Here is a 50,407-nt window from a genome sequence, read left to right on the forward strand (position 1 = left end):
AATTGTTAAAGAGCAGTGCAACACGGCTTTCGCTCACTGTTGCGAGGTGGCGTATATTACGCTTTCCTCTTTCAGAGTCAAGCGTTTAATTTCGCTTTTCTCTATCGAGATTCTCAGGAGAATCTCGCTGACCCGGCGGCTTGTTTGCCGTTGTTCCGTCTCAGTGGGGCCGCATTATAGGGAGTAATTGAGATCCCGCAAGCATAATTCTGAAAAAACTTTTCGTTCGCTCAATTTCCAGGCAATACGCCGAATTAGCGCCCTATTTGCGCGAAAGTTGCGCTATTTCTTTGGCAAAACCGGCCACCTGCTCCCAGTCGGTATACACCACTTCTTTACTGGTATCCGTTTCACCGCCGGTCATCTTCATAATGAGGCGAATCATCACGCGGTCAAACCAGCGGTAGCGAGGATATCTCAGTGCGCCCGCGAACACGCCACAGGCATCTGGCTGCCACGGAGAACGCAGCAGAAACTTGCGCGTGTAACTGTTGGTCTGCGGAGAACGCTTCTCTGGTTTACGCGCCACCAGGTTTACGGCGAAAAACGCACTCGGTATTGCCTGCAGCGCCGCAGTGTGTTTTTTTACAAAACGGTCGAGCGCAGGATGGAAATGACCGTAGCGAATCGAAGCACCAATCACTACCCGGTCATACAGCTGCCAATCAATACTTTCCGTACGGTTCAGGTTCACCATCGCGGTATCAATACCCTGCTCACTCAGTTGCGAGCAGAGATAGGCTGCAATTTCACGCGTCTGCCCATCACGGGTAGAAAAGAGCATTAATGTTTTCAACGCTGACTCCTGTTATTCGCGCCAGAATGTTGGGGTAAACAACACCAGCAGCGTAAAGACTTCAAGACGACCAAACAGCATGTTCGCAATCAGGATCCACTTCGCCACTGGATTCATGCTGGCAAAGTTATCCGCCACCACGCCCAACCCAGGACCGAGGTTATTCAGCGTCGCCACGACGGAGGCGAACGCCGAGAAGTCATCCACGCCGGTGGCGATAATCGCCAGCATACTGATAATGAAAACCAGCGCATAGGCGGAGAAGAACCCCCATACCGCTTCGAGAATACGTTCCGGCAGCGCGCGGTTACCCAGCTTAATGCTGTAGACCGCATTCGGGTGAACAAGGCGCTTCAACTCACGGTTCCCCTGCTTGAACAGCAGCAGAATACGAATGACCTTCAAGCCACCGCCCGTTGAACCCGCACAGCCGCCGATGAAGGCCGAACATAAAAGAAGAACCGGCAGGAACAGCGGCCAGCGCGCAATGCTGTCGGTGGTGAAGCCCGCTGTCGTCGCCATCGAGACCACCTGGAAGAACGCCTGGTTCAGCGTCGTCACCGCCGAGCTATAGATGTCATGGAACCACAGCACCAGGGTACAGATAACCACGAGCGTCAGTTGCACGCCAATAAACATGCGGAATTCCGGATCACGCCAGTACACCTTCAGGCTGCGCCCGCTTAATAAAGAGAAGTGCAGGCCGTAGTTACAGCCGGAGATCAGCAGGAAGATAGCAATAATGGTGTTGATGGTGGGACTATTAAAGAAACCAACGCTGGCATCATGAGTGGAGAAGCCGCCGATGGCGATGGTCGCAAAGCTGTGTCCAATCGCATCGAACGCGGGCATTCCGGCAAACCACAGCGCCAGCGCGCAGGCTACCGTCAGCAGCACATAGATAAGCCACAGCGTTTTCGCTGTTTCGGCAATTCGCGGGCGCATCTTATTGTCTTTCAGCGGCCCGGGCATTTCTGCTCGATATAGCTGCATCCCACCGACGCCAAGGATAGGCAGGATAGCTACCGCCAGCACAATGATCCCCATACCGCCGAACCACTGCAGCATCTGTCGATAGAAGAGGATAGCGTGAGGTAATGAATCCAGCCCCACCAGCGTAGTCGCCCCGGTGGTCGTTAAACCCGAGAACGATTCAAAGAACGCATCGGTAACCGTCAGGTTCGGCTGTTCGGAGAAGATAAACGGTAGCGCACCCACGCTGCCCAGCACCGTCCAGAACAGGACGACGATCAGAAAGCCCTCACGGGATTTCAGTTCACCCTTCTCCCGGCGGTTCGGCCACCACAGCAGCGAACCAATCACCAGCGCAACAAAAAAGGTTTGAGTAAATGCGCGCCCGGCGCCATCGCGGTAAATCAGAGCCACCAATCCCGGGAGGATCATTGTCCCCGAGAATAAGATGACCAGAAGTCCAACAATTCGAGTAATGGCACGAAAATGCATTTCCGGCGCGTCCTTTGATAATCAAAAAAGTCAGGAGGGGGATTATTCGTCAATCGCTAACAATTGCAATGAACCACGACTAAAATCCGCCAGTCTCGCGGAAAAATCATGCACTTTTGCCTGCGGAAGCGCGATACGGAGCTGAACCGACGCCTGATAATCGCTGGCAACAATCTGCCCGGCATATTGCCCAACCAACGATTCGATACCCGCGAGCTGCCCGTATTCACATAACAGAGTATATTCGGTTAACGGCGTTTTGATCTGCGTTGTCAGCAGATTGAGCGCCTGCTGTACGCCGCCACCGTAGGCTTTTACCAGCCCGCCAGTGCCTAACAAGATGCCGCCGTAGTAGCGAACCACTACGGCGGTAATTTCACCGACGCCACTGCCCATCAGCTGAGCCAGCATCGGCTTACCGGCCGTTCCCGCCGGTTCACCATCGTCTGAGAAGCCAAGCTGCTGCGAGTCATCCGGCCTGCCCGCGACCCACGCCACGCAGTGGTGGCGGGCATCCGGGTGATCGGCGCGAACCGACTCAACGAACGCTTTCGCCGCCGCTACCCCGTTGGTGTGCGCCAACAGGGTGATAAAACGGCTCTTCTTTATCTCTTCAACGAAGGTGACCGGCTCGGCCGGTATTCGCCAGCTTTCCATTACGCCAGTTTCAGGTCACGCGTCATGTTTTCGATATTGTTCTCGTGGATAACCACGTTATCTTCAATACGAATGCCGCCAAATGGCTTCAGCGCTTCAATTTTCTGCCAGTTGAAGTGCTTGCTGAACTGACCTTCACGCCACGGCGCGAGCAGAGACTCAATAAAGTAGATGCCCGGTTCGATGGTCAACACCATGCCCGGTTGCAGCACGCGAGTGCAGCGCAGGTACGGGTATTTAGACGGTGCGGCCAGATGCGTGCCGGTGTCATCCTGCATAAAGCCGGCAACGTCATGCACCTGCAGGCCCAGCGGATGACCAATACCGTGCGGCATAAACGGCCCGGTCAGGTCATTGTCGACCATCGCTTCTTCGCTCATGTCGGTCACGATCTGATGCTTACGCAGCAGTTTGGCAATACGCTGGTGGAACTGGATGTGGTAATCCACGTAGCTGGTGCCCGCCTTCATGGTGGCAATCAGCGCCAGCTGTTCGGTATTCACGTCTTTAATGAGCTGCGCAAAGTCGTTGTCGCTGTGCGCCGCCCAGGTACGGGTGAGGTCAGCGGCATAACCGTTGTACTCTGCTCCAGCATCCAGCAGGAAACTGCGGATTTCAGACGGCGCGCGGTGATCCAGCTTGGTGTAGTGCAGCACGGATGCATGCTCATTCAGCGCCACGATATTGCCGTAAGGCACATCGGTATCGCGATGACCGGTGGCTGTCAGGTAAGCCTGGTTAATATCAAACTCGCTCATGCCGGAACGGAAAGCTTCTTCCGCCGCACGATGGCCGTTCACCGCCATCTTCTGCGCTTCGCGCATACAGGCCAGCTCGTAATCGGTTTTATAGGCGCGATAGTAGTGCAGGTAGTCAATCACCCCTTTCGGGTTGATGTTGTTCGCGGCAATGCCTAAGCCCAGCGCACGCTCCGGAACCGGACCGATATAGCCAATGTTGCCGCGCGCAGCGGGCAGCTGGCTGCCAATGCCATCTGCTTTTGGCAGCGCAATGACTTCAACGTCTTCCGTCCAGAACGAGGTCGGCAGTGGCTCAACGTTGTGCCAGTAGTCCACCGGCAGATAGAACCACAGCTTAGGTTTGTTGACGCCATCTACCAGCAGCCAGCAGTTTGGTACTTGAGTAACCGGCACCCAGGCTTTGAACTGCGGGTTGACCTTGAATGGGTACGCGTGGTCATCCAGAAAAACATTCATCAGCTCGCCAGAGTGGATAAGCAGCGCATCAAGCTTGAAACGGTCGAGTGCGTTACGTGCCCGCTCTTGTAAGGTAACAATATGATTTTTATAGAGTGCGGCCAGTGATTCCATTATTTACCCTTCTGATTTTTTTACCCTTTAGTCACCGCATATTAGCACACCTCTCCCACCCTGCGTGATTTCCGCCGGACGTGATCCGACCAGCAAATATTTAAAGTCTTATTTGCATTTATTTAACACAAAATACACACTCCTGATTATCTGGTATGACCAGATAACTTTGCTGGATTCAGGAGACTGACATGCTCTACAAAGGCGACACCCTGTACCTCAACTGGCTGGAAGATGGCATTGCCGAACTGGTGTTCGATGCCCCTGGCTCAGTTAACAAATTAGATACCGCAACCGTAGCCAGCCTCGGCCAGGCGCTCGACGTCCTCGAAAAACAAAAAGAGCTGAAGGGGCTGCTGCTGCGCTCTGAAAAGGCGGCCTTTATTGTCGGCGCGGATATCACCGAATTCCTTTCACTGTTCCTGGTGCCAGAAGAACAGTTTAGCCAGTGGCTGCACTTCGCCAACAGCGTCTTCAACCGTCTGGAAGATTTGCCGGTCCCCACCATTTCTGCCGTCAACGGCTATGCGCTGGGCGGCGGGTGCGAATGCGTGCTGGCCACTGACTACCGTCTGGCAACGCCAGATCTGCGTATCGGCCTGCCGGAAACCAAGCTGGGAATCATGCCAGGCTTCGGCGGCTCGGTTCGTATGCCTCGCCTGCTGGGTGCCGATAGCGCGCTGGAAATCATCGCCGCCGGTAAAGATGTCGGTGCCGATCAGGCGCTGAAGATTGGCCTGGTGGACGGTGTCGTTAAGCAGGAAAAACTGGTCGATGGCGCGCTGGCGGTACTGCGTCAGGCGATTAATGGCGACCTCGACTGGAAAGCCAAGCGTCAGCCGAAGCTTGAACCGCTGAAGCTCAGCAAGATTGAAGCCACCATGAGCTTCTCTATCGCCAAAGCGATGGTGATGCAAACGGCGGGCAAACACTACCCGGCGCCGATCACGGCGGTGAAAACGATTGAAGCCGCGGCGCGCTTTGGCCGTGAAGAAGCGCTCAATCTGGAAAACAAAAGCTTTGTTCCACTGGCCCACTCCAATGAGGCCCGTGCGCTGGTCGGTATTTTCCTCAACGACCAATACGTAAAAGGCCAGGCGAAGAAACTGACCAAACACATCGAACCGCCAAAACATGCCGCCGTACTCGGTGCGGGCATCATGGGTGGCGGGATCGCTTACCAGTCCGCCTGGAAAGGCGTGCCGGTGATTATGAAGGATATAAATGAAAAGTCGCTGACCCTCGGCATGACCGAAGCCAGCAAGCTGCTCAACAAACAGCTTGAGCGCGGCAAAATCAACGGTCTGAAGCTGGCAAGCGTGATTTCAACCATTCAGCCGACGCTGGAGTACACCGGTTTCGACCGTGTTGATGTGGTCGTTGAAGCCGTAGTGGAAAATCCGAAGGTGAAAAAAGCAGTACTGGCAGAAACCGAGCAGAAAGTACGCCCGGATACCGTGCTGGCTTCTAACACCTCGACCATTCCCATCGGTGAGCTGGCCGATGCGCTGGAGCGCCCGGAGAACTTCTGCGGCATGCACTTCTTCAACCCGGTGCACCGTATGCCGCTGGTCGAAATCATCCGCGGTAAGAAAACCTCAGAAAGCACCATTGCGAAAGTGGTCGCCTGGGCAAGCCAGATGGGCAAAACGCCTATCGTGGTGAACGACTGCCCTGGCTTCTTCGTTAACCGCGTGCTGTTCCCATACTTTGCCGGCTTCAGCCAATTGCTGCGCGACGGCGCGGACTTCCGCAAGGTTGATAAGGTAATGGAGAAACAGTTCGGTTGGCCAATGGGCCCAGCTTACCTGCTCGACGTAGTGGGTATTGATACCGCGCACCACGCACAGGCGGTCATGGCCGCCGGTTTCCCGCAGCGTATGCAGAAAGATTATCGCGACGCTATCGATGCGCTGTTCGAGGCAAGCCGTTACGGCCAGAAAAATGGCCTGGGCTTCTGGCGTTATAAAGAAGACAGCAAGGGCAAGCCGAAGAAGGAAGAAGATTCAGCGGTCGATAGCCTGCTGACAGACGTTAGCCAGCCGAAGCGCGATTTCAGCGACGACGAGATTATTGCCCGTATGATGATCCCGATGGTCAACGAAGTGGTGCGCTGCCTGGAAGAAGGTATCATCGCCAGCCCGGCAGAAGCCGATATGGCGCTGGTCTACGGCCTGGGCTTCCCTCCGTTCCACGGCGGTGCATTCCGCTGGCTGGATACGCTCGGCAGCGCGAAGTACCTCGATATGGCGCAGCAGTACCAGCACCTCGGCCCGTTGTATGAAGTCCCGGCCGGCCTGCGCGACAAAGCGCGCCATAACGACGCGTATTATCCACCGGTTGAGCCAGCCCGCCCGGCTGGTGAGCTGAAGACGGCTTAAGGAGTCACGATGGAACAGGTTGTTATTGTTGATGCAATTCGTACCCCGATGGGCCGCTCCAAAGGCGGTGCGTTCCGTAACGTGCGCGCTGAGGATCTCTCCGCGCACCTGATGCGTAGCCTGCTGGCGCGTAACCCCGCGCTGGAAGCGGCGGCCATTGACGACATCTACTGGGGCTGCGTACAGCAGACGCTGGAGCAGGGCTTTAACATCGCCCGTAACGCATCGCTGCTGGCGGAAATTCCCCATTCGGTCCCGGCAGTTACCGTGAACCGTCTGTGTGGTTCTTCCATGCAGGCGCTGCACGATGCGGCCCGTATGATCATGACCGGCGACGCACAGGTTTGTCTGGTAGGCGGCGTGGAACACATGGGCCACGTGCCGATGAGCCACGGCGTCGATTTCCATCCGGGCATGAGCCGTAACGTGGCGAAAGCCGCGGGTATGATGGGCCTGACGGCAGAAATGCTCTCCCGTATGCACGGTATTAGCCGTGAAATGCAGGATGCGTTTGCCGCCCGCTCCCATGCCCGCGCCTGGGCTGCAACACAATCAGGTGCCTTTAAGAATGAAATCATTCCGACCGGCGGCCATGACGCAGATGGCGTACTGAAGCAGTTTAACTATGACGAGGTGATTCGTCCGGAGACCACCGTTGAAGCGCTCTCCACGCTGAAACCGGCCTTCGACCCGGTGACGGGTACGGTAACCGCAGGCACCTCTTCCGCCCTCTCCGACGGCGCTTCCGCCATGCTGGTGATGAGCGAAAGCCGCGCTCGCGAGCTGGGCTTAACGCCACGCGCGCGTATTCGTTCGATGGCGGTGGTCGGCTGCGACCCGTCGATTATGGGTTACGGCCCGGTTCCGGCCTCGAAGCTGGCGCTGAAGAAAGCCGGTCTGACCGCGAACGATATTGACCTGTTTGAGATGAACGAAGCGTTTGCCGCACAGATCCTACCTTGCATTAAGGGTCTGGGGCTGATGGAGCAGATCGACCAGAAGATCAACCTGAACGGCGGCGCGATCGCGCTGGGCCACCCCCTCGGGTGCTCCGGTACGCGTATCAGCACCACCCTGCTAAACCTGATGGAGCGCAAGGATGTCCAGTTTGGTCTGGCAACCATGTGCATCGGGTTAGGTCAGGGTATCGCGACGGTTATCGAGCGCGTATAAAAAACGCGCCCCGAAAGTCAGGGCGCGCAGTATATCGTTATTGTCGGCCAGGCAAGCGCAACGCCCCCGGCACCCATGCCAGAAAACAACGCACCGCGTTTTATCCAGCATGCAACCACAACAAAGTTTAGTTGCCGTTCTTCCCGCCTGTCAGGGGCGGGTTTTTTATTGCCTTTCAGATAAAGGCAAACGCATCGCCGAACAGACGATCTTCACGCGCCTGACGTTCGTTGCAGAACAGATCACGGGCAATTTTGGCCATTTCAAAACGACCGGCAATATAAATATCGTGGTTCGACAGCGTACCGTAATCCTGCAGCACCGCCGTCAGCACGGTACCAGAGCGCCCGCGCCAATCCTCTTCCGGTTGCTCAACGACCGGCACCACACGCAGATTCGGGTGATTCACCGACAGCGCTTCCAGCTCAGAGAGATCGTACAGATGCTTCTCTTCACGGCCGCCCCAGTAAATCGCCACTTCGCGGTTCGGGTTTTGCGCCAGTGCGGTCAGCAGGATAGAACGGACGTAAGAGAACCCGGTACCGCCAGCAATCAGCACTAACGGACGATCGTCTTCTTCACGCAGCCAGGCTTCGCCGTGCGGGATATCGACAACCACTTCACGTTCTTTGAGGATACGATCCATCACCGCCATGGCGTACAGATTCAGTTCTGACGCGCCAATATGCAGCTCAATAAACGCCTTTTCATCCGGCGTAGAGGCCATGGAGAACGGACGTTTGTCGCGCTCATCCATCACCACCATCAGGTACTGCCCGGCACGAAATGAGAAGTCAGCTTCGGGTACTAAACGAACGCGATATACCGTATCGGTAATGGCGTCCACCGAGGTCACTTTACAGCTTAAGGTTGTCATGCGCTCCCTCTGTCGGGTCTTTTCCTCATCACACTTCACGCTGCGGATGCGTTGTCCGCGGCGTGGAGGACTCAAAGGATATCATTATCATTTATCGTCGGAGAAAATGGCCAGCTCGTCCCAGATTTCATCAATACGCGCCGTAACGGCGGGATCTTTCCTGATAGGACGGCCCCATTCGCGCTGGGTTTCCCCAGGCCATTTATTGGTGGCATCCAGGCCCATTTTCGACCCCAGGCCAGAAACCGGCGAGGCGAAATCCAGATAATCAATCGGCGTGTTCTCGACCAGAACCGTATCCCGTGCGGGATCCATTCGGGTGGTAATCGCCCATATCACATCGTTCCAGTCGCGTGCGTTGACGTCATCATCGCAGACAATCACGAATTTTGTGTACATAAACTGGCGTAAAAACGACCATACGCCCATCATTACGCGTTTTGCATGCCCCGCATACTGTTTTTTCATGGTGACGACGGCCAGGCGATAGGAACACCCTTCCGGCGGCAGGTAGAAATCAACAATCTCCGGGAACTGTTTTTGCAGGATAGGCACGAAGACTTCGTTCAACGCCACGCCCAGCACCGCCGGCTCATCCGGTGGACGGCCGGTATAGGTGGAGTGATAAATAGCATCTTCACGCTGGGTAATATGCGTGACGGTAAAGACCGGGAAGCTATCCACTTCGTTGTAATAGCCGGTATGGTCGCCGTACGGGCCTTCCGGCGCCATCTCGCCAATCTCAATATACCCTTCAAGCACGATTTCCGCGCTGGCAGGCACTTCCAGATCGTTGGATATACACTTCACCACTTCCGTTTTGGTACCGCGCAGCAGGCCCGCGAAAGCATACTCGGAAAGCGTATCCGGCACCGGCGTCACCGCGCCCAGAATGGTCGCCGGATCGGCCCCAAGGGCAACAGATACGGGGAAGCGTTCGCCCGGATGCGCCGCGCACCACTCCTGGAAATCCAGCGCGCCGCCGCGATGCGACAGCCAGCGCATAATCAGTTTGTTTTTGCCAATCACCTGCTGGCGATAGATACCCAGATTCTGCCGCTCTTTATGCGGGCCACGGGTTACCGTCAGACCCCAGGTGATCAGCGGTGCGGCATCTTCCGGCCAACAGGTCATCACCGGAATGCGGGACAAATCAACGTCATCGCCGGAGATAATCTTTTGCTGACAAGGGGCGCCGCGCAGGCGTTTGGTCGGCATGTTCAGCACCTGCTTGAACTGCGGCAGTTTATCGAACAGGTCGCGGAAACCTTTTGGCGGTTCAGGTTCTTTCAAAAAGGCTAAGAGTTTACCCACTTCACGCAGTGCGCTGACATCTTCCTGCCCCATCCCCATCGCAACGCGCTTGGGCGTACCGAACAGGTTGCAGAGCACCGGCATGTCATAACCTTTAGGATTTTCAAACAGCAGCGCGGGGCCACCGGCACGCAGCGTGCGGTCGGCAATTTCGGTAATTTCCAGATGGGGATCAACCGGGAGGCTAATGCGCTTTAATTCGCCCTGCTGTTCAAGTAATGTCAGAAAGTCGCGTAGGTCATGGTATTTCATGGGGTAATTCTTGGCCTCCTGGTAAGCGCCCTAGTATACGGCGAATGGTCCTGTGATGCTGTATTTTTGTTAAATTAGAGTAAATTTAAGCAGCGACATTCAACATCGCGCTTTAGCCCTACTTTTGTTATGCTTGCGCGCTAAACTTTGGGAAGAGTCATTATGCAAGCCTGGTATTTACTGTATTGCAAGCGTGGGCAGCTTCAGCGTGCTCAGGAACATCTGGAACGGCAGGCCGTCAATTGCCTGACGCCAATGATTACGCTTGAGAAAATGGTGCGCGGGAAGCGTACGTCGGTCAGTGAACCTCTATTCCCGAACTACCTGTTCGTCGAGTTTGATCCCGAAGTTATCCATACGACGACCATCAACGCCACTCGCGGCGTCAGCCACTTTGTTCGTTTTGGTACGCAGCCGGCGACGGTATCACCTGAGGTGATTCACCAGCTATCCATCTACCAACCTGACGATATTACCGACCCAGAAACGCCGTACCCAGGCGACAGCGTCGTCATTACCGAAGGGGCGTTCGAGGGACTTCAGGCTATCTTTTCCGAACCGGACGGAGAAGCGCGCTCCATGCTGCTGCTTAACCTGCTAAACAAACAAATTAAGCAGAGCGTCAAAAACACCGACTTCCGCAAAGCCTAAGCTAAAAGTGGATATTAAACAGCCGTCTGGCGTTATTGTCTGTGACGGCTTCCAGCCATTGCACCTCTTCACCCCGCCAACCGGCAACTCGTTCAAGAATATGCGTCACATAAGCCGGTTCATTGCGTCTTGATGCAGGCTTCGGGGTCATATCGCGCGGTAACAGATACGGCGCATCCGTCTCCAGCAGTAGCCTATCCGCCGGGATCATCGGCAGCAGCTCACGCAGCTCCAGCCCACGACGTTCATCACATACCCAGCCGGTAATACCAATCGACAATCCGCGATCGAGACACGCCTGCGCCTCATCCCGCGTTCCGGTAAAGCAGTGCAGCACGGCGCCAGGTAAATGGTCGAGCCACGGCTCCAGCAGAGTGAGAAAACGGTCATGCGCATCGCGGCAGTGCAGGAATACCGGCATTCCGAGCTCGGAAGCCATTGCCAGCTGTGCGGTAAACGCCGCTTCCTGTTCAGCCGGGGTAGAGAAGTTACGATTAAAATCGAGGCCACACTCGCCCACCGCCACTACCTCCGGCTTATTAACCAGCGTATAGATAGCCTCTGCCACTTCTGACGACCAGCTACTGGCGTCATGCGGATGTACACCGGCGGTGGACCAGCAGCAATCGAAGCGTTCAGCCAGCTGTTGCGCCGCTTTGCTTTCATGAAGGTTGGTGCCAGTTAACAGCATACCGTGTACACCGGCGGCGCGAGCGCGTGCCACCACGTCATCACGGTCGCGAGCAAACTGCGAACTGGTCAGATTGACCCCAATGTCAAACATCATCACTCCCATATGACAACCGCCCTGGCGGGCGGTTGGTGATTATTCTTCAGTTTGTTCTTCTTCCGCGTCTTCATCACGCGTGAGTCGCTTCCCAGCGTAGAAGCGAGAGAAGAAGACCCCCACCTCAAACAAACAGTACATCGGAATCGCCAGCAGCGTTTGCGAGAACACATCCGGCGGGGTCAGCAACATGCCAACAACGAATGCGCCAACCAGCACGTACGGACGCTTTTTGCGTAGATCGTCCGGCGTGGTCACGCCCACCCAGCACAGCAGCACGATCGCCACCGGCACCTCAAACGACACGCCGAACGCAATAAACAGCGACATGACGAAATCGAGGTAGCTTTTAATATCGGTCGAGACCAGCACCCCTTCCGGCGCGGTATGGGTCAGGAAGCCAAATGCCAGCGGGAACACCACAAAGTAGGCGAACGCCATGCCGATATAGAACAGCAGCGTACTGGAGACCAGCAGCGGTACCACCAGACGGCGCTCATGCTTGTACAGCGCAGGCGCAACGAACGCCCATACCTGGTAGAGAATGACCGGTGCGGAAAGGATCAGCGAGACCATAAAGGTCAGCTTAATCGGCGTGAAGAACGGTGACGCCACGTCGGTGGCAATCATCGTCGCGCCAGCCGGCATCTGTTTGATCAGCGGGGCGGAGACCATCTGATAGATGTCATTGGCGAAGTAGACTAACGCCAGGAAAATCACGATGACCGCAATGATGCAGTTGAGCAGGCGTTTACGTAGCTCAATCAAATGAGCGATCAGCGGTTGAGTATCTTCTACGCTCATATTTACGGTTTATCACTCGATGCGGGGGATGAATCAGGAACAACGGCCGCAGGGGCTTTTTCTTTCTCTGCTGGCTTTACTGCCTCGGCGTCAGGCGCGGGCGCCTCAGCGGACGGCGCTTTAGGCTCATCGACGTGTGGCTCAGCCACTTCAGGCTGCGCAGCGTCCTTCTCCTTCACCACCGGATTATGGATGGTATTGGCCTCGTCGCTCGCCTTTTCAGGATCGTGCGCCGTGTAAGAACGCTTCATCGACTCTGCCGCTTCACGCAGCTCATCCATAGAGGCCTTCAGTTCTGGCGTCAGGTTATCCAGACTCGCTTTCTCCACTTTTTTCAGGCTGTCCTGAAATTCCTGGAGTTTAAGCTCCTGCGTCAGCTCGTTTTGTACGGTTGTCGCCAGAGAGCGCAGCGCGCGTATCCAGCCAACAACCGTCTTCACTGCTACCGGCAAGCGTTTTGGCCCCAGCACAACGAGGCCAATAATAAACACCAGCAGCAGTTCACTGAAACCAATATCAAACACGAATTACACCTGCTCGTTGTCGTGGCGTTTCGCTTCGTCTTTCTTTGCACTTTCCTGCTTATCAGTGATTGATTTTGCAGTGAAATCTGCATCCTGGTCCGCTTTGTTTTTGGTGTCGTCCTCATCGCTCATGGCTTTCTTAAAGCCTTTGATAGACGAACCTAAGTCGGATCCCAGTGAGCTCAGCTTTTTAGTCCCGAAAAGCAGAACCACAATAACGACGATAATCAGCAACTGCCAAATACTAATACCACCCATACATATCCCTCTGATATGCACTTCATCCTTCAAGCCGCCTCTGCGTTGGCTGCGTTCGTTCACCCCAGTCACTTACTGATGTAAGCTCCAGGGGATTCACTCACTTGCCGCCTTGACGCAGCTTGAATGATTTTGTGCATAGATGATGAAATAATCAGCGCGCATTATACGTTATGCAGCGCCCTCTTAGCGACGCATAATTCAGCGCGTCTTCCGCCACCCGACGAGCCATACCACCAGCCCTCCGGCCATAAGCCATGCGGGTGTCAGGCCCCATTCCGGGCGATTCACTAACAATACTGTACCGCTCAGGAGTAAAACCGCGCCTATACCAAAGAGATAACGCGATTGACCCTGACGGGTGTGATGCGTTGTCAGATTCTGCGAGAGTTTCTCAAGGCTCGCCTGAACCTGCTTGCTCTGCCGAAGGCTGTCATACACCAGCTCCGGCAGTTCCGGCATCTTTTCAATCCAGAACGGCGCTTTGTCCTTCAGAGCGCGAACCAGCGCCGGAATACCGACCTGGTCTTTCAGCCATGACTCAAGGAAAGGCTTTGCCGTCTTCCATAAATCTAACTGAGGATAGAGCTGACGTCCTACCCCTTCTACGTAAAGTAATGTCTTTTGTAGCAACACCAGCTGTGGCTGGACTTCCATATTGAAGCGTCGGGCGGTGTTAAACAGGTTCAGCAGCACGTGACCGAAAGAGATCTCCGCCAGCGGCTTTTCAAAAATCGGCTCGCAAACGGTGCGGATAGCAAACTCAAACTCTTCCACATTGGTGTCCGCCGGAACCCAGCCGGAATCGACGTGCAGTTCGGCAACTTTACGGTAGTCGCGGTTGAAGAAGGCGATAAAGTTTTCCGCCAGATAGCGTTTATCGTCCTTGTTAAGCGAGCCAACGATGCCACAGTCGATGCCGATGTACTGCGGGTCTTCCGGGTGTTCATAGCTGACGAAAATATTCCCCGGGTGCATGTCCGCGTGGAAGAAGCTGTCGCGGAATACCTGGGTGAAGAAGACCTGCACGCCGCGTTCGGCCAGCAGCTTCATATTGGTATTCTGCTTTTCCAGCGTCTCTACGTCAGAGACCGGAATACCGTAGATGCGCTCCATCACCAGCATGTCAACGCGGCAGTAGTCTGAATAGACCTCCGGCACGTACAGCATCGGGCTGTTTTCGAAGTTGCGGCGCAGTTGAATGGCGTTCGCCGCTTCGCGCAGCAGGTTCAGTTCGTCGATCAGCGTCTTTTCATAGTCACGCACCACTTCCAGCGGGCGCAGGCGACGACCGTCCGGCAGCAGGCGGGGTACCCAGCGCGCCAGGCGATAGATAAGCTTCATGTCCGCTTTGATAATCGGCAGAATGTCCGGGCGGATAACCTTAATGACGACCTCTTTGCCGTTCTCTTTCAGGCGAGCAGTGTGCACCTGGGCAATGGAGGCTGAAGCCAGCGGCTCAATGCTAAAATCATCAAACCAGCTTTCAACGGGGATATCGCCCATCGATTTTTCAATCTGCTGCTTTGCCAGCTTGCCGTCAAACGGCGCCACGCGGTCCTGCAGCATAATGAGCTGATCGGCAATTTGCGGGGGGAAAAGGTCACGACGGGTAGAGAGCATCTGCCCAAACTTGATCCATACCGGGCCAAGCTCCTGCAACGCTAAGCGCAGACGTTCACCTAGCGACTTTTCCTTGTGGCGATTTGGCATCCAGAACAACAGCCGACGCCCAATTCGCAGCGGCAGCGTGATACGCATTTTGGGAATGAGCTCATCAAGCCCGTAACTCAAAAAGGTGCGGATGATAAAATACAGGCGCCGTAATTCTCCTGGCGTCATTTCCCCTCCAGTTTTTCCAACCGTTTCGTCAGCGCGGCAACATCACGCTCAACGGCCGTTGTTTCTTCCGCAAACCAGGCCACTTCCAGCGCGCCGGGTGCCAGTCGCCACTCTTCCGTCAGGGTCTCCGCCACATAGCGCTGCTGGCGCGCCAGCCCGTGCTGTATGAACTTCGCCCCACCACGCAGCGCTTTGCTGATCCCCTCTGCCGCCACATCGCCGGTATAGGGTGCCAGCAATTCTGCGGGAGAGAACTCTGCCAGGTCCGCTAGCGACACCAGGTTTTGCACGACCTGAAGATCGCCCTGCACTTCCAGGTCGTTATTGCGGATGAGTGCCGTCAGTTGCTGACGGTTGCGTAATTGAGGCAGCACGCTGGCGCGGGTGATGACGGTGCAATCCGCCTCGTCGTCCCACGCGCCGACCACGTCAACCTGACGCTCGCTAAATATCAGCACCAGCGGAGAAGAAAACTCTTTCAGCTCAATGCGTAATACTTTCCCGATAAGACGCTGACGGGCAGGTTTCAACGCTTTCTCACGCCATAACAGCGCGTTAATCGCGGTTTCGATACTGCCGGTCACTAAGGGTTTTAAAGGCATATGGCCCCCGCTTATCAGAATTTATAGCCGCGATGCAGCGCGACAATCCCTGCCGTCAGGTTGAAGTACTCAACGTTTTCCAACCCAGCGTTCTGCATCATCTCTTTCAGGGTGTCCTGATCGGGGTGCATACGAATAGATTCCGCCAGATAGCGGTAGCTTTCGGCGTCGTTTGCCACCATTTCGCCAATACGCGGCAGGATGTGGAACGAGTAGGCATCGTAAGCTTTACTCAGCGGGTCGATAACCGGCTTGGAGAACTCCAGCACCAGCAGGCGTCCGCCCGGCTTCAGTACGCGATACATCGAGCGCAGCGCTTTGTCTTTGTCGGTGACGTTACGCAGGCCAAAGGAGATGGTGATGCAGTCGAAGGTGTTATCCGGGAACGGCAGCGCTTCAGCGTTTGCCTGCACGTACTCCACGTTACCCACCACGCCGATGTTACGCAGCTTTTCACGGCCCATTTTGAGCATCGAGTCGTTAATATCGGCCAGCACCACGCGGCCGGTTTCACCGACCATACGCGAGAATTTTGCCGTCAGGTCACCGGTGCCGCCCGCCAGATCGAGGACCGTCTGTCCACGGCGCACGCCGCTGCAATCAATGGTAAAACGCTTCCAGAGACGATGGATACCGAATGACATCAGATCATTCATCACATCGTATTTTGCGGCGACAGAATGGAAGACATGCGCCACCATGTTTTCTTTCTGTGATTTGGCGATTGTTTGAAAGCCAAAGTGCGTCGTTTCTTGTGAATCCTCAACCATCTCTATGCCTGCTTATCAAGAAAATGTTCTTGGAGTGTAACAGATTGGACGCAATTGCCCTACGATTCCACCCCGTTACCAAACCCGTGCGGCGAGCGTTTTAGCGACGTTCGGCGGCTAACGGATTGTCATCATTCGTGTCTGTGTCGTCACGCAGTCGAAAATCATCGTCCTGCGCCGTCGCCTGTTCAACCAGTTCCGGATTAATCTCGCGTTTTACCTCCACCCCAAGGTGGCGAAACGCCTCGGCCTGCGTAAGCAGGTTGCCGCGCCCGGTGGTGAGCTTTTTCATCGCCTGTCGGTAGTTTTCCTGTGCTTTATCGAGGCTTTGACCGATAGCCGACATGTCATCCACGAAAAGACGCATTTTGTCATATAAGCGGCTCGCACGTTCAGCAATATGCTGTGCATTACGGCTCTGATGCTCATAGCGCCAGAGGTTGGCGATAGTCCGCAGCGCCACCAGCAGCGTGGTCGGGCTGACCAGCATAATATTGTTTTTCAGCGCTTCGCTAATCAGTTCGGGCTGCCTGTCCAGCGCCAGCAGAAAGGCGGGTTCCACGGGGATAAACATCAGGACGTAGTCCAGCGATCGTAGCCCCGGTAACTGCTGATAGTCTTTACGACCCAGCATGCGGATATGGTTACGCACCGCCGCAATATGCTCCTGCAGCGCGGTTTCACGGGTGTAGTCATCTTCAGCGTTAAAGTAACGCTCGTAGGCCACCAGCGTCATTTTGGCATCCACCACCACGTCCTTACGGTGCGGCAGGCGCACGATAACGTCCGGCTGCATACGGGAGTTCGCGTCCGTATTGATACTGACCTGGGTTTCGTATTCATGCCCTTCACGCAGGCCAGAAGCCTCTAATACGCGCGTGAGCACCACTTCCCCCCAGTTACCCTGGGTTTTGTTGTCGCCTTTTAGCGCACGGGTCAAGTTGACCGCTTCCTGCGCCATCTGGGCGTTGAGCTGCTGGAGGTTACGAATTTCATGTGCCAGCGTGTGACGCTCGCGCGCCTCCTGCCCAAAGCTCTCCTGCACCTGACGGCGAAAACCATCAAGCTGCTCACGAAGCGGCGTGAGCAGGCCGTGCAGGCTTTGGCGGTTTTGTTCTTCCACCCGGCGATTGCTCTGTTCGAAGATGCGGTTGGCCAGGTTTTCGAACTGCTCGCTCAGGCGCTGCTCGCTGTTGAGCATCAGGCGGTACTTTTCGTCGCCGTGCTGACGAGTGGTCTCCAGCAGCGTGGTGACTTCCCGCAGGTCGACCTCCAGCGAGGCGTTTATTTCTCGCAGGTTACGCAGCTCGTTATTGAGCAGCTCGCACTCTTCCCGCCAGTGGGCGTTCTGGGCAACCTGCTGTTTTGCCGCACTCAGCTCACCGTACACGTCGCGTTCTTCAGCCAGCTGTTCGGCACGCTGCTGCGCCACGCGATAGCTCGCCGCCAGCCAGCCAATCACGATGCCCGCCAGCGCGACCAGCGCATAAATCACCACGGCAATATCCACAATGCCCCCTGCATAAACCGGTTATCTGCACAAAATAGAATTGTGCTGTATAAACGTCCAGTTTTAAAGCGGTTTCCTGCGAGCCTCCACGCAAAAAGAGAGAGATGAACCTGCAGAGTGCTATTTATATAATAAGTAATATTTCTCATATCATTTTCAAAAATTATTTAAACAGCAAGGAAAATATACAACGAAAGAGTAATAACAAATATATATATTACAAAAATATATTTATAATGTCATTGCCTGGCAACATAAATTACCATACCCTTAATAAGTATATTATTCCAGGCAACTACAGCAACGCCTAATAATATAAGAATAAATTTATTAGTTATTAATCCCAATGAGCAATACGACTATAGAACATAGATAGCAACCATAAACATGGAGAATATTATGGAATTTAGCACATGGATAAAAAAGAGAATTGCAGGTGAAAATATTAGCCTTGGCATTCCTAAGGAACAGCAAAACCTTAACGGCTTAATCCTTGAAGAGGCCATTGCTTTTCATATTGCATGGCGTGAACGCTGGATTACCGCCCTGCGAGAGCATCGGGAAGATGAGTTTGATGCTGCACAGGTCTCTAACGATGCGTTGTGCCAGGTTGGTGAATGGATATATAACGAAGGCAAGTCATTAGCTAAACATCCTGAATATGAACGCTTTCGTGAACTCCATGCACAGTTTCATCAATGTGCCGGTTCTATTGTGTCGCTGCATCAGAAAGGCCATTTTATGGAGGCGTTAGCGACTGTAAAGAATGAACTGATGCCATTGTCAGAAGAAGTGGGATTATCTCTGGGCGAGTTATTAGAAGCCTCACAACATTAAATAGCCGAATATAAAAAAGGCCTCGTATGAGGCCTTTATACTTGAGTATTTCTTTACAGCAGGCGGCGTGCCGCTTCCACCACGATTTTCACCGCGTGGCTTTCCGTCTGCTTCATCGTCTCAGCGTTCGGGATTTCTTGCTGGGTACGGTTAACGATAACGCCAGCAACCATCCCCGCACGCAGACCCTGGCTTGAGCACATGGTCAGCAGCGTCGCGGATTCCATCTCGTAGTTCATTACGCCCATTGACTGCCACTCTTCCATCGAGCCTTTGTAGTTTCTCACTACACGGCCGGAGAAGGTGTCATAGCGTTCCTGACCCGGATAGAAGGTATCGGAAGAGGCGGTTACGCCGATGTGCGTGGTCGCACCTACGGCTTTCGCCGCTTCAACCAGCGCAGTCGTACACGCGAAGTCAGCGACTGCCGGGTATTCCATCGGCGCAAAGTGCAGGCTCGCCCCATCCAGACGGACGGATGCGGTGGTCACCAGAACGTCACCGACGTTGATATGCGGCTGAATGGCGCCGGTGGTGCCTACGCGCAGGAAGGTACGGATACCCAGTTGGGCCAGTTCTTCCACGGCGATAGAGGTGGATGGACCACCGATACCGGTAGAGCAAACGATCACTGACTTGCCATCAAGTTCGGCACGCCAGGAGGTAAATTCACGGTGAGATGCCAGTTTTACCGGCTTTTCCATCAGCGCGGCGATCTTTTCCACACGTTCCGGGTCACCTGGGACGATAGCGAGTGTAGCCCCTTGAAGGTCGCTTTTGGTGAGGCCGAGATGAAAAACATCAGACTTGGACATAAAGAACTCCTCTGTGGTTCAGTTTTGTCAGAAGAAGCAAAAATGTACTTTATAGAAGACCACAACATCTTTTCGTGACCACAATCACTAAGAATTAAAAATATTACATTAAATTCCACGCAATTAGTGATTCACATCACATTAACAAGTTATTGTTACTCCCTGCTGACCAAAAATACGCCGCATTCAGGCAATGTGATTTGGCTATGAGTTCATTAAAAGGGTACGGAGAATGCCATGACAACCAACAGACAACCTGGATTTGCCCCTGCGGCTTCACCTCACGCCTCAACCACCGTTCATACGCCCGAAGAGGCTATCTCAGCGGGAGAAACCTCTATTCCTTCACAGGGTGATACTCTGCCAGCGTACTACGCTCGCCCTAAGCATAGCGATGCGCCGCTGCCGGTAATCATCGTAGTGCAGGAGATTTTTGGTGTCCACGAACACATCCGCGATATTTGTCGCCGTCTGGCGCTAGAGGGCTATCTGGCTGTCGCACCAGAGCTCTACTTCCGTCAGGGCGATCCGAGCGATTATGACGATGTCCCCTCGCTGTTTAGCGGCCTGGTGTCCAAAGTCCCCGACGCGCAGGTGCTGGCCGACCTCGATCACGTCGCCAACTGGGCGGCACGTAACGGCGGTGATGCCAGCCGTTTATTGATGACGGGCTTTTGCTGGGGTGGCCGCATTACCTGGCTATACGCCGCACATAACCCGCAGCTCAAGGCCGCCGTTGCCTGGTATGGCCGTCTGGTGGGTGACAAAACGCTGAAGATGCCGAAAAACCCGGTCGACATCGCGGTCGATCTTAGCGCCCCGGTGCTAGGTCTGTACGGTGGCCAGGACACGGGGATTCCGCTGGAGTCGGTTGAAACGATGCGCCACGCGCTACGAGCGGCCAATGCAAATGCCGAGATCGTGGTTTACCCGGAAGCCGGTCATGCGTTCAACGCCGATTACCGCCCGAGCTATCATGAAGAGTCAGCGAAAGATGGCTGGCAGCGTATGCTGGCGTGGTTTGCGCAGTACGGCGGGAAAAAAGGCTAGTTCCCTTAGTAAAGGAAAACGGAGGCGTTAGCCTCCGTTTGATTTTTTAAGCCTGACGCAGGTTCTGCGCCGCTTTGACCATGTTCGCCAGTGCAGCACGGGTTTCTGGCCAGCCACGCGTTTTCAGACCACAGTCCGGGTTAACCCACAGGCGCTCCGCCGGAATGCGCTGCTCGGCTTTCTTCAGCAGAGCCTCAATCCACTCCACGCTTGGTACGTTCGGCGAGTGAATGTCATAGACGCCAGGCCCGATTTCATTCGGGTAGTCGAACTCTTCGAATGACTCCAGCAGCTCCATATCGGAACGGGAGGTTTCGATAGTGATCACGTCCGCATCCAGCGCTGCAATGGAATCCATGATGTCGTTGAACTCGCAGTAACACATGTGGGTGTGGATTTGGGTATCATCCTGCGCCACCGCGGCGTTAATGCGGAAGGCTTCCACGCCCCACTCCAGGTAGGCGGCCCAATCGCTACGGCGCAGCGGTAGACCTTCACGCAGTGCTGGCTCATCGATCTGGATGATACCAATACCGGCCGCTTCCAGATCCGCCACTTCATCACGCAGCGCCAGCGCAATCTGCTTAGCGATGGTTTCACGGGTCACGTCTTCACGCGGGAAGGACCAGCAAAGAATCGTGACCGGACCGGTCAGCATCCCTTTCACCGGTTTGTCGGTCAGAGACTGGGCATACTTCGCCCACTCCACGGTGATCGCTTCCGGTCGGCTCACATCGCCGATGACAACGGGCGGCTTCACGCAGCGAGAACCGTAGCTCTGCACCCAGCCGTTCTGGGTAAAGACGAAGCCGTCGAGGTGTTCACCAAAGTATTCCACCATATCGTTACGCTCGGCTTCACCGTGCACCAGCACATCGAGCCCCAGACGCTCCTGCTCGACGATCGCCTGCTTAATGTGTTCGGCAATGCCGGTGCGGTAGTTATTCGCGTCCAGATTCCCCTTTTTGAAATCCAGACGCAGGCCGCGAATCTCGGTGGTTTGCGGGAAAGAGCCGATCGTTGTGGTCGGCCAGGCCGGAAGATTAAAGCGAGAACGCTGCGCTTCAGCGCGTACCGGGTAAGCACTAGCACGCTGGCTGTCTTTGGCGGTAATCGCCGCCAGACGCTGTTCCACTGCCGCATTGTGCACGCGGGTTGAGTGACGGCGAGCCTGAATCGGTGCGCTCCACTCAACCAGAGCCGCCGTGTTGCCGGTATTCAGCGCATCGCGAAGCAGCGCCAGCTCACCGCATTTTTGCAGAGCAAAGGCGAACCAGCTCTTCACTTCCGCATCCAGGCGAGTTTCAACGCTCAGGTCGATAGGGCTATGCAGCAGGGAACAAGAAGAGGCGACCCAGAGGTCACGTTTACCGACCAGCGCTTTAATCTGCGCATATTTTTCAGTAAGGTCGGCGCGCCAGACGTTGCGACCGTTAACCAGGCCAGCGGAGAGCAGCCAGTCAGCGGGCAGGCGCTGATGCAGGGCTTCAACGTCATCTTTACCGTGCACCAGGTCAACGTGTAGCCCTTGTACCGGCAGCGTAGTAATGGTTTCCAGATTCGGCGTCACGCCCTCGAAATAGGTGGTGAGCAGCAGTTTCACCTGCCCCTGCAGCGCATCATAGGCTGGCTTAAATGCGTTCAGCCATTCCTGCGGCAGTTCCAGCACCAGCGCAGGTTCATCAATCTGCACCCACTCAATACCGCGCTTCGCCAGTTCAGCCAGCACCTGCTGATACACTGGCAGGATGTCGTTTAGCAGGGTTAGGCGGTCAAACTGATCACCCTTCACTTTGCCCAACCACAGATAGGTAACCGGCCCCAGCAGGACAGGTTTCACGTTGTGACCAAGCGCCAGCGCTTCGTCAACTTCGTCCAGCAGCTGGGTCCAGGTCAGCTTGAACTGCTGGCCTTTAGTGAATTCAGGCACCATGTAGTGATAGTTAGTATTAAACCATTTGGTCATTTCTGCCGCCGCCGCAGGTTCACCGGTCGGTGCGCGGCCACGGCCAATACGGAATAAGGTGTCGATATCGACGGAGCCATCTTTGTTCTGATGGCGAGCCGGGACGTTGCCCAGCAGCAGGCTGGTGGTCAGCACGTGATCGTACCAGGCGAAGTCGCCCACCGGCAGCAGGTCGATACCCGCTTGCTTCTGCTGCTCCCAATGACGGGCGCGCAGTTCGCGGCCAACGGCCAGCAGCTCTTCACGGGAGGCGTTACCCGCCCAATAGCTCTCTTGCGCTTTTTTCAGCTCGCGACGCAGGCCAACGCGAGGGAAACCGAGGGTGTGGTTTTGAATAGTCATCATATGCCTCTCTTAAGTGTTTAAATCCTTTGGATTTTCAATTTAGGGAAGGCGGCAAGTTTATGAATCCCCGGGAGCTTACTTAAGTAAGTGACTGGGGTGAATAAACGCAGCCAACGCACCATAAATTTAAAAGACGAAGGATTTTAGCCGTCCAGATGTTTACACATCCATAATCGACAGGTACTGTATATTCCTCAAGCGCAAATTGTTCATGCCGAAGTGAAGGACTTTCATGATCGAAATTAAACATCTGAAAACGCTCCAGGCGTTGCGGAACAGTGGTTCTCTGGCGGCCGCCGCGGCGACGCTGCACCAGACCCAATCCGCCCTGTCTCACCAGTTCAGCGATCTGGAACAGCGCCTTGGCTTCCGGCTATTCGTACGTAAAAGCCAGCCGCTGCGCTTTACCCCACAGGGGGAGATTTTGCTGCAGCTGGCAAACCAGGTGCTGCCGCAAATCACTCAGGCGCTGCAGGCCTGTCATGAACCACAGCAAGCCACGCTGCGTATCGCCATCGAATGCCATAGCTGTATTCAGTGGCTGACGCCCGCGCTGGAGAATTTCCGCAAGCAGTGGCCGCAGGTTGAGATGGACTTTAAATCCGGCGTCACCTTCGACCCGCAGCCTGCACTACAGCAGGGCGAGTTGGATCTGGTGCTTACCTCAGACATCCTGCCGCGCAGCGGCCTGCACTACTCGCCGATGTTTGATTTTGAAGTACGCCTGGTACTGTCACCGGATCACCCGCTGGCGACCAAAGCACGCATTACACCGGAGGATTTAGCGGCAGAAACGTTGTTGATTTATCCAGTGCAGCGCCAGCGCCTTGATGTCTGGCGTCATTTCCTACTGCCTGCTGGCGTCAGCCCACAGTTGAAAAGCGTTGATAACACGCTGCTGCTGGTGCAGATGGTCGCCGCGCGGATGGGCATTGCCGCTCTGCCGCACTGGGTGGTGGAGAGTTTTGAGCGCCAGGGTCTGATTGTGACCAAAACCCTGGGCGAAGGATTGTGGAGCCGGCTGTACGCCGCCGTGCGCGATGGCGAGCAGCGTCAGCCGGTGATGGATGCGTTTATTCGCTCAGCGCGGAATCACGCTTGCGATCATCTGCCGTTCGTGAAGAACGCGGAGCGACCCAATGGCGATGCACCCACAGTGAGGCCAGTATCACCGCAGCCCCTGTAAGGAAGCTCGGCCAGTGGGGCTGTTGATGCCAGATTGCCAGGTTCACCAGCAGCCCTGCGGGCACATGCATGTTGTTCATAATGCCTAAGGTGCCCGCATCCACCTGCGTGGCGCCGTAGTTCCACATAAAGTAGCCAATCCCCGAAGCCACCACGCCAAGAAATACCAGAATCCCCCACTGCGGCAGAGTCTGCGGCATTTTCTGCGCGTTACCGAGCAGCATCCAGGCCACCGTCGCGACCAGAAATGCCCCGAGATAGAACCAGGCAAAAGCGTTATGCTGCGGCATTGGCCGGGTCTCCATCAGGCGCTTATAGCCCACCATGCCGATGGCAAAGACGATATTGGAGAGCTGCACCAGGATAAGCCCGGTCCAGAAATGGTTAGTGATATGGTCGTAGCGAATAATCCCCGCGCCAATCACCGCCAGCAGCGCACTAAACGCGTAGCTCCAGCGCAGGCGGCGTCCGCTCATCAGGTCGTAAATCAGCGTGATGTAGAGCGGCGTGAGGACGGTAAACAGCAGCAACTCGGAGACGGTCAGGTAGAGATAAGCATGGAAGCTCAGCATATACATGATGCCAAGCTGCATTGCGCCCACCAGCATATACAGGCCAACGGTTTTCAGGCTGTGCCCGCGGGTGCGAAGAAACGGCAGGAAGACCAGCGCCGCCAGGCCCACGCGCACCAGCACCGCAAAGTAACTGTCGACGTGTCCGGCAAGGTACTCGCCGTAGAAGCTAAAAGAGAAAGCCCACAGAATCGTGGTAATAATCAGGAGCGCCACAATGAATGTCTCATAGGAAGAGGAGCATTCATTGTAGCGGAGTTACCGGTTGACAACTGACCAATAATTAGTCAGTTGTTGATAATTAACGCAGGTACATGTCGCGCAAGAAATGTGGTACCGCATCATCGGCGTTCGATCCGATCACTTCAAGCTCCGGATGCAGGTCTTTCAGACGCTGGTGCGCGCCCTCCATAATGCAGCCTTTACCTGCCATCGACAGCATTTCGGCGTCATTCATCCCATCACCGAACGCGATGCAATCTTTAAGGGTATAGCCCATCGCTTTCGCCACCGCTTCCAGCGCATGGCCTTTCGACACGCCGCCCGCCATCACTTCCAGACAGGTGAGCGTGGAGAAGCTGACGTTGACGCGATCGCCCCAACGCGCGTTAATCGCCTGTTCCAAAGGCAGCAGCGTTTCGTGATCGTTGCAGGTGAAGAACACCTTGCTGACCCCTTCCGGCTCCAGCATACCCGGCTCATACAGGGTGTAGTTGAATACCGCTTCCTTGAAGAAACGCATCTCTTCCGGGCGATGACGGTTCATAAACCATTCGTCTTCACGGTAAACGTTGGTGACGATATCCGGGTTGTCATTCACGATGCCGAAGAGATCGGCGGCAATATCACGATCGAGGTTATGGGCGAAAACCTGTTTCCCATCGGCATCGTGCACGCGCGCGCCGTTGGAGGTGATCATGTAGGATTTGATCCCCAGATTATCGCGAATCTGGCCTACGTCGATGTAATGACGTCCGGTCGCAAAGACGAAGTTCAGGCCGCGCTCGGTGAGCAGCTTTAGCGTCTCTTTCGCGTACGGCGTTAAGTGGTGGTCGGGGGAGAGTAAGGTGCCATCTAAGTCAGACGCAACAACCTGGTACATATTCGAATTTAACCTCTAAACAGTGCGCCGCTGGCGCCGAATTAACAATGTCGACGGAAAAAATCGACGATGGCAGTGAGTGCGACTGAGCGCATAGCGTCCTTTTCAAAAAGGATCTCATGATAGGCGCCCTGTATGACAAGCGGCTTACCGCCATCACAAGGGTGGCCCGCTTCGGCGCGGATTTCGCAATAACGATCGTGCATGCGATTATCAACGACGCGTTCCTCCTCTGCCTGAATCAGCAGAACGGGGAACGTCTCTTTTGCGGCATCGGCGAGGATTTGCTCCCCTGCCAGGATACCTTCTCTGACCCAGTGATACGTGGGGCCTCCCACGCGCAACCGGGGTTCATCGGCATAAAAACGGACGTTACGCCGATAGCGTTCGCGACTATGGGTCAGTACATTAATGCCAAACGGCAGCGCGTGCCATCGGCCCGTTCCCATTGCATACCCTTCCCGAAGACGCTGATGGCCCTCAGCCCAATCGAGAAGTGGCCTTACTACCCATTCCGGCAGGCGCATAATAATCCCGAACATCGGTGCACAAAGCGCGATAGCATCACAGCCTTGCGGATTACGCTGTAAAAACTGCGTGGCGATGGCACCGCCCATCGAGTGAGCGAGAATAAATCGCTGCCGCCAGTGCCCTGGCAGCACCTGCTGCTGCCAGAAGGCCGCAAGATCGTCAACGTAGTCGCTAAATTTCGCCACGTGGCCGCGATGGGAGTCAGACAACATGCGCCCGGAGCGCCCCTGACCGCGATGGTCGATAATCAGCACATCAAAGCCGCTATGGAACAGGTCGTACGCCAGCTCGGCATACTTCACGTAGCTCTCAATTCGCCCAGGGCAGACCACGATCACGCTGTCGTGCGCAGGTGAACTGAACCGAACAAACCGTACCGGAATGCCGTCAACGCCGATAAACTCCGCTTCCTTCCGCCCTCGCCAGAAATCCATCAGCGGGCCGGTCGTAAAGGCAGCAAACGCGTTTTCTCTTGTATTCCAATCCTTTTGCTGTTGAAACATCGGGTTTCCACCCCTGCTAACCGCTGAAAATCATTTTTTTGTGACGCCTGACACAACGCCAGGACAATAGCGTATTGTGGCATAAAAACAGACAATCAGGGAGTTTCTCATGACCTTCGAATGGTGGTTCGCCTACCTGCTCACATCCATAATTCTTAGCCTTTCGCCGGGCTCAGGAGCGATCAATACCATGACCACCTCCATTAACCACGGCTATCGCGGCGCGGCGGCATCGATTGCCGGGCTGCAAACCGGCCTGGCGATTCACATCGTGCTGGTTGGCGTAGGCCTCGGTACCCTCTTCTCGCGCTCCCTGCTGGCCTTTGAGGTGCTGAAGTGGGCGGGGGCGGCGTACCTTATCTGGCTCGGCATTCAGCAATGGCGTGCGGCAGGCTCCATTGACCTGAAAACGCTGGCGAAAACGCAAAGCCGCGGCAAGCTATTCCAGCGTGCGGTGTTCGTGAACCTGACCAACCCGAAGAGCATCGTGTTCCTGGCCGCGCTGTTCCCACAGTTTATCGTGCCGCATCAGCCGCAGATAATGCAGTACCTGATTCTTGGGGTGACAACCATCGTCGTCGATATCATCGTGATGATTGGCTACGCGACGTTGGCGCAGCGGATCTCGGCGTGGATTAAAGGGCCGAAGCAGATGAAGGCATTGAATAAGGTGTTTGGTTCGCTGTTTATGCTGGTTGGTGCGCTGCTGGCGTCGGCTCGCCATGCCTGAATACAGCACGCAAATTTTTGTCGCGAGAACCGCTAACTGACAAAATCGCGCGAGCGGCGGCGCATCCCGGAAAGAAGCCTGGAATAACCGCTACACCACAAAAAGCCTGAGTGCCAGAATGCCGCCAGACTTTTCATTCACGGATGATAAACGATGGCGGAGACAGCCATGCCGCATGACGCGGTGTTTAAAACCTTTCTCTCCTGCGCCGATACGGCGCGGGATTTTATTAGACTCCACCTGCCCACTCAGCTTCTCCAACTCTGCAAACTGGAAACGCTACGGCTGGAATCGGGGAGCTATATCGAAGACGATCTACGCCCCTACTACAGTGATGTTATCTATTCGCTGCAGACCACCACTGGGCGCGGCTATATCCACGTTCTTATCGAACATCAGAGCACGCCGGATAAACATATGGCTTTCAGATTACTGCGCTACGCCGTTGCCGCCATGCAGCGCCATCTCGAAGGCGGTCATAAAACCTTACCGCTGGTGGTTCCCATTCTGTTTTATCACGGCAAACGCAGCCCTTATCCCTGGTCGCTAAACTGGCTGGATGGGTTCAGCGACCCCGTCGCTGCACGTCAGCTCTACACCTCACCTTTCCCGCTGGTGGATATTACGGTTATCCCAGACGACGAGATTATGCAACACCGCAGCATGGCAGCGCTGACGCTGGTGCAGAAGCATATCCGGCAGCGGGATATCGCGTTGCTACAAGACAAGCTAGCCAGTTTGTTCATTCTGGGACACATGAGCGGACAACAAATAACCGTGCTAGTAAACTATCTGATACAGGCCGGACAAACCCAGGATGTTCAAAAACTATTGTATGGACTGGCACAGCGCGTGCCGCAGCATGGAGAAAAGTTTATGACTATGGCAGAACAGCTACGTAAAGAAGGGATTCAGGAAGGTAAACTCGTCACTTTGCGAAATGTGGCAAAAGCAATGCTAGCGCGGGGTTTTGATAGCAACCTCATCACTGAGATTACCGGGCTTTCCGCCGATGAACTCCAGCAACTCCGCCAATAAACACTGTATAGCCCACCCGATAACGATACCGAGTGGGCCAATCTCTTAGCGAGAAATAATCAGGTGAATGCCGAAGCCCGCGAACAGCGTGCCCGCCACGCCGTCGATCCACTTCGCCGCGCGCTGGTAGCCGCGACGCATTGCAGGCAGCGCAAACAGGCTCGCCACGACGGTAAACCAGGCCAGCGTTTCGAGGATAATCAACAGGAAAATCCCCCAGCGCTCGCCCGCACCGACGTTGTCACCGACAAACAGTGAGAACACTGAACCAAAGTAGATAATCGCTTTTGGGTTGGCGAGATTCGTCAGCAGGCCCTTCATAAAGCTGCGTCCGCCCTGAGCCAGTTCAACCTGCGGTTCTTCCGCAGCGTCAGACGGCTCTTTCTTCAGCGCTCCGCGCAGCATCTGGTAGCCCATCCAGCATAGGTACAGACCACCGCCGACCATAATGATGGTGTGCAGCCACGCCATTTTTTCGATAATCAGATGCAGGCCGAGCAGCGCAACGCCCGCCCAGACCATCACACCACAGGTGATCCCTAGCACGCCCATCATCGCTTCTTTGCGCGAGCGGCTCACGGCGGTCTGGGAGACAAAAAAGAAGTCCGGCCCCGGGCTCATCAAAGCAATGATGTGCACCAGCGCGACGGTCAGGAATAACGTAATCATGATAGGCCTACCAAACGGGACGATAAATTCGCGGAAAAGAGTACAGTGAGTCACCATCTTTGCACTTTTTCCGCAAACTGACTACTCCTCATCATCTCCGTCGACGTGAGCGCGAATCAACGCCAGGAATTCGCGGCCAAAGCGTTCGAGTTTACGCGTGCCCACACCGTTGACGCTGAGCATATCGCTTGGGGAGATAGGCATCTGTTCTGCCATTTCAATCAGCGTCGCGTCGTTAAAGACGACGTAAGGCGGGATATTTTCTTCATCGGCAATGGCTTTACGCAGCTTACGCAGCTTAGCAAACAGCTGCTTGTCGTAGTTACCCACCGCCGCTTTCTGCATCACGCGCGGCTTCAGCGCCACAATACGCGGCACCGCAAGCTGCAGCGGCACTTCGCCGCGCAGCACCGGACGGGAAGCGTCGGTCAGCTGTAGCGCCGAATGTTGGGCTATGTTCTGGGTGACGAAGCCTAAATGAATGAGCTGACGAATGACGCTGACCCAGTGTTCATGGCTTTTGTCGCGCCCCATGCCGTACACCTTGAGCTTATCGTGGCCGAACTCGCGAATACGCTGACTGTTGGCACCGCGGATGACCTCGACGACGTAGCCCATCCCAAAGCGCTGATTAACCCGGCCAATGGTAGAGAGCGCAATCTGCGCGTCCTGCACGCCATCGTACTGCTTCGGTGGGTCGAGGCAGATATCGCAGTTGCCGCACGGCTCCTGACGGCCCTCGCCAAAGTAGTTAAGCAGCACAAGGCGACGACAGGTCTGCGCTTCGGCAAACGCCCCCATCGCGTTGAGCTTATGCCGCTCGATATCCAGCAGCATGCCCTCTGGCTTTTCTTCCAGGCAGCGGCGCAGCCACGCCATATCGGCCGGATCGTAAAACAGCATCGCTTCCGCCGGTAGGCCATCGCGCCCGGCGCGGCCGGTTTCCTGATAGTAGGATTCGATATTGCGAGGGATGTCGAAGTGCACCACGAAACGGACGTTGGGCTTGTTGATACCCATCCCGAAGGCCACGGTAGCCACCACGATTTGCAGATCGTCACGCTGGAATTTTTCCTGCACGTCGGCGCGCACGGTGTTTTCCAGCCCGGCATGATACGCCGCTGCGCTGATGCCACGGCTTTGCAGGCGAGCCGCGGTGTCTTCCACCTTCGCACGGCTATTGCAGTAAATAATGCCGGATTTGCCCCGCTGCTCCTGCACGTAGCGCATCAGCTGATCGAGCGGTTTAAACTTCTCCATCAGCATGTAGCGGATATTCGGGCGGTCAAAGCTGCTGATTTGAATCAGCGGGTCATTCAGCCCCAGCAGGCGCACAATGTCGCTACGGGTAGTGTCATCGGCGGTGGCGGTCAGCGCCATAAACGGCAGCGCGGGGAAGCGCTGACGCAGCTGGCCAAGGGCCGCGTATTCCGGGCGGAAGTCATGCCCCCACTGCGAGATACAGTGCGCCTCATCCACCGCCAGCATCGCCGGATTCCAGTGCGCCAGATGCTCAAGGAAGTTATCCAGCATCAGACGTTCCGGGGCGATATAGAGCAGGCGAATCTGCCCGGTACGGCAGCCGGCCATCACCTCTTGCTGCTGTTCGCGGGTTTGGGTGGAGTTGATACAGGCCGCCGCCACGCCGTTCGCCAGCAGCTGATCGACCTGGTCCTTCATCAGCGAGATCAGCGGTGAAACCACCACCGTCAGGCCGTTAAGCACCAGCGCAGGAATCTGATAACACAGCGACTTACCGCCGCCGGTAGGCATCACGACCAGGCAGTCGCGTCCTTCCAGCACGGTGTCGATAATGGTTTCCTGGCCAGGGCGGAACTGCTGGTAGCCAAAGGTCTCTTGCAAAACCTGCTTAGCCAGCGATTCCTGATTTAAAACTTCCGCCTGTGCCACATTGACCCCATTACCGTTAAATAAAAACAGGCGCTATTTTCAGCGCCCGCGTGCCAAACTGCAACGTTTTAGACGAATTCCTTCGGCCATGCTCGCAACAAACCGCAGGAATTGCTCTTAAAACAGGTCGTTAAGCATGACCCCAACCCCAACGCGAGTCTGGTTAAAGTTATAGTCGATAAGCGATTCGCCGTATCCACTGTACACCTGAGTATAGAGGCGAACGTGCTTAGTGACCGGATAGCTCACACCCAGTTCCGCGCCGCCGTAGCCGGTGTTCCAGTTATATTGCCCCTGCGCACTGAGCACCGCGTCGCCCAGTTGATAGCCGATTTTCAGCCGGTAATAGCCCATATACTTGGTGATATCCGGGTTATCGTCGGTATCGCCAATCACGTACCAGGGCTTCACCTCAACCAGCCAGTTGCCGTTTTGCGCCATCAAACGCGTATAGAGTCGGTTCCAACTGCGGGAAGTGGGATCTGAGCGGCCGTTGGAATCATGGTTATAGCCCATCTCAACGTCGCGAAGCGTCCAACCTGCGAAGCGATAATCGGTAGCAAAGCCGAGGAAAAGCTGCGGCTCATAGTTGGTCTCGCGGAACGGTGAAGACTCATCGCTGTTGGAGAGTTGCCACCAGGAACGCTGGGTATAAGACGCTGCCAGTACCGAGTTATCCCCCAGAATGCCGCGCCACAGCGGGAAGGCCAGGCTAAGCTGGAATTTCACCTCATCTTTACGCGCATTCTCGGCCCAGTCGTAGGAACGAATCGCCTCTTTATTGAGGTCGCTGGTCCAGGTGTAAAGCAGGTAGTTGCTTTCATAGGGGTAGAGCGTGAACGGGTTATCATGCTCCTGTAGAAGGTTGGCGATAATACTGCCGCGTACTGCCGGTGCATCGTGCACCTCTTTAATTGTCGCTTCCTGTGCCAACGCCGCGACAGGCAGCAGCAGCGCCAGTAGCCCACTGAGTGAGATCCGCATCAGTCAACTTCCCCTGAGATATATGCAAATAATGGATAACAAATTGACACGTATTCTACCTGTTTACGCTGTTCTTGCTCATCAAACCTTTCTGAAAGTAGAAATCAACATTCAATCGGCATAAAATCAACATTTTATTAACAATGAAATGTAAGGTCATTATGTCTGCAGAACTCACCGCGGAAGCCGCACTCAAGCTGGTTGGCGAAATCTTTGTCTACCATATGCCGTTCAACCGGGCCCTGAATCTGGAGCTGGATGTCTACGAAAAGGCGTTAGCACAGCTGAGTTTTAACAACCAGCCGATGATGGTGGGCAACTGGGCGCAAAGCATTCTGCACGGAGGGGTGATCGCCTCGGCACTGGATGTCGCGGCAGGCCTGGTCTGCGTGGGCAGTACGCTGGCGCGTCATGACACCATCAATGAAGATGAACTGCGCCAGCGCTTGTCAAAGATGGGTACCATCGACCTGCGCGTGGACTATCTGCGTCCAGGACGCGGCTCGCGCTTTACCGCCACCAGCACGCTGCTGCGCGCAGGCAATAAGGTTGCCGTTGCCCGCGTTGAATTGCACAACGAAGAGAAAACGCATATCGCCAGCGCCACGGCGACTTATATGGTGGGATAACCGCCAGAATCGCGTAAAATTGCGTTACTTTTTCGAAATGGATGTTTCACATGGATCCCAAACAAACGCGACAGGGCGTGCTTCTGGCCCTTGCCGCCTATTTCATCTGGGGCATCGCTCCAGCCTACTTCAAGCTGATTTACTACGTTCCTGCCGATGAGATCCTGACCCACCGCGTTATCTGGTCGTTTTTCTTTATGGTGGCGCTCATTAGCTTTAGCCGCCAATGGCCGCAGGTTAAAACGCTGCTGAAGACGCCAAAGAAGGTCTTCCTGCTGGCACTGTCGGCGGTGCTGATTGGCGGTAACTGGCTGCTGTTTATCTGGTCGGTCAATAACCACCATATGCTGGAGGCAAGCCTCGGCTACTTTATAAACCCGCTGGTGAATATTTTGCTGGGGATGATTTTCATCGGCGAGCGTTTCCGCCGCATGCAATGGGTTGCCGTCGCGCTGGCGATTTGCGGCGTGTTAGTCCAGCTATGGACCTTTGGCTCGCTGCCAATCATTGCCCTGGGGCTGGCGTTCAGCTTCGCCTTCTATGGCCTGGTGCGTAAGAAAATTGCCGTCGATGCCCAGACCGGCATGCTGTTCGAGACGCTCTGGCTGCTGCCGGTAGCAGCGATTTATCTTTTCGGCATCGCCGATAGCGCCACCAGCCATATGGGTCAAAATCCGTGGTCGCTGAACCTGCTGCTGATTGCCGCAGGCGTGGTGACCACTATCCCACTGTTGTGCTTTACCGGGGCGGCGACCCGCCTGCGTCTGTCAACGCTGGGTTTCTTCCAGTACATCGGCCCAACGCTGATGTTCCTGCTGGCGGTGACGTTCTACGGTGAGGTGCCGGGCGCAGATAAGATGGTAACCTTTGCCTTTATCTGGGTGGCGCTGGCGATATTCGTGATGGATGCGGTGTATACGCAAAGACGGGCGCGTCGAAGCTAGAGGATTGCCGGATGGCGAAGCGCCATCCGGCACGGCTATTACAGCCAGTTCTTGCGCTTAAAGTACAGGTACGGCGCAAGCCCGGCCAGAATCATAAAGATAATCGCGCCAGGGTAACCAAAGCTCCACTTCAGCTCCGGCATAAACTCAAAGTTCATCCCGTAACTGGAGGCCACCAGCGTCGGCGGCAGGAAGACCACGGAGACCACCGAGAAGATCTTGATAATGCGGTTCTGCTCGATGTTGATAAAGCCCATCGCCGCCTGCATCAGGAAGTTAACCTTCTGGAACAGCGATTCGTTGTGCGGCAACAGGGATTCGATATCTCGCAGAATCTCCCGTGCCTGCTCCAGCTGGCCTGCCGGCAGACGCGCCTTACGCACGAGGAAGTTCAGCGCGCGTTGGGTATCCATCAGACACAGGCGAACCTTCCAGCCGATATCTTCCAGTTCCGCTAGCGTCGAGAGCGCTTCGTCGTACTCATCGCCCTGATGCCCTTCCATAATGACGCGGCTTAGCTTTTCGAGGTCGCTATAGATGTTTTCGATTTCGTCCGCCAGCTGTTCGATCTTGGTTTCGAACAGGTCGAGCAGCAGTTCGTAGGCGTTACCGTCCGCCATCGCCTGGTTACGCGCACGCATGCGGTAGAGGCGAAATGCCGGCAGCTCACGCTCACGCAGGGTGAACAAACGCCCTTCGCGGATGGTGAATGCGACGGTGGAGTTACCTGCGTGATCGTCCGCATCTTCATAAAAGAAGAAGGAGTGAATGTGCAGGCCGTCTTCGTCTTCAAAAAAACGTGCGGATGCTTCGATGTCTTCCAGTTCAGGGCGCGTGGCCAGGTTCTGGCCCAAATCCTTTTGCACACGGTTTCGTTCGTCGTCATCTGGCTCGACTAAATCCACCCAAACCGAGCTGGCAAGATGATCGATCTCATCCGCCTCAAGACGCGTTAAACGATTGTTTTCCAGTTGAAATGCGCTCAGCATGACCGGGACTCCCAATGCAAAAAATTATCGGACAGCCGGTGGGCACACAGAAACTACAGGGGTTTCAGACCATTAAACAGCCTGACTCAATGCGACGGGAAATACGAGTCGCTGACAACCGCTAAGGCTATCAGCATAAGAGGATAGCCTTAGGAGTTGTTCCTGAATGACAGGAAGGTGAGCCAGCATCTACTGGGTGTGTCCAAGGCTTTGTCCTCTTAGCGTAATCGTGCGCGCATGTTACGCCAGCAAAAAAACGCCGTCAACACGCAACGAAACGCTAAGTTAGATTAATTACCTTCTCTTTATTAAGGCTAGCAGAAGGTGACAAAAATGTTATGTTTTTCTGAATGTTATACGTTTTCTAACCTGGCGTAAGCGGCCACCAGCCATTTAATTCCTTGCCCCTGGAAAGCGACCTGCAGTCGGCTATGTTCACCGCTGCCTTCCAGGTTGACGATGGTGCCTTCACCAAACTTAGCATGGCGTACACGCTGGCCAAGCTTATAGCCGGTGTCGTTCTCCGCCATTGGCGTGCCCATTCGCTGATGGCTGACCGGGCGACTGACCGTCGCGCGCAGACGAACCTCTTCGACACAGGCTTCCGGCAGCTCGCCGATAAAGCGCGACGGGCGATGGTAAACCTCTTTGCCGTACAGGCGACGGGTTTCGGCGTAGGTCAGCGTTAGCTTCTGCATTGCACGGGTGACGCCGACGTAGGCCAGGCGGCGCTCTTCTTCCAGACGCCCGCCTTCATCCAGCGACATCTGGCTTGGGAACATCCCCTCTTCCATGCCGACGATAAACACCTGCGGGAATTCCAGGCCTTTCGCCGAGTGCAGGGTCATCAACTGCACCGCGTCCTGCCAGGTATCTGCCTGGCCTTCCCCGGCTTCCAGCGCCGCGTGGGAGAGGAACGCCTGCAGCGGCATTAAATCTTCATCTTCTTCGTTGTAGCTGAACTGGCGCGTTGCCGTGACCAGTTCGTCTAAGTTCTCGATTCGCGTCTGGCCCTTCTCGCCTTTTTCCTGCTCGTACATCATGCGCAGGCCAGAGTCTTTCACCACACGGTCGGTCTGCACGTGCAGCGGCATATCGGCCGTTTCCTGCGCCAGTGCGTCAATCAGCTCCATAAAGCGTTGCAGCGCGCTTGCCGCACGACCGGCAAGGGCTTTCTCCTGCAGCAGCTCACGGCAGGCCTGCCACAGCGTCAGTTGACGGTCACGCGAGGTCTGGCGTACCACGTCCAGCGTGCGATCGCCGATGCCGCGGGTTGGCGTGTTCACCACGCGCTCAAACGCGGCGTCGTCATTACGGTTAGCTATCAGGCGCAGATAGGAGAGCGCGTCTTTGATTTCCTGACGTTCGAAGAAGCGCATACCGCCGTAGATTCGGTACGGCATGCTGGCCTGCAGCAGCGCCTCTTCCAGCACGCGTGATTGGGCGTTGCTGCGGTAGAGGATGGCGCATTGCGTCAGCGCGCCGCCGTTGTCCTGCCAGGTCTTGATGCGGTTCACCACAAAGCGCGCTTCATCGAGTTCGTTAAACGCGCAGTAGAGTGAAATCGGTTCGCCGTCGGCGCCGTCGGTCCACAGCTTTTTGCCCAGGCGCCCGTTGTTGTTTTCAATCAGGGCGTTCGCGGCGCTGAGGATATTGCTGGTTGAACGGTAGTTCTGCTCCAGACGGATGGTTTCTGCACCGGGGAAATCGTTGAGGAAGCGCTGGATGTTCTCCACCTGCGCCCCGCGCCAGCCGTAGATCGACTGGTCGTCATCGCCCACGATCATCACCTTGCCAGTGTCACCCGCCAGCAGGCGGATCCAGGCGTACTGAATGTTGTTGGTATCCTGGAATTCGTCCACCAGGATATTGGTAAAACGTTCACGATAGTGCTGAAGGATATGCGGTTTGTTGAGCCACAGCTCATGAGCGCGCAGCAGCAGCTCGGCGAAGTCCACCAGCCCCGCGCGGTCACACGCTTCCTGGTAGGCTTGGTAGACCTTCTGCCAGGTCTGCTCAACCGGGTTACCGTAGCTTTGCAGATGGTGAGGGCGCAGCCCTTCATCTTTCTGGCTGTTGATAAACCACATTGCCTGGCGCGGCGGCCACTGTTTCTCGTCGAGGTTCATCGCCTTGATCAGGCGCTTCAGCAGGCGCAGCTGGTCTTCGCTATCGAGGATCTGGAAATCCTGCGGCAGATTGGCGTCCAGGTGGTGCGCACGCAGCAAACGGTGCGCCAACCCGTGGAAGGTCCCGACCCACATGCCGCCCTGCGACGTGCCCATCAGCTCAGCGATACGGTGGCGCATCTCCGCCGCCGCTTTGTTGGTAAAGGTGACCGCCATGATGGAGTACGGCGAGCAGTTTTCGACGCTTTGCAGCCAGGCAATACGGTGCACCAGCACGCGCGTTTTGCCGCTGCCTGCCCCGGCGAGCACCAGCATATTGGTCCGCTCCGCCGCGACGGCTTCGCGCTGTTTATCGTTGAGGCTGTCGAGCAGGTAAGAAACGTCCATTGGCACCGCCGGAATCAACAGGGCCCAGTGGGACCCCTGGGAATTTATACAGAGTTGCTTACGATTATATCAGCGAGGTCAGAGATGCCAACCGGGAAATCTCGACATGCGGCAACAAACGGCAGTCTGCAGTTTGCATCAGGTCGGCATTTTCCGGTTTGACCCAGCAGGCCTGCATGCCGCAGCGAATCGCGCCTGCCACGTCGGTGGTCAGGTCATCGCCCACGTGCAGAATCTCGCCGAGCGGTACGTTGAGCTTGTCGGCCGCCAGATGGTACATATCGGCAAACGGCTTCGAGCGCCCGTCCGGGCCGGCGCGCAGCACGAACTGGAAGTAGTCGCTCAGGCCGAACAACTCCGGCTGAGCGTTACCGTTGGTGATCGCCACCAGCGGCCATTTTTGGCCCAGTTTCGCCAGCGTGTCGTGGGTTTCCTGCGGCACATCAATCCGGCTACGCCACTGGGCGAAATTCGCCATCGCCGCATCGGCACCCGCTTTGGCTTCCTGAACCGTCAGCCCAAGCTGACGCATACCAGACTCCAGCGCGCGCCAGCGCCACTCGGTGACGTCGTGGTAAATTTCTGGCTCCGTCTTTAACAACGCATCACGCCACTGCTGCAGCGTACGAGCATCGAAGTTCGCCAGCGCCGGATGGTAGCCGCGCACAAAGGTCAGCGACTCCTGCATCGTTCGGTCAATCACCGGGCGGTTATCGTAAAGGGTGTCATCAAGGTCAAACGTCAGCGCAGCGATAGCGCCCAACGGCCGATAAAAACGCATTATTTCTCCCGTTTGGCGCGCGGATGCGCCGCATCGTACACCGAGGCAAGGTGTTGAAAATCAAGGTGGGTATAGATTTGGGTGGTCGACAGGTTGGCGTGGCCCAGTAGTTCCTGCACACCGCGCAGGTCACCGCTCGACTCGAGCATATGGGTAGCAAACGAGTGGCGCAGCTTGTGAGGGTTCACGTGGCTATTCAGCCCCTGCTTGATACCCCATTCGGCAAAGCGCTTTTGCACATTTCGCGCCGAAATCCGTTTGCCAAGCTTCGAGAGAAACAGCGCATCCTCGTCGCTGCCGAACAGTCCACGCAGGTCGAGCCAGTGCTCAATCCACGCCACGGCATTGCGGCCAATCGGCAGGCGACGCTCTTTGCTGCCTTTCCCCATCACCCACACTTCACCGGTATCGAGATCCAGATGTTTAATATCCAGATTCACCAGTTCAGAAAGACGTAGCCCCGCGCCGTACATCACCTCCAGCATGGCGCGATCGCGCACCGCCAGCGGGTCATTGAGATCGATATCCAGCAGACGGTTAACGTCATCAACGTCGATATTTTTTGGCAGATGGCGCGGCGCTTTCGGCGCGGCGATACCTTTTGCCGGGTTAGCCGGAAGCTCGCCCTGACTCACCATCCAGTCAAAGAAGCTGCGCAGCGCCGACAGGCGTAACGCCAGACTGGCGGCACCCAGCCCTTTGCGGCGGCTGCGGGTCGCCACGCTGCGCACCATCGCAGCATCACATTGTTGCCAATTCTGCAGGCCCATCCCTTCGACCAGTTCAATAATGGCATCAAGCTGACGCTGATAGTTGAGGAGCGTGATGGGGCTAAGCTGGCGCTCTACGCCCAGATAGCGCAGAAAGCGGGTAACGGCTGGCCCTAGCCCGGTACCGGTCATACGCGCTCGATCCAGCGTTCCAGCAGGCCCGGCAGCATCAGGGCGATTTCCTGCAGCAGCTGTGTGCCCTGCCCCGGCTGATAGTGGTGCGGGTCGCGGCTGCTAAAGAGGATCACGCCTAAATCGCCATCGCTGCCCATCATCGACATCGCCACCGACCCTACGGCTTTCGCCTCAGGAAGCACCAGCAGCAGTTCAGGGCCGTTAAGGGGGCCAAGATAGTGATTGGCCTGACCTAAGCGCTGAATGCGCAGCGGCTCAAAAGCCTGACGGGAGAGCACCAGATCGGTATGTCTGGAAGGTGCGCCAAGACGCCAGCGGTCGGAGAACAGCCGCAGCGATGCGCCTGCCAGCCCCAGCTCACGCGCCCAGCGATGGAAGCGCAGCAGGAGATCGTCCAGACTTTCCGCGCAGGCCAGCCGGTTTTGTAGATGCAACAGGCGGTAAAACAGGCTTTCGTTCGCCGTCGCCTGTTCCATAAGCTGGCTCATGTTCTCTTCCAGCATGGCAATGTAGTTGCGCGAACGCGCCATGTGCCACTCCACCAGAGAGACCATGCCCCGCACCGGGTGCGGGACGCGCATTTGCTCAACCACTGCGGCATTACGAATAAAGAATTCAGGATGTTGCAACAGATAATCCACGACCGCGCCGTCATTCAGCGTAGTGAGAGCGTCCTGCTGTTCTTCCCCGACGTGTTTCATAAGTGAATAAATCCGTCATAGACATGTGCCGCCGGGCCAGTCATAAACAACGGTTGGCCCGGGCCTTTCCAGGCGATATCAAGTCGCCCGCCCGGCAGTTCCACGCGCACCTCTTCCGCCAGCAAGCCCTGCTGGATGCCGACGGCAACCGCCGCACATGCGCCGCTGCCGCAAGCCTGAGTTTCACCCGCACCGCGTTCGTAAACGCGCAGACGGATGTGGTCCCGCTTCACTACCTGCATAAAACCAATGTTAGCGCGTTCTGGGAAACGTTCATGACTTTCCATCACCGGGCCAAGCGTTTCTACCGCGGCGGTGTCGACATCATCGACCTGAATCACGCAGTGTGGGTTCCCCATGGAGACCACGCCGCACAATACTGTCTGCTCAGAGGCGCGCATGATATAGGTCTTTTCCGCTTTGTTAGCGCGAAACGGCACCTGAGACGGTTCAAAGTTCGGCTCGCCCATATTCACGCGAACCAGCTCGTCGTCGGTCACGCTTAAGACCATACGGCCATTGGCGGTGCTCACGCGGATATCGCGCTTGTTGGTCAACCCTTTCAGGCGCACAAAGCGGGCGAAGCAGCGGGCACCGTTACCGCACTGGGAGACTTCGCTGCCGTCGGCATTGAAGATGCGGTAGTGAAAATCCAGATCGGGGTCGTAAGGCGGTTCCACGACCAGCAGTTGATCGAAACCCACGCCAAGATGCCTGTCCGCCAGTCGGCGGATAAGCTCGGGCGAGAAAAAGACATTCTGCGTTACCGCGTCGACGACCATGAAATCGTTGCCGAGGCCATGCATTTTAGAGAACTGCATCATCTACTCCAGTTGCGCGGAACAGAACGGTAATATTAGTAATTAACCTGCGTCGGGCCGCCGTTATCACCACGGTCGTTACGATCCGGAGAACTGCTCTGAATCGGAGGAGTGACGGGTTGCGTCGGCGGAGCTGCCGTTTTATCAGCCGGAGGAAAATAGAGTGGGCCCTTCAGGCCGCAGCCTGCAAGGCTAGATAATGCAAGTAACACTGCCAGCGGTCGAAAAATCTTATTCATTCTTAAGATGCCTGTAGTTCAATGCTTTCTATTTTCTATCATCGCAGGAGAAGGCGCAAAAGCAAGCGTTAAGCACCTGACTGCAACGTGATTTGTTTCACGCTATACTGCCGCCATCACTAAATAACGGGAAACAACAATGAACGACAGTGAATTTCATCGCCTCACCGATACCCTGTGGCTGACCATCGAAGAACGTCTGGACGACTGGGACGGCGATAGCGATATCGACTGCGAGATCAACGGCGGCGTGCTGACCATCAGCTTTGAAAATGGCAGCAAAATTATTATTAACCGCCAGGAGCCATTGCACCAGGTGTGGTTGGCGACCAAACAGGGCGGCTACCATTTTGACCTGAAGGGTGATGAGTGGATTTGCGACCGCAGCGGCGAAACCTTCTGGGATCTGTTAGAGCAGGCGGCAACACAGCAGGCGGGTGAAGAGGTTAGCTTCCGCTAAGCACTCTGCACGATCCCCGGAGTCGGCGTAAACACCTCGTCCGGGCTACGGATCATAACGGTAGCCCGGACGAGCGAAGCGACGCCGGGGTTTTAAGAGAAATACTGCTGCAACAACGGTGCGTTGTTATTGTCCTGATTGGACGGCGGCGGCACGATGGCCTGGCTGCGGAACGGGATCACCTGCGCGCGACCATCTACCTTCACAATCTGGTAGAACTGCGGCAGGTTGAAGTTGATAAAGCTTGAGCCGTAGGTGAAGCGATCGTGTGACGATGAGTAGAAGCGGCTGACGTCACGCACCAGCTCTTCTTTGCTGCCTTCGCAATGGTGATACACTTCTGCGCGGTTGCTCTCGTCAAGAATATAGATATTAAAGCCCTGATCTTCGCCCGACTCTTCGAAGAAGAACTGAATAATCCCTTCACTGGCAAAACCATCGACCACCTGCGGTAGCTCAACATGGTTAGTCTCAACCTGGACGGATAGCCCGTGCAGCTTGTTATGCGAAATCGCGCCGTAGAACTCAATGGCGTTTTCCAGCTTCTGCACCGACACGTTCAGACGTTCAAAGAACAGGCCCCAGGTCTGCCCGGAGACGCGCAGCGCTTTAAAGCGCCCGGTTTCCTGACGGGTGCTGGAAAGGCGCAGTTCGATACATTCCGACACCAGTTGCTGTACGCGAGTACGGATTAAACCGCGCAGGTGTTGGCTATAACAGAACACTTCGACGCTGTCCGGCGGCGCGGCATCCTGGTGCATTTTACCGAGGATGGTTTTCAGCGCTTCGATCATCGCCTGCTCGCCGTTGAAGTGCAGCGTACGCACTTCGTTCCACGAGTTGCGGTACAGCAGGTCGACGCTGCCGACCAGGCATTTCTGATCTTCGCCGAAGCTGAAGGTATCGAGCTTGCGGAAATCAAAATGCACCACCTGATTGCGGAAGGCCGCCGTCGGGTCATATTCGAGGTTAACAATAATCGCCAGATGGCGAATTTCGCACGGGCTGTAGAGCGCTTTCGGCGTTGGTGCAGGCAGACGCAGCGGGAAGTGGTGCGACACGTCAGCAACCATCTCCTGCAGTTTGGCCAGATCGACAATACCGTTGCCCTTGATAAACAGGCGCGTACGCGAGGTCAGCAGGCCGTTAAACCAGGCCCAGGCCACCAGCTTATTCAAATAGCGGTTATATTCCAGCGGCTGATGGCTGACGATAGATTCCATGTTCGGCGCACGGTTGTAGAGGTACCAACCCGTACGGTTGGCACGTCCCGGCGGAACATAGATAAAGGTCAGATTCGGTTCGGACAGGTCCGGAGAGATCTGCGGGTTCACCAGCGTCACCTTACCCGGCAGCGCTTCAAACGCGGCGTACAGCTTACGCGTCAGCACACCGATGTCCTGCGGGCTAGCGGAAACGCTCAGGTTGTTACGACGAGCGAAGCGAATCAGGTTACGGTAGCTCTGCATCATCGCGTCGAGCAGTTCGTTGTGCGCTTCACGCACCTGATCGATTTTCCAGTTGGCGCGGTTATCAAGCATCGCCAGACGCTCTTCGCTCCAGCCCCACTCTTTCACCAGCTGGCCAACGACTTCGCGACGCCAGCCAACGCAGGCGCGTTCACGGCTGAGCTTTTCGCACACCTTCAGATAAAAGCAGCGGCGCACGAGGTCGAGGCGGGTTTCATCTTCAATCGCCTTCAGGTACTCGGTCACGCGCTCCAGCATCATGCAGTAGGCATCAAGACCGAAGGAGACGATCTCGCCGTCGTGCAGGCGCTGTTTAATATCTTTCGCCAGCAGGTGCGTATTCGGGTATTCCCAGGAATAGGCTTCCAGCAGCAGGGTTTTCAGCACCGCTTTATACGGTGAGTCGATGCTCTTATAGAGCTGCCACAGGCTGGCACCGAAGTACTCTTCGGCGGAGAGCGAGCTCAATCCACCGAGGTCGAGCCATTCGTTCGGCGTCAGTACGCCCTGGGCGTAAAGGGTCATCACGTAATCGTCGTAATGATCTTCTTCTTCGCCCGGCACCATATTCCACAGAATACGTTTGCCCGCCAGGCGGACCGCCGTGCGGTAAAATTCGTCGAGCAGTAAAATGTGCTGCGTTGAACCACAGTCTTCGCCACCGAGGCTGCCGCTTTCATTATGACGGAAGCGGTTTTCGTCGATCAGGAAGAAGCTGACTTCAACGCCCAGCGATGCCGCCCAGCTTTCCAGCAGGCTGCATTTGCGCTGTAACAATTGGCGTTCATCATTATCGAGCCACGACTGGTGACAGACCCAGATGTCCAGGTCGGAAGAGCAGCTCTGCCCTACCGATGAGGTACTCCCCATCGAGTAGACGCCGGTAATCGGCAGTTCACCTTTTGCGGAGGTCTGCGGCGGCATACCGCGATGCAGTTCGAGCTCATCAAGATAGTGGCGTTGGGTTTCATCAGGCGTGTAGAGGCAGATGCCCTTGGGAACGTTACCGTCGAGGTAACCCGGCATCAGCGGATGATGATAATGTAATAATGTCGGCAGTAGACTGTAAACCTGCTGGAAAGCAGGTCCCATGGCTGCAAGCGCGCGATCCACACGCAGTTGGTTGATGGCATCCAGTCTCTGTTTCAGTGTCTCAATATAGAGGTACAAGACATATCGCCTGATGTTCAAAACCTCGACGTATCCTGTCAGAGCGGTACGGAGGTTTTAATATTTCAACAAGAAGAACCGTTACCGTTTTATTGTCCGCCGTTGTGATTATCGAATTTTGGACAAAAAATGGTTTAAAACGTGATCAATTTAACACCTTGCCGGTTGACCGTAAAGAATGTTGCACTACAACAAGTGTAGCATTGAATGCTGCTGTAAACCCCGGCATACGATCAAGACAGTGCCAGTAATGAACGGTAAACACAACCCCGTTTATGCTTACCTTTACTGACTCTCAAGGCACGCTTCGTGCATACCCCTTAATTCCCAGCAAGAATTTTTACGAAGACCGTGAAAACTAACATCATTAGGGCAACAATGTTAGGATGGTCAATGGATGATAACGACGGTAACAAGCATGTTAGACAAAGTTTTGAGAATTGCCACACGCCAAAGTCCGCTCGCTCTCTGGCAAGCGCACTATGTACAAGAACGCCTGATGGCCTGCCATCCTGGGCTTACGGTGACGCTCGTGCCGATGGTCACGCGAGGGGACATCATCCTCGATACGCCGCTGGCAAAAGTGGGCGGTAAAGGGCTTTTCGTCAAAGAGCTTGAGCTTGCGCTGCTTGAAAACCGTGCGGACATCGCCGTCCACTCGATGAAAGATGTCCCGGTAGAGTTCCCGGAAGGGCTTGGGCTGGTGACTATCTGCGAACGTGACGACCCGCGCGATGCCTTCGTCTCCAATCATTACGCCTGCATGGACGACCTCCCGGCAGGTAGCATCGTCGGTACCTCCAGCCTGCGCCGCCAGTGCCAGTTGGCCAAGCGTCGCCCGGATCTGGTGATCCGCTCGCTGCGCGGCAACGTCGGCACGCGTCTGAGCAAGCTCGATAACGGTGACTACGATGCCATTATTCTGGCAGTCGCGGGGCTAAAACGCCTTGAACTGAATGACCGTATTCGCCAGCCGATGTCACCGGAAGAGTCGCTCCCGGCGGTCGGCCAGGGTGCCGTCGGCATTGAGTGCCGTCTGGACGATGAACAGACCCGCGCCCTGCTCGCACCATTAAACCACGACGACACCGCCATTCGCGTTCGCGCCGAGCGCGCCATGAACACGCGTCTGGAAGGTGGCTGCCAGGTGCCTATCGGCAGCTACGCTGAGCTGAACGACGGCGAACTGTGGCTGCGCGCGCTGGTTGGCGCGCCGGATGGCAGTGAGATGGTGTGCGGTGAACGCCGCGGCAAGCCGGAAGATGCCGAGCGCATGGGCATTGAACTTGCCGACGAACTGCTGGACAACGGCGCGCGGGCAATCCTTGCCGCCGTTTACGACGGAGATGCCGCCGTATGACCATTCTGGTTACCCGCCCCTCCCCGCAAGGTGAAGAGTTAGTCAGCCGTTTGCGCGCGCTGGGGCGAGTAGCCTGGAATTTCCCGCTGATAGAATTTACGCCCGGACGCGAGCTGAACGCGCTGATACCGGCGCTTGGCGCACTGCGCGAAGGCGATTTAGCGTTTGTTCTGTCGCAGCACGCGGTCAGCTTCGCCCACGCGCAGCTTCAGCAGCAGCGCGTTAGCTGGCCCACTTCTCCCCGTTATTTTGCGATTGGCCGTACTACGGCGCTGGCGCTACATCAGGCGAGCGGCCTTGATGTTCGCTATCCATTAGATCGGGAAATCAGCGAAGTGTTGCTACAATTACCTGAATTGCAAACTATTGCGGGAAAGAAGGCGCTGATTCTGCGCGGCAACGGCGGGCGTGAACTGCTGGCCGAAACGCTGAGCGCACGCGGCGCCGATGTCACCCTTTGCGAATGCTACCAGCGCAGCGCTATCCACTATGACGGCGCCGAAGAGGCTATGCGCTGGCAGTCGCGAGAGGTCAACACCCTCGTGGTGACCAGCGGCGAAATGCTGCAACAACTCTGGACGCTGATTCCCCTCTGGTACCGGGAGCGCTGGCTGCTCACCTGTCGGCTACTGGTGGTGAGTGAGCGTATTGCAAAACTGGCCCAGGAGTTGGGCTGGCAGGATATTCAGGTTGCCGATGGCGCAGACAACGATGCGCTGCTGCGCGCACTACAATAACTCTCAAAATTGGAAGCCATAATGACGGAACAAAAAGAAAACTCCGCCGTGGTTGAAGAGTCCGAAGATGCGGTGAAAACCTCACCGCAGCCCGACGCTCGTAAGCCGGAAAATGCTGAGAAGAAAAATAACGGCGGGAAAACCAGTCTGGCGCTCAGCGCCGTTGCTATCGCCATTGCGCTAGCGGCAGGCATTGGCCTGTACGGCTGGGGCAAACAGCAGGCCGTCAACCAGACCCAGACCAGCGACACCCTCGCCAATCAGCTTATCGCCCTGCAAAAAACGCAGGACGCACAAAAAGAGGCGCTGGAAACCACGCTTAAACAGCAGGCCGAACAGCTGCAGGAAGCCAAAACCCAGCAGGCGGAAATGGCTAAACAGCTGGACGAAATGCAGCAGAAAGTGGCTGCCATTTCCGGTACTGACTCGAAAACCTGGCTGCTGGCCCAGTCGGACTTCCTTGTGAAGCTGGCCGGACGCAAGCTGTGGAGCGATCAGGACGTCACCACCGCTGCCGCGCTGCTGAAAAGCGCCGACGCGAGCCTGGCGGATATGAACGACCCAAGCTTAATCGCCGCGCGTCGCGCCATTACCGAAGATATTGCCAGCCTCTCCGCCGTCTCTCAGGTGGACTACGACGGTATCATCCTCAAGGTTAATCAGCTCGCCAATCAGGTGGATAACCTGCGTCTGGCAGACAACAACACCGACGATTCGCCGATGGATAACGACGGCAGCGAGCTGTCGGCCTCGCTCGGCGAATGGCGTGTAAATCTGCAGAAAAGCTGGCAGAACTTTATGGACAGCTTTATTACCATTCGTCGTCGCGATGAAACCGCCGTCCCGCTGCTGGCGCCAAACCAGGATATCTACCTGCGGGAGAATATCCGCGCCCAACTGCTTGCCGCCTCTCAGGCGATACCGCGCCATCAGGATGAAACCTTCAAGCAGGCGCTGGATAACGTTTCAACCTGGGTACGCGCTTACTACGATACCGACGATGCCGCCACGAAGACGTTCCTTGATGAGATCGACAAACTCAGCCAGCAGAGCATCTCCATGGATATCCCGGAAACGCTGCAAAGCCAGCCGATTCTGGAAAAGCTGATGCAAACCCGTGTGCGTAACCTGATGGCGCAGCCTGCCGTCACGTCCGCAGAGCCTGTCGCTGTGGCCCCCGTGCAGCCAGCACCAGCACCTGCCCCAGCGCAAGGAGAGTAACCGATGCTAAAAGTTCTCTTACTCTTTGCACTGCTGATTGCCGGTGTGGTGGTCGGCCCGATGATCGCTGGCCATCAGGGTTATGTTCTGATTCAGACCGACAACTATAACGTTGAAACCAGCGTGACCGGTTTAGTCATTATCATGATCCTGATAATGGTAGCGCTGTTCGCCCTGGAGTGGATTCTGCGCCGTATCTTCCGCACCAGCGCCCACACGCGTGGCTGGTTTGTTGGTCGTAAGCGTCGCCGTGCGCGTAAGCAGACGGAACAGGCGCTGTTGAAGTTGGCAGAAGGCGACTATCAGCAGGTTGAGAAGCTGATGTCGAAAAATGCCGATCACGCCGAGCAACCGGTGGTGAACTACCTGCTGGCAGCCGAAGCGGCACAGCAGCGCGGTGACGAAGCGCGCGCCAATCAGCACCTTCAGCGTGCCGCTGAAAACGCAGGCAACGACCTGATTCCGGTCGAAATCACCCGCGTCCGCCTGCAATTGGCACGCCACGAGAATCACGCGGCGCGCCACGGCATTGATAAGCTACTGGAAGTGGCACCGCGCCACCCGGAAGTGCTGCGTCTGGCAGAGCAGGCCTATATTCAGACCGGAGCCTGGAGCTCGCTGCTGGATATCATCCCGTCCATGGCGAAAGCCCACGTCGGCGACGACGCGCACCGTGCAGCGCTGGAACAGCAGGCGTGGATTGGTCTGATGGATCAGGCTCGCGCCGATCAGGGCAGCGAAGGGCTGCGTAACTGGTGGAAAAACCAGAGCCGTAAAACCCGTCATCAGGTGGCCCTGCAGGTCGCCATGGCCGATCACCTGATTGAATGTGACGATCATGACACCGCACAGCAGATCATTATCGATGGGCTGAAGCGCCAGTATGACGATCGTCTGGTGATGCTGATCCCGCGCCTGCGCACCAATAACCCGGAGCAAATGGAAAAACTGCTGCGCCAGCAGATCAAAACGGTAGGCGATCGCCCGCTGTTGTGGAGTACGCTGGGTCAGTCGTTGATGAAGCACGGTGAGTGGCAGGAAGCGAGCCTGGCGTTCCGCGCTGCGCTGAAGCAGCGTCCGGACGCGTTCGACTACGCGTGGCTTGCCGATACGCTTGATCGTCTGAAGCAGCCGGAAGAAGCGGCGGCAATGCGCCGTGATGGGTTGATGCTGACGTTGCAGAATAACCCGCCCGCGTAAGGCGGAGCATTTGTTAAGGGGCCGAATGGCCCCTTTTTTTTGGCCGCTGTGCGGCCCCGGCGGCGCTGCGCTTGGCCGGGCTACAACTTGGGCATAAAAAAACGCCCGCTCCTTTTGGGAGCAGGCGTTAAACAGGTTTAATTCGACAACATAATGGGTGCTTCACTCAACGTAATGTCCATGGTGTCTGATGAGGCAAAAGCGACATCTGTCAGTGGACGATAAGCACCGTAAACGGCTCTGCGTCATTCCCGAGTTTATGAGGCCAAAGGCGAACATAAGAGGTGGAATGAGCATCTACGCGGCGCATTATGTCACAGGATCCTCAGGGAGGACACTCCTGAACGAGAAAATAAATAAGATAATATTCATTCCCTATATCAATTCATAAAAAAACAGCGCGCAATATTTGATCCTGCCCCTTTCTATAGCGGACTTATATTTACAGAGTAAAAATATAAGGTATAGAATTTCCCGCGCTGCATCGGCCAATTTTATATTCACTGAAATAAAAGAATCACCTCTATTTATTCATCAGATAGTTACGCCCAATCGCGGCGTATAAATTAAATCAGTAAAATATATAAATCATGGAGATATTATAATGGATTTATCTTTCCCCCCAAGGCTACTGGCGATCGCCGTGCTGGCGGCACTTCCCGCGCTGGCTAACGCCGCAGACACTCCTGCGGTAGCCAAAGCCAGAGAAGGTTTTGCCGGCTACGATCACCCCAATCAATATTTAGTAAAACCGGCGACTACCATCGCTAAAAATATGATGCCGGTCATGATGCACCCCGAGCAGAATAAAGAGACACAGCAAAAACTCGCGGATATTGCCAAAAAAACCGGGAAGAAACCCAACGTGGTTATTTTCGTGCTGGATGACGTCGGCTGGATGGACGTCGGCTTTAACGGCGGCGGTATTGCCGTTGGCAACCCAACGCCGGATATTGACGCCGTCGCCAGCCAGGGGCTTATTCTGACATCGGCCTATTCACAGCCAAGTTCTTCACCTACGCGCGCCACCATCATGACCGGGCAGTACTCCGTTCACCACGGTATTCAAATGCCGCCAATGTACGGCATGCCGGGGGGCCTGGAAGGGCTGACTACCCTACCGCAACTGCTGCACGATCAAGGGTACGTTACCCAGGCGATCGGTAAATGGCACATGGGTGAAAACGAAGGGTCGCAGGCACAAAACGTCGGCTTTGATGACTTCCGAGGCTTTAACTCGGTATCGGATATGTACACCGAATGGCGCGACGTTCATGTAAACCCGGAAGTCGCGCTGAGCCCGGACCGCGCGGAGTACATTAAAAATCTGCCGTTCAGTAAAGATGATGTCCACGCCGTACGCGGCGGCAAGCAGGAAGCCATCGCCGATATCACGCCGAAATATATGGAAGATCTGGACCAGCGCTGGATGCAGTACGGCGTTGAGTTCCTCAATAAGATGACCAAAAGCGATAAGCCGTTCTTCCTGTACTAGGGGTCTGAGGTCCAACCATGCGAAAAACCACGTTAAGAAAGCAACCTTCTGAAAAGGCGACGTTTATCAGTTTTTTTTCCGGCCATAAAGGGGGCGGAAATTATTCCCTGCACGGGTATTCGCAAGGATTTCGGTAGTGCTCTGGCTCTGCCCCCCATAACCTGGCGGACAGAGCATGATTGGGAAAGCGGTACCCTCACGGCAGAAACGATTGACGCAGGCTATATTTCTATTATTCTGGAAATATAGATAAAGGAGGTATTATGGATTTAAACACTGCTGCAAACGCACTTCGAGAACTGGGCCACCCGACACGTCTCAGCATATACCGGGAGCTGGTCAGGGCGGGTCATGAAGGCCTGCCGGTTGGCGAACTGCAGAAGCACCTTGAGATTCCTGCCTCCACGCTCAGCCATCATCTTTCAGCGCTGATATCCGCTGGACGGCACTGTTGCAAATAGTCGGTGGTGATAAACTTATCATCCCCTTTTGCTGATGGAGCTGCACATGAACCCATTCAAAGGCCGGCATTTTCAGCG

The 50,407-nt window shown here is 55.7% G+C and carries 46 protein-coding genes and 2 pseudogenes; 17 read left to right on the forward strand and 31 right to left on the reverse strand.

The window, feature by feature from the left end:
- Positions 1-262: 262 nt before the first annotated feature.
- Genes hemG through pepQ form a run of 4 tightly spaced genes read right to left on the reverse strand, consistent with a single transcriptional unit; the run spans position 263 to position 4,248 of the window.
- Complete coding sequence (gene hemG / locus HII27_RS23145) at positions 263-796, reverse strand: menaquinone-dependent protoporphyrinogen IX dehydrogenase (protein WP_185669735.1); 534 nt, start codon at positions 794-796, stop codon at positions 263-265.
- Positions 797-808: 12 nt separating this feature from the next.
- Positions 809-2,260, reverse strand: coding sequence for a Trk system potassium transporter TrkH (gene trkH / locus HII27_RS23150; RefSeq protein ID WP_185669736.1), 1,452 nt, complete (start codon positions 2,258-2,260; stop codon positions 809-811).
- A 42-nt stretch (positions 2,261-2,302) separates the two neighbouring features.
- Entirely contained in the window at positions 2,303-2,917 is a 615-nt protein-coding gene (locus HII27_RS23155; RefSeq protein WP_185669737.1) for an IMPACT family protein, read from the reverse strand.
- Positions 2,917-4,248, reverse strand: a complete 1,332-nt coding sequence (gene pepQ, locus HII27_RS23160; RefSeq protein ID WP_185669738.1) for a Xaa-Pro dipeptidase — start codon at positions 4,246-4,248, stop codon at positions 2,917-2,919. Before pepQ ends, HII27_RS23155 begins: the two co-directional genes overlap by 1 nt.
- Positions 4,249-4,439: 191 nt before the next feature.
- Between pepQ and fadB the strand changes: the two genes are divergently transcribed.
- Both fadB and fadA read left to right on the forward strand, forming a co-directional pair.
- The gene (gene fadB / locus HII27_RS23165; protein ID WP_185669739.1) at positions 4,440-6,629 is read left to right on the forward strand and encodes a fatty acid oxidation complex subunit alpha FadB; all 2,190 of its coding nucleotides are present in this window, start codon (positions 4,440-4,442) and stop codon (positions 6,627-6,629) included.
- A 9-nt stretch (positions 6,630-6,638) separates the two neighbouring features.
- Positions 6,639-7,802: an acetyl-CoA C-acyltransferase FadA gene (gene fadA / locus HII27_RS23170; protein ID WP_185669740.1), complete on the forward strand. Its 1,164-nt coding sequence runs from the start codon at positions 6,639-6,641 to the stop codon at positions 7,800-7,802.
- 175 nt (positions 7,803-7,977) lie between these two features.
- On the opposite strand, the gene fre is transcribed toward fadA, so the two are convergent.
- Together fre and ubiD are read right to left on the reverse strand one after the other, a co-directional pair.
- Positions 7,978-8,679 carry an NAD(P)H-flavin reductase gene (fre, locus tag HII27_RS23175; protein WP_185669741.1) on the reverse strand — a complete coding sequence of 234 codons (702 nt, stop codon included), beginning with the start codon at positions 8,677-8,679 and terminating at the stop codon, positions 7,978-7,980.
- An 87-nt stretch (positions 8,680-8,766) separates the two neighbouring features.
- Positions 8,767-10,245, reverse strand: coding sequence for a 4-hydroxy-3-polyprenylbenzoate decarboxylase (ubiD, locus tag HII27_RS23180; protein WP_185669742.1), 1,479 nt, complete (start codon positions 10,243-10,245; stop codon positions 8,767-8,769).
- Between the two features lie 162 nt (positions 10,246-10,407).
- On the opposite strand from ubiD, the gene rfaH reads away from it, so the two are divergent.
- A complete protein-coding gene (rfaH, locus tag HII27_RS23185; protein WP_185669743.1) occupies positions 10,408-10,896 on the forward strand; it encodes a transcription/translation regulatory transformer protein RfaH in 489 nt (162 codons plus the stop codon).
- A gap of 1 nt (position 10,897) precedes the next feature.
- Here rfaH and tatD read toward each other — a convergent pair whose 3' ends face one another.
- From tatD to rmuC, 8 genes are all read right to left on the reverse strand, one after another.
- Complete coding sequence (gene tatD / locus HII27_RS23190; RefSeq protein ID WP_185669744.1) at positions 10,898-11,692, reverse strand: 3'-5' ssDNA/RNA exonuclease TatD; 795 nt, start codon at positions 11,690-11,692, stop codon at positions 10,898-10,900.
- A gap of 30 nt (positions 11,693-11,722) precedes the next feature.
- Positions 11,723-12,487, reverse strand: a complete 765-nt coding sequence (gene tatC / locus HII27_RS23195) for a Sec-independent protein translocase subunit TatC (RefSeq protein WP_185669745.1) — start codon at positions 12,485-12,487, stop codon at positions 11,723-11,725.
- Positions 12,488-12,489: 2 nt separating this feature from the next.
- A complete protein-coding gene (gene tatB / locus HII27_RS23200) occupies positions 12,490-13,011 on the reverse strand; it encodes a Sec-independent protein translocase protein TatB (protein WP_185669746.1) in 522 nt (173 codons plus the stop codon).
- Positions 13,012-13,014: 3 nt separating this feature from the next.
- Positions 13,015-13,269, reverse strand: coding sequence for a Sec-independent protein translocase subunit TatA (gene tatA / locus HII27_RS23205; protein WP_035894425.1), 255 nt, complete (start codon positions 13,267-13,269; stop codon positions 13,015-13,017).
- A 201-nt stretch (positions 13,270-13,470) separates the two neighbouring features.
- The gene (gene ubiB / locus HII27_RS23210; protein WP_185669747.1) at positions 13,471-15,111 is read right to left on the reverse strand and encodes a ubiquinone biosynthesis regulatory protein kinase UbiB; all 1,641 of its coding nucleotides are present in this window, start codon (positions 15,109-15,111) and stop codon (positions 13,471-13,473) included.
- Positions 15,108-15,713, reverse strand: coding sequence for a ubiquinone biosynthesis protein UbiJ (gene ubiJ / locus HII27_RS23215; RefSeq protein ID WP_185669748.1), 606 nt, complete (start codon positions 15,711-15,713; stop codon positions 15,108-15,110). Before ubiJ ends, ubiB begins: the two co-directional genes overlap by 4 nt.
- A 14-nt stretch (positions 15,714-15,727) precedes the next feature.
- Positions 15,728-16,483 (reverse strand): bifunctional demethylmenaquinone methyltransferase/2-methoxy-6-polyprenyl-1,4-benzoquinol methylase UbiE, encoded by a 756-nt coding sequence (gene ubiE, locus HII27_RS23220; protein WP_185669749.1) that lies wholly within the window; start codon positions 16,481-16,483, stop codon positions 15,728-15,730.
- 100 nt (positions 16,484-16,583) lie between these two features.
- On the reverse strand, positions 16,584-17,993 hold the full coding sequence (gene rmuC, locus HII27_RS23225; protein ID WP_185669750.1) for a DNA recombination protein RmuC: 1,410 nt from the start codon (positions 17,991-17,993) through the stop codon (positions 16,584-16,586).
- Between the two features lie 399 nt (positions 17,994-18,392).
- Between rmuC and HII27_RS23230 the strand changes: the two genes are divergently transcribed.
- Positions 18,393-18,830: a CZB domain-containing protein gene (locus HII27_RS23230; protein ID WP_185669751.1), complete on the forward strand. Its 438-nt coding sequence runs from the start codon at positions 18,393-18,395 to the stop codon at positions 18,828-18,830.
- Positions 18,831-18,883: 53 nt separating this feature from the next.
- On the opposite strand, the gene udp is transcribed toward HII27_RS23230, so the two are convergent.
- Positions 18,884-19,645 carry a uridine phosphorylase gene (udp, locus tag HII27_RS23235; RefSeq protein WP_185669752.1) on the reverse strand — a complete coding sequence of 254 codons (762 nt, stop codon included), beginning with the start codon at positions 19,643-19,645 and terminating at the stop codon, positions 18,884-18,886.
- 237 nt (positions 19,646-19,882) lie between these two features.
- On the opposite strand from udp, the gene HII27_RS23240 reads away from it, so the two are divergent.
- Positions 19,883-20,695: a dienelactone hydrolase family protein gene (locus HII27_RS23240; protein WP_185669753.1), complete on the forward strand. Its 813-nt coding sequence runs from the start codon at positions 19,883-19,885 to the stop codon at positions 20,693-20,695.
- Between the two features lie 46 nt (positions 20,696-20,741).
- Here HII27_RS23240 and metE read toward each other — a convergent pair whose 3' ends face one another.
- Complete coding sequence (metE, locus tag HII27_RS23245; RefSeq protein WP_185669776.1) at positions 20,742-23,003, reverse strand: 5-methyltetrahydropteroyltriglutamate--homocysteine S-methyltransferase; 2,262 nt, start codon at positions 23,001-23,003, stop codon at positions 20,742-20,744.
- 235 nt (positions 23,004-23,238) lie between these two features.
- Here metE and metR point away from each other — a divergent pair, with 235 nt between their 5' ends.
- On the forward strand, positions 23,239-24,192 hold the full coding sequence (gene metR / locus HII27_RS23250) for an HTH-type transcriptional regulator MetR (protein WP_185669754.1): 954 nt from the start codon (positions 23,239-23,241) through the stop codon (positions 24,190-24,192).
- Here the strand turns inward: metR and HII27_RS23255 are convergent.
- The 3 genes from HII27_RS23255 to pldB all read right to left on the reverse strand — a co-directional run bounded on the left by HII27_RS23255 (position 24,080) and on the right by pldB (position 26,899).
- The gene (locus HII27_RS23255) at positions 24,080-24,979 is read right to left on the reverse strand and encodes a carboxylate/amino acid/amine transporter (RefSeq protein WP_185669755.1); all 900 of its coding nucleotides are present in this window, start codon (positions 24,977-24,979) and stop codon (positions 24,080-24,082) included. The genes metR and HII27_RS23255 overlap by 113 nt on opposite strands.
- A gap of 85 nt (positions 24,980-25,064) precedes the next feature.
- Positions 25,065-25,865, reverse strand: a complete 801-nt coding sequence (gene yigL, locus HII27_RS23260; protein WP_185669756.1) for a sugar/pyridoxal phosphate phosphatase YigL — start codon at positions 25,863-25,865, stop codon at positions 25,065-25,067.
- A 41-nt stretch (positions 25,866-25,906) separates the two neighbouring features.
- Complete coding sequence (pldB, locus tag HII27_RS23265) at positions 25,907-26,899, reverse strand: lysophospholipase L2 (RefSeq protein ID WP_185669757.1); 993 nt, start codon at positions 26,897-26,899, stop codon at positions 25,907-25,909.
- 109 nt (positions 26,900-27,008) lie between these two features.
- Between pldB and rhtB the strand changes: the two genes are divergently transcribed.
- A complete protein-coding gene (rhtB, locus tag HII27_RS23270; RefSeq protein ID WP_035894409.1) occupies positions 27,009-27,629 on the forward strand; it encodes a homoserine/homoserine lactone efflux protein in 621 nt (206 codons plus the stop codon).
- A gap of 153 nt (positions 27,630-27,782) precedes the next feature.
- Complete coding sequence (locus tag HII27_RS23275) at positions 27,783-28,667, forward strand: Rpn family recombination-promoting nuclease/putative transposase (RefSeq protein ID WP_185669758.1); 885 nt, start codon at positions 27,783-27,785, stop codon at positions 28,665-28,667.
- 45 nt (positions 28,668-28,712) lie between these two features.
- Here HII27_RS23275 and rhtC read toward each other — a convergent pair whose 3' ends face one another.
- From rhtC to pldA, 3 genes are all read right to left on the reverse strand, one after another.
- Positions 28,713-29,336 (reverse strand): threonine export protein RhtC, encoded by a 624-nt coding sequence (gene rhtC, locus HII27_RS23280; RefSeq protein ID WP_185669759.1) that lies wholly within the window; start codon positions 29,334-29,336, stop codon positions 28,713-28,715.
- Between the two features lie 81 nt (positions 29,337-29,417).
- Positions 29,418-31,247 carry an ATP-dependent DNA helicase RecQ gene (recQ, locus tag HII27_RS23285; RefSeq protein WP_185669760.1) on the reverse strand — a complete coding sequence of 610 codons (1,830 nt, stop codon included), beginning with the start codon at positions 31,245-31,247 and terminating at the stop codon, positions 29,418-29,420.
- 117 nt (positions 31,248-31,364) lie between these two features.
- Complete coding sequence (gene pldA, locus HII27_RS23290; RefSeq protein ID WP_185669761.1) at positions 31,365-32,231, reverse strand: phospholipase A; 867 nt, start codon at positions 32,229-32,231, stop codon at positions 31,365-31,367.
- Positions 32,232-32,392: 161 nt separating this feature from the next.
- On the opposite strand from pldA, the gene yigI reads away from it, so the two are divergent.
- Both yigI and rarD read left to right on the forward strand, forming a co-directional pair.
- A complete protein-coding gene (yigI, locus tag HII27_RS23295) occupies positions 32,393-32,860 on the forward strand; it encodes an acyl-CoA thioesterase YigI (RefSeq protein ID WP_185669762.1) in 468 nt (155 codons plus the stop codon).
- A gap of 50 nt (positions 32,861-32,910) precedes the next feature.
- Entirely contained in the window at positions 32,911-33,804 is an 894-nt protein-coding gene (gene rarD / locus HII27_RS23300; protein WP_185669763.1) for an EamA family transporter RarD, read from the forward strand.
- A gap of 38 nt (positions 33,805-33,842) precedes the next feature.
- On the opposite strand, the gene corA is transcribed toward rarD, so the two are convergent.
- The 8 genes from corA to lptM form a co-directional block, all read right to left on the reverse strand.
- A complete protein-coding gene (corA, locus tag HII27_RS23305) occupies positions 33,843-34,793 on the reverse strand; it encodes a magnesium/cobalt transporter CorA (protein ID WP_185669764.1) in 951 nt (316 codons plus the stop codon).
- 149 nt (positions 34,794-34,942) lie between these two features.
- Complete coding sequence (gene ysgD / locus HII27_RS27560; RefSeq protein ID WP_368301982.1) at positions 34,943-34,999, reverse strand: YsgD/CorL family protein; 57 nt, start codon at positions 34,997-34,999, stop codon at positions 34,943-34,945.
- A gap of 147 nt (positions 35,000-35,146) precedes the next feature.
- Positions 35,147-37,309, reverse strand: a complete 2,163-nt coding sequence (gene uvrD, locus HII27_RS23310) for a DNA helicase II (protein ID WP_185669765.1) — start codon at positions 37,307-37,309, stop codon at positions 35,147-35,149.
- A 64-nt stretch (positions 37,310-37,373) separates the two neighbouring features.
- Positions 37,374-38,090 carry a 5-amino-6-(5-phospho-D-ribitylamino)uracil phosphatase YigB gene (gene yigB, locus HII27_RS23315; protein ID WP_185669766.1) on the reverse strand — a complete coding sequence of 239 codons (717 nt, stop codon included), beginning with the start codon at positions 38,088-38,090 and terminating at the stop codon, positions 37,374-37,376.
- The gene (gene xerC, locus HII27_RS23320) at positions 38,090-38,992 is read right to left on the reverse strand and encodes a tyrosine recombinase XerC (RefSeq protein ID WP_185669767.1); all 903 of its coding nucleotides are present in this window, start codon (positions 38,990-38,992) and stop codon (positions 38,090-38,092) included. The genes yigB and xerC overlap by 1 nt, the downstream gene beginning before the upstream one ends.
- On the reverse strand, positions 38,989-39,696 hold the full coding sequence (locus HII27_RS23325; protein ID WP_185669768.1) for a DUF484 domain-containing protein: 708 nt from the start codon (positions 39,694-39,696) through the stop codon (positions 38,989-38,991). The genes xerC and HII27_RS23325 overlap by 4 nt, the downstream gene beginning before the upstream one ends.
- Entirely contained in the window at positions 39,693-40,517 is an 825-nt protein-coding gene (gene dapF, locus HII27_RS23330; protein WP_185669777.1) for a diaminopimelate epimerase, read from the reverse strand. The genes HII27_RS23325 and dapF overlap by 4 nt, the downstream gene beginning before the upstream one ends.
- Positions 40,518-40,552: 35 nt before the next feature.
- Complete coding sequence (gene lptM, locus HII27_RS23335; protein WP_185669769.1) at positions 40,553-40,756, reverse strand: LPS translocon maturation chaperone LptM; 204 nt, start codon at positions 40,754-40,756, stop codon at positions 40,553-40,555.
- A gap of 139 nt (positions 40,757-40,895) precedes the next feature.
- Between lptM and cyaY the strand changes: the two genes are divergently transcribed.
- On the forward strand, positions 40,896-41,216 hold the full coding sequence (gene cyaY, locus HII27_RS23340; RefSeq protein ID WP_185669770.1) for an iron donor protein CyaY: 321 nt from the start codon (positions 40,896-40,898) through the stop codon (positions 41,214-41,216).
- A gap of 92 nt (positions 41,217-41,308) precedes the next feature.
- Here the strand turns inward: cyaY and cyaA are convergent, their stop codons facing one another.
- Positions 41,309-43,855 (reverse strand): class I adenylate cyclase, encoded by a 2,547-nt coding sequence (cyaA, locus tag HII27_RS23345; RefSeq protein WP_035896459.1) that lies wholly within the window; start codon positions 43,853-43,855, stop codon positions 41,309-41,311.
- 418 nt (positions 43,856-44,273) lie between these two features.
- On the opposite strand from cyaA, the gene hemC reads away from it, so the two are divergent.
- The 6 genes and pseudogenes from hemC to HII27_RS23375 all read left to right on the forward strand — a co-directional run.
- A complete protein-coding gene (gene hemC / locus HII27_RS23350) occupies positions 44,274-45,215 on the forward strand; it encodes a hydroxymethylbilane synthase (protein WP_185669771.1) in 942 nt (313 codons plus the stop codon).
- Positions 45,212-45,952, forward strand: coding sequence for a uroporphyrinogen-III synthase (gene hemD / locus HII27_RS23355; protein WP_185669772.1), 741 nt, complete (start codon positions 45,212-45,214; stop codon positions 45,950-45,952). The genes hemC and hemD overlap by 4 nt, the downstream gene beginning before the upstream one ends.
- Positions 45,953-45,973: 21 nt before the next feature.
- Entirely contained in the window at positions 45,974-47,173 is a 1,200-nt protein-coding gene (gene hemX / locus HII27_RS23360) for a uroporphyrinogen-III C-methyltransferase (RefSeq protein ID WP_185669773.1), read from the forward strand.
- Between the two features lie 3 nt (positions 47,174-47,176).
- Positions 47,177-48,373, forward strand: a complete 1,197-nt coding sequence (hemY, locus tag HII27_RS23365; RefSeq protein ID WP_185669774.1) for a protoheme IX biogenesis protein HemY — start codon at positions 47,177-47,179, stop codon at positions 48,371-48,373.
- A gap of 604 nt (positions 48,374-48,977) precedes the next feature.
- Positions 48,978-49,865: pseudogene (locus tag HII27_RS23370) on the forward strand (sulfatase-like hydrolase/transferase); the annotation flags it as partial.
- Between the two features lie 266 nt (positions 49,866-50,131).
- A pseudogene (locus HII27_RS23375) lies at positions 50,132-50,311 on the forward strand (ArsR/SmtB family transcription factor); the annotation flags it as partial.
- Positions 50,312-50,407 lie beyond the last annotated feature (96 nt).

The sequence above is a fragment of the Kluyvera sichuanensis genome (assembly GCF_014218705.1).
In the GTDB taxonomy this organism is placed as follows: domain Bacteria; phylum Pseudomonadota; class Gammaproteobacteria; order Enterobacterales; family Enterobacteriaceae; genus Kluyvera; species Kluyvera sichuanensis.

Excerpts from the sequence above, each read along its gene's own strand:
- trkH (WP_185669736.1), bottom strand. The coding sequence starts at position 2,260 with ATGCATTTTCGTGCCATTACTCGAATTGTTGGACTTCTGGTCATCTTA.
- HII27_RS23155 (WP_185669737.1), bottom strand. The coding sequence starts at position 2,917 with ATGGAAAGCTGGCGAATACCGGCCGAGCCGGTCACCTTCGTTGAAGAG.
- pepQ (WP_185669738.1), bottom strand. The coding sequence starts at position 4,248 with ATGGAATCACTGGCCGCACTCTATAAAAATCATATTGTTACCTTACAA.
- fadB (WP_185669739.1), top strand. The coding sequence starts at position 4,440 with ATGCTCTACAAAGGCGACACCCTGTACCTCAACTGGCTGGAAGATGGC.
- fadA (WP_185669740.1), top strand. The coding sequence starts at position 6,639 with ATGGAACAGGTTGTTATTGTTGATGCAATTCGTACCCCGATGGGCCGC.
- fre (WP_185669741.1), bottom strand. The coding sequence starts at position 8,679 with ATGACAACCTTAAGCTGTAAAGTGACCTCGGTGGACGCCATTACCGAT.
- ubiD (WP_185669742.1), bottom strand. The coding sequence starts at position 10,245 with ATGAAATACCATGACCTACGCGACTTTCTGACATTACTTGAACAGCAG.
- rfaH (WP_185669743.1), top strand. The coding sequence starts at position 10,408 with ATGCAAGCCTGGTATTTACTGTATTGCAAGCGTGGGCAGCTTCAGCGT.
- tatD (WP_185669744.1), bottom strand. The coding sequence starts at position 11,692 with ATGGGAGTGATGATGTTTGACATTGGGGTCAATCTGACCAGTTCGCAG.
- tatC (WP_185669745.1), bottom strand. The coding sequence starts at position 12,487 with ATGAGCGTAGAAGATACTCAACCGCTGATCGCTCATTTGATTGAGCTA.
- tatA (WP_035894425.1), bottom strand. The coding sequence starts at position 13,269 with ATGGGTGGTATTAGTATTTGGCAGTTGCTGATTATCGTCGTTATTGTG.
- ubiB (WP_185669747.1), bottom strand. The coding sequence starts at position 15,111 with ATGACGCCAGGAGAATTACGGCGCCTGTATTTTATCATCCGCACCTTT.
- ubiJ (WP_185669748.1), bottom strand. The coding sequence starts at position 15,713 with ATGCCTTTAAAACCCTTAGTGACCGGCAGTATCGAAACCGCGATTAAC.
- ubiE (WP_185669749.1), bottom strand. The coding sequence starts at position 16,483 with ATGGTTGAGGATTCACAAGAAACGACGCACTTTGGCTTTCAAACAATC.
- HII27_RS23230 (WP_185669751.1), top strand. The coding sequence starts at position 18,393 with ATGGAATTTAGCACATGGATAAAAAAGAGAATTGCAGGTGAAAATATT.
- udp (WP_185669752.1), bottom strand. The coding sequence starts at position 19,645 with ATGTCCAAGTCTGATGTTTTTCATCTCGGCCTCACCAAAAGCGACCTT.
- HII27_RS23240 (WP_185669753.1), top strand. The coding sequence starts at position 19,883 with ATGACAACCAACAGACAACCTGGATTTGCCCCTGCGGCTTCACCTCAC.
- metE (WP_185669776.1), bottom strand. The coding sequence starts at position 23,003 with ATGACTATTCAAAACCACACCCTCGGTTTCCCTCGCGTTGGCCTGCGT.
- metR (WP_185669754.1), top strand. The coding sequence starts at position 23,239 with ATGATCGAAATTAAACATCTGAAAACGCTCCAGGCGTTGCGGAACAGT.
- yigL (WP_185669756.1), bottom strand. The coding sequence starts at position 25,865 with ATGTACCAGGTTGTTGCGTCTGACTTAGATGGCACCTTACTCTCCCCC.
- pldB (WP_185669757.1), bottom strand. The coding sequence starts at position 26,899 with ATGTTTCAACAGCAAAAGGATTGGAATACAAGAGAAAACGCGTTTGCT.
- rhtB (WP_035894409.1), top strand. The coding sequence starts at position 27,009 with ATGACCTTCGAATGGTGGTTCGCCTACCTGCTCACATCCATAATTCTT.
- HII27_RS23275 (WP_185669758.1), top strand. The coding sequence starts at position 27,783 with ATGGCGGAGACAGCCATGCCGCATGACGCGGTGTTTAAAACCTTTCTC.
- rhtC (WP_185669759.1), bottom strand. The coding sequence starts at position 29,336 with ATGATTACGTTATTCCTGACCGTCGCGCTGGTGCACATCATTGCTTTG.
- pldA (WP_185669761.1), bottom strand. The coding sequence starts at position 32,231 with ATGCGGATCTCACTCAGTGGGCTACTGGCGCTGCTGCTGCCTGTCGCG.
- yigI (WP_185669762.1), top strand. The coding sequence starts at position 32,393 with ATGTCTGCAGAACTCACCGCGGAAGCCGCACTCAAGCTGGTTGGCGAA.
- rarD (WP_185669763.1), top strand. The coding sequence starts at position 32,911 with ATGGATCCCAAACAAACGCGACAGGGCGTGCTTCTGGCCCTTGCCGCC.
- corA (WP_185669764.1), bottom strand. The coding sequence starts at position 34,793 with ATGCTGAGCGCATTTCAACTGGAAAACAATCGTTTAACGCGTCTTGAG.
- uvrD (WP_185669765.1), bottom strand. The coding sequence starts at position 37,309 with ATGGACGTTTCTTACCTGCTCGACAGCCTCAACGATAAACAGCGCGAA.
- yigB (WP_185669766.1), bottom strand. The coding sequence starts at position 38,090 with ATGCGTTTTTATCGGCCGTTGGGCGCTATCGCTGCGCTGACGTTTGAC.
- xerC (WP_185669767.1), bottom strand. The coding sequence starts at position 38,992 with ATGACCGGTACCGGGCTAGGGCCAGCCGTTACCCGCTTTCTGCGCTAT.
- HII27_RS23325 (WP_185669768.1), bottom strand. The coding sequence starts at position 39,696 with ATGAAACACGTCGGGGAAGAACAGCAGGACGCTCTCACTACGCTGAAT.
- dapF (WP_185669777.1), bottom strand. The coding sequence starts at position 40,517 with ATGCAGTTCTCTAAAATGCATGGCCTCGGCAACGATTTCATGGTCGTC.
- lptM (WP_185669769.1), bottom strand. The coding sequence starts at position 40,756 with ATGAATAAGATTTTTCGACCGCTGGCAGTGTTACTTGCATTATCTAGC.
- cyaY (WP_185669770.1), top strand. The coding sequence starts at position 40,896 with ATGAACGACAGTGAATTTCATCGCCTCACCGATACCCTGTGGCTGACC.
- hemC (WP_185669771.1), top strand. The coding sequence starts at position 44,274 with ATGTTAGACAAAGTTTTGAGAATTGCCACACGCCAAAGTCCGCTCGCT.
- hemD (WP_185669772.1), top strand. The coding sequence starts at position 45,212 with ATGACCATTCTGGTTACCCGCCCCTCCCCGCAAGGTGAAGAGTTAGTC.
- hemX (WP_185669773.1), top strand. The coding sequence starts at position 45,974 with ATGACGGAACAAAAAGAAAACTCCGCCGTGGTTGAAGAGTCCGAAGAT.
- hemY (WP_185669774.1), top strand. The coding sequence starts at position 47,177 with ATGCTAAAAGTTCTCTTACTCTTTGCACTGCTGATTGCCGGTGTGGTG.